Origin of the sequence: Chryseobacterium vrystaatense, from assembly GCF_000737765.1 — a bacterium.
Taxonomy (GTDB): Bacteria; Bacteroidota; Bacteroidia; order Flavobacteriales; family Weeksellaceae; genus Chryseobacterium; species Chryseobacterium vrystaatense.
In genome coordinates this window covers 173,015-230,685 of sequence record NZ_JPRI01000006.1, presented here as the reverse complement: position 1 = coordinate 230,685, position 57,671 = coordinate 173,015, and the positions used below count along the sequence as shown (strand labels likewise).

Sequence of the window (57,671 nt, the reverse complement as noted above, 5' to 3'; positions counted from 1 at the left end):
TTAAAGGTGAGAGCGGTGCTGCTCCGATTACTCTTTTTGATGCCAAAAACTTTAAAACTAAGTTCGCTTGCGAAGTAAAAGGCTTCGATCCATTGCAACATTTCGATAAGAAAGAGGCAAAGAAAATGGACCGAAATACTCAACTTGGGCTTGTAGCCGCAAGAGAAGCGGTAGCACACTCCAGAATTATGGAAGACAATGTAGATAAAAACAGAGTCGGCGTAATTTGGGGTTCAGGAATCGGAGGTTTAGAAACTTTCGAAACTGAAGTTTTAGGATGGGCGAATACGGAAATTCCAAGATTCAACCCTTTCTTTATTCCTAAAATGATTGCGGATATTACTCCTGGACATATTTCAATTGAGTATGGCTTTCACGGGCCGAATTATACTACGGTATCAGCCTGTGCATCTTCAGCCAATGCTTTAATTGATTCCATGATGATTATCCAGCTTGGAAAAGCTGATGTGATTGTATGCGGAGGCTCTGAGGCCGCCGTTACAGCAAGTGGTGTCGGTGGATTTAATGCGATGATGGCACTTTCTACAAGAAATGATGATCCTACTACAGCTTCAAGACCTTTTGACAAAGACAGAGATGGTTTTGTACTGGGCGAAGGTGCAGGTTCTATTATCCTTGAAGAATATGAGCACGCGGTAAAACGTGGTGCTACCATTTATGCAGAATTACTGGGAGGCGGTATGAGTGCAGATGCACATCATATGACGGCCCCTCATCCTGAAGGCTTAGGAGCTTATCTGGTAATGAAAAATTGTTTGGAAGACGCAGGCTTAACTGCTGATGAAGTAGACCATATCAACATGCATGGTACCTCTACTCCATTAGGAGACATTGCAGAATCCAACGCAATTTCGAGATTATTTGGCGAGCACGCTTTTGATATTCAGATTAATTCTACAAAATCAATGACAGGCCACCTTTTGGGTGCTGCTGGAGTTATTGAAGCTATCGCTGCATTAGGAACAATTATTCATGGTATCGTTCCGCCTACCATCAACCATTTTACTGATGATGAAAATATTGACAGAAGATTGAATTTCACATTCAAAGACGCTGTTAAGAAAGATGTAAAAGTAGCCATGAGCAATACTTTTGGATTTGGCGGGCATAACGCTTGCGTTCTATTTAAGAAAATCTAAATTCAATGAATGGAGTTACAGAAATACTTTTCTAAATTCCTTCTCAGACAAAGAAAAAGAAAATTAACGGAAAGAGACTACTTTCTCAGTACCGAGCTGAAAAAAATGCTGGGTGCAGAGGTTCAGAATGTTGCTCTTTACCGCGAAGCTTTTTCTTTAAAAAGTTCTTCTAAAAATCAAGACAGCAATTACGAACGACTTGAATTTTTGGGGGATTCTGTTTTGGGTACAATTATTTCCTGTCATCTGTTCCAGACCTATCCTCAGGCTAATGAGGGTTATCTGACTCAGATGAAATCTAAAATTGTTAATAGGAAGAATCTTAATAAATTAGGTGAAGACCTAAAGCTCATCGATCTTTTGCAGAAGCAGGGATCTGCAGCATTGGGCGAGAATATTTCCGGAAATTTATTTGAAGCACTCATCGGTGCCGTCTATCTCGACTTCCATTATGACGCCTGCAAAAGGATCATTCTGGAAAGATTGCTGACGCCCACTGAAATTAATAAGCTTGAAAATAAAATTGTAAGTTATAAAGGTCTTCTGCTCGAATGGAGTCAGAAGAAAAAAGTAAATATAAAATACGAAACCTGCGAAGAGGTCCAGGCCAATAAAGCGGTTGTATTCAGATGCCACGTCTGGTTGGGAGATGAAAAAATCGCCAACGCAACGGAAACTTCCAAGAAGAAAGCAGAAGAAAAAGCAGCGCAGAGAGCATTTTATATTTTAAACAAAAAAGAAAACATACTTGGAAATCCAAAAACTTTATGATCTGGATGATACAGAATTTGAAGATATTGCCATAGGATTGGTAAGATTAGCAAAAGATGTACCTGCTCATGAGTTTTTCTACAAAACAAATCAACTTAACGGCCTTACCTTTTCCAGAAAGAAAGATGTGATTATTCACGGGGCTTATTACGACTATCATTTTCCGAGATTTGAAGCTTATCATAAGTTTACAAAGACATGTTTTACATTCATATCAAACCGGTCTTCGGAAAGTAAGCAAAAAAAACTGCAGACTGAGCTCTTCACAGAAGAAGAAAATATTAAATTTTTATTAAATAATCAGGTAGATGTAGAATATATTCTGCATACTTCGGAACAAATTCCTGATTTTTCCGTAATTTTGCTCCCGGAAAATCTTGTGTTTCCGATACAAGATTATACACTGAGTTCTGAAGAGGAACTTTATCAAATTATCCAGTATTATGAATAAGTATTTAAAGAAGACAAAAATTATTGCAACACTAGGACCTGCTTCGTCATCGAAGGAGGTAATGTTAGGACTGATGAAAGCGGGTGTTGATATTTTCAGAATAAATTTTTCACATGCAGACTATGACTTAGTTCGAAATAATATTGAAATTATCAGAGAGCTTAATAAGGAATATGGCTACTCTATAGGAATCTTAGGAGACCTTCAGGGGCCAAAACTGAGAGTAGGCGTTGTTAAAGAAGGTTCATACCTTAACCCTGGAGACATCCTTACATTTACCAATGAGAAAATAGAAGGTGATTCCACTAAGGTTTACATGACTTACCAGCAGTTTCCTCAGGACGTAAAAGTTGGGGAGAAAATCCTTATTGATGACGGAAAGCTAATGTTGGAGGTTATTGAAACTAACCAAATAGATACCGTAAAAGCAAAGACCATTCAGGGAGGGCCTCTTAGTTCTAAAAAAGGAGTTAATCTGCCTAACACGAATGTTTCACTTCCTGCTTTAACGGAAAAGGATATTCAGGATGCTAATTTCATGCTTGACATGGAGGTTGACTGGATCGCTCTTTCTTTCGTTCGTCACGCTCAGGATATCATTGACCTGAAAAAACTGATCGAGAGCCATCCCAACGGAAAGTTCAAAACTCCGATCATTGCTAAGATTGAAAAGCCGGAAGGCGTTAAAAATATTGACGAAATTCTATTGGAATGTGACGGACTGATGGTTGCCCGTGGTGACCTTGGTGTGGAAGTTCCTATGGAAGAAGTTCCTGCTATCCAGAAAAACCTGGTAGAAAAAGCAAGATTCTATTCAAAGCCGGTTATTATCGCTACGCAGATGATGGAAACAATGATCAACAGCCTTACGCCTACAAGAGCGGAAGTAAATGACGTTGCCAACTCTGTATTGGACGGTGCGGATGCAGTGATGCTTTCAGGAGAAACTTCTGTAGGTAGATATCCGATTCAGGTTGTTGAAAACATGACCAAAATTGTAAAGAATATTGAGACGACTCATTTTTACCAACATAAAAATGAACCTATCGAAAAAGATTACAACTGCATCGATGAGAGATTTATCACCAACAGAGTTTGTCTTGCAGCCGTAAGAATTGCTAAAACAACCAATGTTTCTGCAATTGTAACCCTTACCCACTCAGGATATACAGCATTCCAGCTTGCCGCTCACAGACCAAATTCTCAGATCATCGTTTACAGTGGAAACCGAAGAGTGATCACCATGCTGAACCTTCTTTGGGGAGTTCATGCTTACTATTACGACATGAAAAAGTCTACTGATGAGACCATCATTCAGGTAAATATGCTTACGCATAACCATGGTTATATAGAAAGCGGAGATTTTGTCATCAACATCAATGCTACTCCATCTTACGAAGGTGGAAAAACGAATACCCTGAGACTGACAACAGTATAAGCAATAAGCAATAAGCAATAAGCAATAAGCAAAATTACTTTTTGACAAGCATACAAAAATCCCGGAAATAGATATTTCCGGGATTTTTTATATTGAATGACTGTAAATGTTACATTAATGCATTAATACTTTTTACATTGTACTTTTTACATTGTACTTCTTACAACTAGTTGCCTACGATCGTTCTTGCTGTTACAAACTCCTTTAAAGCCAATAACGACAGCTCTGTTCCATATCCTGAACCCTTGCTTCCACCGAATGGAAAACGGGGATCAGAACTCGTCATTCTGTTGATATTAACCGTTCCTGATTCCAGGTTTTCGATAAAAAATAACTGACGGTCTGCTTTTTTCGTCCAAACGGAATTGGAAAGTCCAAAAGGAATATCATTAGCCATTTGTAAAGCTTCTTCATCACTTTTAGCAATCATCACCATTCCCAGTGGTCCAAAAAGCTCTTCTTTTAAAATAGGATTTCCTTCCTGAACGCGGATTAAACCAGGTTTAAATTCATTTTCAGAAATTCTTTCCAAAGGAATAATAATTTCAGCACCATTTTCCAATGCCCGATTGAATTGAGCTTCCAGCTCATCAGCCAGATCCGGTCTTGCCATTCCCGCTAACTTAGTTTCCTTATTTAAAGGATCTCCAACTTCATAGGTTTTATATTCTTCAATGAATTTCGGTAAAAATTCATCTTCAATTTTTTCATCAATAATAAATCTTTTAGCAGCAGTACATGTTTGTCCGCAATTTTGCAGTCTCGATTTCGCTCCTGCTTTTGCTGCTTCATCCAAATCTGCATCATCGAAAATAATGAAAGCATCACTTCCACCCAATTCCAATAAAGATTTTTTGATATTTAAACCAGCAATTGAAGCTACTTCTCCACCTGCTTTTCCGCTACCTGTAAGGCTCACTCCTTTTACAGCATCGTGCTCAAGAATCTCTTTTACCGCTTGATGTCCTACTTCCAGATTCTGGAAAACACCTTCCGGAAATCCTGCCTCGATGAAGATTTCTTCAATAGCATTTCCGCTTCCGAAACAGATCGAAGCATGTTTTAGAACTACAGTATTACCGGATAAAATAGCGGGTGTCGCAAACCTCAGCACCTGCCAAAAAGGAAAATTCCATGGCATTACGCCTAATATTACCCCTTTCGGAACATAATGAACTTCAGAATAAGTAAATTCAGATTCAACTTTCTCAGGTTTTAAAATATTTTCAGCATCTGCATAATAATTCATCATTAATGCACATTTTTCGACCTCAGCAATCGACTCTGAAATAGGTTTATTCATTTCTGTCGTGATGATCCTGCCGAATTTTTCCGAATTATTTTTTAAAATTTCTGCCGCTTTTGCAATCAGCTTTTGCTTTTCTTCAAACGGTACTTTTCTCCATTCTGAAAATGTCTTATCTGCTTTAATAAGCTTATTTTCAATTAACTGTTCCATAATCTAATTTCTGTTTTAAATTCAAAAATGAATTTATTAATGCCTTTATTATAAAAGCATCGTGAAAGTAACAAATTTTGTTCCTTAAAGGGTAAATAAAGGAATGATTTTCTCTATCGAAATAATATAATTTTATCCTAGATCATAAACCATTCATTCACAAGACACGCAGCCAATCTTGCGGTTCTGTCTTCAATATCAAGCGAAGGATTAACTTCAGCTGCATCCAGCGCTATCAGTTTTTTACTTTTTAAAATATGCCTGTAAAAGTGCATAAAAGGTGTATCTGCAAAGATACCATTATATGCGGAAGCTGAAACTCCGGGAGCAATTGATGCGTTGAACACATCCATACAGATGGTAAGATAGATAAAATCCACACTTTCTGTAAGTTCATCAATACGCTGATAAATAGAAGGAAGGTTTTCAAAAAAGAGTTCGTCTGCAAGGATGTACTTCATTCCGTACTGATGGGCTGTATCAAACAGTTTCAATGTATTTGAATTTCTCTGTATTCCGATGTGCAGTGAATTGATCTGCCCTTCCTGTGCAATCTGCCAGAATCCTGTACCTGAACTTGCCCCCACTCCCTCTTCCGGCTGTCTGTTGTCAAAATGAGCGTCAATATTGATAATTCCGATTTTTTGTTCCGGAAACGCTGTTTTCACTCCTAAATAATGAGCGTAAGTTACTTCATGACCTCCACCAAAAACAAGTGACTTTCCTCCCTTCAGCAATACTTTGGATACGTTTTTCGCAAGTGTGTTTTGGGTGCTTTCCAGATCACCGTCTTCACAGGTTACATTTCCAAAATCTAAAAGGGAAAAATCAGGACGTATTACGGGAAAATTAGACATATTTTTACGGATCACATCAGGAGCATCTTTTGCTCCCTGACGGCCCTTATTTCTTCTTACTCCTTCATCTACGGCAAAACCATGCAGAACGAAATCATCCGCTGCGATATTGTCATAATTACGTTCTTCTCTGACTCTCTGAAATATTCTGTGGAAAAGAAGTTCTTCTCCATCCAATCTGCCTTGCCAAGTATCCTGAAACATAGATTTTAAGTTAAATTTTATTACAGCATTTTATATGGTAAATCTAAATAATATTGTTTAGATATTAAAACGCTCGTATGTACAATTTCAAAAACGTTCTATGACATGCGTCATTCATGTCATATACTGCCTTTAAATCATTCTTTTTTCTGATTGGCATTACTGCTGATAAACATTTCATTGCGCTCTTCTGACACAATTTCCAGGAATCGCTCATAATGCTTGAGCACGTCTGAAATCAGTTCATTCTTTGTAAAGTACTGCACATCGTACCCTTCCCTTCCATCTCCAAAATAAGATCGTGGATAATGGGTTTTCTTGTCATCCAAATCCGGAAGATTTTCTTCATTGATCATGTATTCAGAAACAGTTTTTATTTTATTTTCAACTCCATAAATAAAATTATTGACCACTCCCTGATGAATCTCTATTTCTGTTCTGACAGGATTTTCATAATGATTTATTTTTGCTTCAATCCCATTGGACGCAAACTCCTGCTGCAAATCGGTAAAGGCTTCTTTTGTTTTTATCTGAATAAAATGATCTACTGAAGAATTATCTTTAAAGGAGACAATATTTTTTAAACGTTCTTTCCAAAATTCTCCGGACCATGGAACGGTTGAAGCAGAAAAGTTAGTGTCGTAATATTTTTGATCGATCATAAGTCCCTTCATCAGGCTGACTATAAATAAAAGTACAATGATTGAAAAGGGTAATGCCGTAATTAAAGTCATGCTTTGAAGCGCCTTTAATCCTCCAGCGTTTAATAGTAAAAGAGAAAGTACAGCGAGCAAAATCCCCCAGAACACAATCTGCCATTTGGGAGATTTACTGGAATTTTTAGTTGCGATACTATTCATCACAAATATTCCCGAATCGGCTGACGTGACAAAGAAAATAATAATGATGGCGATAACAAAAAAGCCGGTCAGGGTTGACAAAGGCATATATTCTAAAAACCGGAACATCAATGCATCGGGATCAGAGGCCATCTGACTTAATTTTCCATTGGCCACATTGAGATCGAACCATATGGCACTGTTCCCGAATACCGACATCCAGATAAAATTGAATAATGTAGGAAGTACCAAAACTGCAAGAATAAATTCCCTGATCGTGCGTCCTTTGGAAATTCTTGCGATAAATAATCCTACATAAGGCGACCATGAAATCCACCAGGCCCAGTATAAAATAGTCCAGTCATAAAACCATGGTAATGCATTTTTTTCGTAAACATGGGTATTGAAAGTAAGATTGAAAAAATTATTGATATAGTTTCCCAATCCATCCGTAAAGCTTCCTATCAAATAGACCGTCGGGCCTAATATCAGTACAAAAAGTAAGAGTACGATAACACTCATTACATTGATATTGCTTAAAATCTTTACCCCTTTATCCACTCCGCTGATCGCAGAAAAAACGGAAAGCGAGATAAGACTGATAACAATAATCACCTGGTTGGTAAAACTGTTTTCCGCGGTGATGTGAAGAATATTTAATCCTGAACTGATCTGTACCACTCCAAATCCTAAAGTAGTGGTAAGCCCGAAGAAAGTACAGCATAACGCAAATACATCAATTGCATTTCCCCATTTGCCGTTAATCTTATCTTTCAGCAATGGATAAAAGCAGCTTCTTAATGAAAGCGGAAGTCTGTATCGGTACGCAAAGTAAGAAAGGGAAAGCCCTACCACTCCATAAATAGCCCAGGCATGAATTCCCCAGTGAAAAAAGGTATATAACTGGGCCTGCTTTGCTCTGCTCACGTAATGATTATCTGCAAAAACTTCGGAAGAATAATGCTGCATAGGTTCTGCCACACTGAAATAAATCAGGCCGATTCCCATTCCTGCTGCAAACAGCATTGAAATCCAGGAAAAAAAAGAGTATTCGGGTTTGCTGTCGTTAGCACCCAGCTTTATGTTCGCATATTTACTGAACAACAGGTACACTAAAAAGATCACAAATAAAGTGACCGCCCAGACATACACCCAATTCAGATTAATAAATATAAACTGTTTAATCTCATTTAAAATATTTTCTGTAGGCTTGGGATACAGAGCAGACAGAAAACATGTTCCGATAATAAAAATGAGACTTGGGACAGTAACACCTTTATTGAAAGTAGACTTTAGATTTTTAAATTTCATCACCTTTATTTTTTCGTATTTTAATATTGACAGACACCTGGCATAGCCCTGGCAGAAGTACTCAAAGAATAATATGACTGTTTTATTTTCCTTATCAAGGAGTGTACTTAAGAACTATAGAAAGTTACTGTTTTCTTCAAAGATTCAACAGTAACGGGGGCACAATATAAGGAAACTTATATAAAAAAATAAAAATCAGGGTTGTTTTACCGTCTCATTCGTCTTCCCTGACTTACTAAAAATCTGCTTTAATTTACGTTATAGTGTTCAAAACTTTGCCAGTATTTGTCTTTATAAATTTCCAGTGAAATTTTATATTGAGGGTTGTCTTTGATGATCTGATCAAAAACTTTTGAGGGCTGTCTGAAATCTTTGCTGGCAAAATAAATACTTTTACAGCTGTCTGCCGTTTCTCTCCCTATATACAGATGACCATTTTCAGGAGTCAGAATTTCTGCTGCATAATCTTCAATAATGTTCATGGTATTGTAATCCTTTTCTTCCGGAAAACCATTATTATTGCTTCCGTCATAGGATATTTTAAGGACTGAGATCCATGGATATGACGCTTTTGCATCGTACTTTAACAAAGAAGCATTCACTGTCGCCATGAGGGGCATTCCATTTTCTAAAGTTGCCTCAAGAAGAGAAAACTGATCTTCATTTTCCAAAGTCTGCAGGTCTTTATACTTTTCGGTAAATTCTCTTTCTCTCCAAAGAAGAAATTCCTTTAACTTTTCTATAGGAACCAGTTCTTTCTCCGCTTCATTTTTACCGATAATGCTAAAGGTATCGATTTGGGTGGCAAAATTCAACTCACCTAAGAAATTATCCAGAAAAATACAAATTCCGGTTGTAGCTGAACCTTTGTTTTCTTCGGTTAAATTTTCATATACAAAAGCCAGATCAATCTCATCGGGATAGCCTTCTATTTCATTGGAATAGAAGTAAATATTGTCTTTTGTAAACTCGCATTCATTCATCCGAATGCCTACATTTTCAATATTTGTTTCGGGCTTCAGGGCGGTAAACTTCCAGTTTTCGATCTCTGGAGCTGCCGCAACAAGTTCCTCAGCAAAAATCATTTTTTTGACATCGCCTTCTACGGTAATGATAAGCTCTGCGGTATTTTCATTACACATTCCTGCCAGAAAATAATAACCGTCATTGATCTTAGAAAGTTCAGGAGCCATGATATCAAAAAACTGCTCTTCAATATGTTCTCTGTTTTTAACAACTTCAAAAAAAGTTTTTTCTTTTGTCAAAAACCAATCCCAGAACTCTTTATAAGTTCCTATCTGCTTTTCCGGATTCTTTTTACCCAGAATCTTATCAAAAATCCCCATACTTACTCTGCTTTATTTCCATCAATGTAAACACGGTCTGCTTTCAGGCTCCCCTGGTTGTAAAGGACATTCTGAAAATTATCGGTTTTAAAAGTCACAAAATCTGCTTTCTTACCATTTTCAAGTTTTCCTATGTCTTCAAGACCCAGTGCATAAGCTGCACGGAATGTCATTCCTGCCAATACCTCAGCGGTAGTTAATTTTTCAAACGTTGCTAAAATTGAAGCCTGAGTAATTAAATTGCCCATGGGCGCAGAACCAGGATTCCAATCGCTGGCAATAGCCACGATCGCCCCTGCATCCAGTAATTTTCTGGCAGGTGTAAACTTCTCACCCAATCCTAAACTGGCCCCCGGCAATGCTGTAGCGACTGTATCTGACTGTGCTAAAAACTCAATATCCTCATCAATCGTAGCCTCCAGATGGTCCGCTGATCTGGCTCCCACTTCGACTGCAATTCTTGAACTTCCCGGTGTAAACTGGTCTGCATGAACTGTAATATCAAAACCTAAGTCTTTAGTTTTAAGAAGAAAATCTTTACTTTCTTCCGGCTGAAACGCTGATTTTTCAATAAATATATCTACTCGGGCAGCAAGCTCTTCTTCTTTTACTTTAGGTAAGATTTCGGTAAGGATATAGTTTAGATATTCTACGTTACTTCCGTCAAAATCTCTTGGTTTCAGGTGTGCAGAAAGACAGGTAGGAACCAGCTTGGCTTTTGTCTGTCCCTGTGCTTTTTTTATTATTCTGAGCATTTTCAACTCATTTTCCACATCTAATCCATAACCACTTTTTATTTCAATGGTCGTGATTCCTAATGAGATCAGAAACTTTATTCTTTCCAGTAGCGTTCTCAATAATTCTTCTTCTGAAGCATTTCTTGTATGCTGTACAGAGCTCCAGATTCCTCCCCCACTTTCAGCAATTTCCAGATAGGTCTTCCCTGCGTTTCGCATTGCAAAATCATTAGCCCGGTTTCCTCCGAAACAGATATGGGTATGAGAATCTACCAATCCCGGAAGAACAATCTGCTCTCCATCAATGGTTTCAACCTCTATATTCTGATGGTCAGATTTCAATACCTCGAAGTTTCCGATTTTCTGAATTTTACCGTCATTTACTACAATTCCTCCGTCCGTAATAACTTGTAATTGTTCATCAGATAATTTTCCTCTCAGTGGAAGGTCTGCTAACGTTACTATCTGTTTAAAGGGTCCTATTAACTTCATTGATCTAAGATTAAGCTACCGCTTGTTTATAATTAATTTACTCTCAAAAATACTTAAAATAAATTAATCCTCTAAATCCAAGTTAGCCTTTACCTTCACCTCAGCCTCTATCTCAGGCTTTTTTCAATCCCTGAATTTTCTCAGTCTAAACCTTAACCTTAGTCTAAATTTGTTATCTTTGAGGTAAATGAAATGAATTAATGCCAGATTTTTTACATCCAGACAGGGAAAACTACTCACAGGAAGAGCTAATGCAGGAAGAGCAGATCCGTCCCCAGAGTTTTAAGGACTTTGCGGGGCAGAGAAAGACTTTGGAAAACCTTGAAGTTTTTGTAAGTGCTGCCAAAAAAAGGGGTGGAGCTCTTGATCATGTTCTTTTGCATGGTCCTCCAGGTCTGGGTAAGACAACTTTAGCCAATATCATTGCCAATGAGCTTGGTGTAGGCTGTAAAATTACCTCCGGTCCGGTTTTGGACAAACCGGGAAGTTTAGCAGGTTTACTTACCAATCTGGAGGAGAATGATGTTCTTTTTATTGATGAGATTCACCGTTTATCTCCTATTGTGGAGGAATACCTGTATTCCGCTATGGAGGATTATAAAATTGACATTATGCTGGAAACCGGCCCTAATGCAAGAAGTGTTCAAATCGGGCTGAATCCTTTTACGCTGGTAGGAGCCACAACAAGAAGTGGTATGCTGACGAAGCCCATGCTGGCAAGATTTGGGATTCAAAGCAGGCTTGAATACTACTCTGTAGAGCTTTTATCGATGATCATTCAGAGAAGTTCGCGGGTTTTAGGAATTAAGATTTATGAAGATGCAGCGATAGAAATCGCCAGAAGAAGCCGGGGAACACCCAGGATTGCGAATGCTTTGCTAAGAAGGGTACGTGATTTTGCTGAGATCAAAGGAAACGGAGAAATTGAGATCAATATTACAAAATATGCATTGAACTCTCTTAATGTGGATGAGTTTGGCCTGGATGAAATGGATAATAAAATCATGCGTGTGATGATTGAAAATTTTAAAGGAAAGCCTGTAGGAATTTCAGCGCTGGCTACCTCAATTGCTGAAAACCCTGAAACTCTGGAAGAGGTTTACGAACCTTTTTTGATCCAGGAAGGATTTATTATCAGAACACCAAGAGGAAGAGAAGTAACCGATAAAGCTTACCAGCATTTAAACATATCCAGACCGAAAAGTCCTGGAGAATTATTTTAATATTGTATGTTTATTCCAAAACTATACAGAAGCGAAGATTTTGACCTGATGAAAGAAATTATCAGAGAAAATGCTTTTGCCTTACTTATTTCTTCTGCTGAAAAAATAAGGGCAACTCATTCGATGATGATTCTTAATGAAGATGATCCTGAAAATATGTATGTGGAAACTCACATATCAAGAGCCAATCCTCAGGCCAAAACATTAAAGGACGGGGATGAAGTTCTCTGTGATTTTCTGGGGGCTCATGCCTATATTTCGAGCAGTTGGTATGATCACATGAATGTTTCGACATGGAATTATGAAGCCGTACAGATTCATGGAACAGTACAGCTCATGAATCCTGGAGAACTTTATCAGCATCTGGATAAGCTAACGTCCAAATATGAAAATTTCCAGAAATGTCCGGTGATGGTAAAAGATATGGGAAAGGAATTTGTGGAAAAAGAAATGAAAGGTGCTTTCGGGCTGAAAATAATTCCGACAGAAATATTCATCAAACAGAAACTCTCTCAGAACAGAAAGGAGCATGATTTTCAAAATATCATTTCAGAGCTTGAGAATTCGGATGAGAACGGCAGAAAGATTGCCGAAAAGATGAAATTAATAAGAAAATAATAATCAAAATATATATGAAGCTATATCCAATACAATGTGGAAAATTTAAACTGGATGGCGGTGCCATGTTTGGAGTCGTCCCAAAGAGTTTGTGGGAAAAAACCAATCCTGCAGACGAAAAAAACCTAATTGAACTGGGAACAAGATCCCTACTTATAGAAGACGGCAAAAAACTGATCCTTGTAGATTGCGGTCTTGGCAATAAACAGGACGACAAATTTTTCGGGCATTATTCGCTTTGGGGAGATGACAGTCTTGATAAAAACCTTAAAAAGTTTGGCTTTGTAAAAGAAGACATCACTGATGTTTTTTTTACTCACCTGCACTTTGATCATTGCGGTGGCGCCATTGAATGGAATGATGAAAGAACAGGATACAGACCTGCTTTTAAAAATGCTCATTTCTGGACCAATGAAAACCATTGGCAATGGGCTACAGAACCCAATCCCAGAGAAAAAGCAAGTTTCCTGAAGGAAAATATCCTGCCTATACAGGAAAGCGGGCAGCTAAACTTTCTACCCCTTCCGACTACCGGAAACTATGGTTTTGCTCCGGATCTAAAAATGGATGTGATCTTCGTAGACGGACATACGGAAAAGCAAATGCTTCCTGTCATCCAATACCAGGAAAAAACTATCGTTTTCGCTGCAGACCTTATTCCTACTGCAAGACATATCAACCAGGTCTATGTAATGGGATACGATACAAGACCGCTTCTTACCATGGAAGAAAAAGGAAAATTCCTGAAGCAGTGTGTAGACAATGAATATCTACTGTTCTTTGAACACGATGCCCACAACGAACTGGCAAGTCTTAAAATGACTGAGAAAGGGGTAAGACTGGATCAGATTCACAGTTTTAATGATGTATTTGGATATTAATTTTTGATTATGGAAGAATTACATTCAGAAACACAGAAAGCAGAACCGGAACCATCACCCAAGATCATCGGGCTTACCGGTGGTATAGGTTCAGGAAAGACTACCGTAGCCCACTTTATAGAAGAGTTCGGGTTTCCTGTCTATTACTCCGACGACAGGGCTAAAGCCATTGTCAATGAGAGTGAAGACCTCAAGATCAAGATCAAAGAATTACTGGGCGAAGGAGCTTATGATGCGAATGGCCTTTATGACAGAAAGTATGTAGCAGAAAAAGTTTTTACTGATAAAGACCTGCTGCATGAATTAAATGAAATCATTCATCCAGCTGTAAAGATTGATTTTGAAAATTGGCTGATGAAACAGACTAAATATTTAGTCTTCAAAGAAACTGCATTATTATTTGAATTAAAACTCAACAAGCAGTGCTACAAATCTCTTTTGGTGACCGCAGAGGATAACATCAGAACCAAAAGGGTAATGGACAGAGACGGAAAAACTTATCGCGAAGTAGAATCCATTATGGAAAAGCAGATGCCTGAAAAAGATAAGATCAAACTCGCAGACTGTCTTATTTACAATAACACCAATCTGGAGGATCTCAAGGAACAGACCGAGCGGGTCATCTTCAGTATCGAATAAAAAAAACCTCGTTAGATTTTTCTAATGAGGTTTTTTTATAGTCATTCCTCTCCGTTAATGAAACTTATGAGATCCTTACAGCTCCTCACCTTTTTGTGTCAGGCACTTAATATTTCCGAAGGAACACTTTCAGCTCATTTATCTAATATTTATAAAAAATTAGGGATCAAGAATAAAAAAGGAATCAAAGAAATGAGTAAATCCTACAGAGATGCTCTGGATGTTTAAATATTTTTCATTTACTAATCACAATCCAACTCCATCTAAAAAATATCAATAAAAAAATATTAAAAATTATTGTTATGGTTTTATTTGTAATCGTATCAATAGGTATCATCACCCAGAGATTATATCCTTTTTTGAGTGCTACACAAAATCAATTGCTTATTACATCTGTTATATGTTTATCTATGTTGCTCATCATGTTACTCATAGATGGTAAAAATACACAGTAAAAATAGATTTGACTGCCAGCATTCTGCATGACTATTCACTATACAAAACACCTATTATCAGGAATTTACCTCCATTACTTCGTAGCTTTGACAATTTAAAGGTAAAAGCTTTTGAATTTTTTCTTTGACAGTCTATTTTTGTTTCAGGTAAAAAAACACATTTTTATTTTTTGTATGTGCACGCTACAAAAAATAAATATCCATCATCAGCTAAAGCCCTAAAGATTTTTTTCATTAATTCTTTTTATTAGTTCTTTTTTACTTTTAACATCAACTTTCTTATATATATTGGATAAATGAGTTGATACAGTTTTCTCTGAAATGTTAAGTTTAATACTTATCTCTGCATATTTAATTTTTTTATCATTTATAATCAAATTCAAAATTTCTGATTCCCTATCAGTAAGATCATATGAATAAACTTGTTGTATAGAATTTTTGTATAAAAAATATTCTATACAGATAAAAAAATACCCCAAAGTAAATAGAGTTTGTTCAACTGTCTGATCATCTCCTAATAACAGCATAGTAATAGGCACTGAAGCAACACTAATAATACCGGCTAACCCAGCTAAAGAATGGAACTCCTCATACTTATTTTTAAATCCAAAATAGGAACTAAATTGACTTTTGTAGATAATGTATAATAGCAAAAAGATCAATAAAACTGGGAATACTAGAAATATTCTACGTGAAATCTGTAGGTTATCAGTAATAGTATATGGAATTATAAAACCTACTACTAGATTTACTGATAGAAAAATAATTATATAATTAAACTTTAAATAACTCCTGAATGTCAAATTATAATATAAGGAAAGATAATAGGCATAATACGCAATTGTAACTAAACCAATCGTATACGCGATAATATTTTGGGAAAGAATATTTATTTTCAGGTTTTTATCTGGAAATAATCCAGAACTAATATTATTCAATAAAACAGACAATGTTAAAAGGAAAAACTTATAATTAAAATTTTTATTGCCTTTAGTCTTTAAAATCCCTACGAATACAATCACCAAAATAAATAGCAACGTACATATATATATAAATGTGACAAATTTTATCTCTGAGCCAAACATCTTATTTCAAATATTTTATTAAAAAATAGAAGTCAAACCCAAAATCTTCAACATGATAAATCTCAAAGCCTAGTTTCTCATAAAAAGGGATATTAATTAATGTAGAAGTTTCTAAACAAATAGCATCTGTCTTATCTATATAATAACTTATTATTTGTTTTAAAAAATCACTTCCAAATCCCTGCCCTTGCACTGTAGATTCAACTCCTATAAACCAAAGATGTACAAAATCTATATTCTTGGGAAGATACTTATTTGTTAGATTCTCTTTTTTAAATACTTTGCCAACATTGTTTACACCAACAACAGTAAAAACTAATTTGATATCTAAACATATAGAGTGGAGAGTCATTTTCTTTGTTTTTAAAGGATCTAAAATGATACAACACGCATTATTTTGATCATTTACCCAGACCCATCCATATCTTTTAGCCTTATTGATAGAATAATCCATAAGTCGTAATATTAATGACATGTCATGCTTCCTCTTAAGAATATAATTAACAGATTTATTATTGATAAAAGCCCTCGCTAAAATTGATTTTAGGTGAAACCTCTCTGTCTCATTTAAATTTTTCATATCCTAGTGATTTACAAAGTAAAAAATTACATATTTAGTATCTTTCAAAGAAAAAAAATAAAAATACAAAACACTGATTAACAACATTTTATATCTTACTATTTAAAGTTCTAAATTACATATATATTCTAATAATCTAAAAGAAAATCTAATCTTTTTTTCTCACTCTTGAACATTATCAGAATTTAAGAATGATTACTAAAATCTAATAAATTACTGATTATCAAACGTTAAAAAAGCCTGAGATAAACCCTGAGATAATCTAAGTACTTTTTAAGTGCTTTTTTTTCCAAAAAACTTGATTCAACCTCTTATGTTTGCTTCAGGTAAAAACACAAATGTTTATTTTTTGTATGTGCACAATACAAAGTATAAATAACGCTGATCAGCAAAAAACCCATGCCAGGGATTGTATGGCAAATGATTATTTACTAACTTATAAATTCAAAAAGATGAAAACATTAAATGTTTCGCAAATGGAAGTTTTAAAGGGAGCAAATCCCGGAACAGCTTTTAGCTGTGGTGTAGGTGTTGGAATTGCAATCGGAGGATTTGCAGCAACCGGAGGGCTGTCATTATTAGCCTTGGCTTTATGTATTAACGGAGATTCTTAAAAAATGAATATTATGAAAACATTAGATTTAGAAATATTAGAAAAAATAGAAGGAGGCAAAGGTGACTGGGATGCCTTTCTTGATGGAGTAGCCTGTGGATATGGGCTTGCTACTTCTATAACTTTTTTTGGGGCTCTTCTAGCTTATCACAGTTGTGGCTTTTAATTAATGATGGTGCTGTCAAGATTTTAGACAGCACCAATTTTTTACTATTTAATTTTTAGAAAATTATGAGAAAGAATATTCATATCCTATACCTTGCATTTTGTTCAATTATGATCATTTATTTATTATTTATGAGGAAACCTATTGAAACAGATAGGATTATAAGTTATACTCTTTTTTTGCTTTTAGGGATATTAGGGTATAACAAAATAACTGAAAAATAAGTTTTATTCCGAAAATTCATTTTTAATATATCATTTTTAAACATTTTTGCCTGCTCATTTAACAGTTTGAAAAACTTTATCCTGCATAACGAATGTATACTTTATTTACAAAATACCTGTAATCAATGATTTAAAAACCCTTATCTCCTAACCTTAGTAATTTAAGGATCAATTTAAGGGTAAAAACTTTTGAAATTTTTATCCTTCAGCATAAGTCTGCTTCAGGTAAAAACACAAATGTTTATTTTTTGTATGTGTACAGTACAAAGTATAAATACCGCTGATCAGCAAAAGCCCATGCCAGGGATTATATGGCAAAAAATTTTTTAATAATTCAAAAAATTCAAAACATGAAAAAGTTAAATGTTTCGCAAATGGAAAATTTGCAAGGTGGAAGACCAAAATGTACATGGGGATATGCAGGTACTTTAGCTGCAATGGCAGCTTTAGCTGGTGAGGCTGGTATTTTTGTATTTGGAATAGGAATGTTATACTGTGACTAATTCTAAATAATCAGCAACAATGTTTATTTTTATAAAGATTGTTGTTTAATTTCAAAAAATCATTTAAGATGAACTACATAGAGCTTTATACAAAGAAAAAGAAAATAAGAAAAATATTTGGAAGATATTTTTTACCGTTCTCTGTGAATGAGTATTTTTTACTGTTTAATTTTTTATTGCTGCTTATTTTTCCTGCCATTTCAATTATAAAACAAGACTTTGGCTTTAGCACTCTATTATGTTTGCTTCCCTTCGGTTATCTTATCCTGATTATCTATCATAGATTCTTTACAACAGTAACCACCCACTTAGGGTTTGAAGAAAACGATTTTGTGGTTAAAGAGATTGCTTCTAAGCAAAAAAATATTTACCAATCTAGCAGTATTGCAGGGATATATATCTTTGAGATTTCTGTAAAAAAAGATCAGGAATATATAGTCATTATCTGTGAAAAAGATAGGATCTTAATCAACAGTTTTTACGAAAGAAGATTATTTAATGTTTTTAATAAAAGTCTCAAATCATTAAAAATATTGATTCTTTCTAAAGCCAGTAATTTTTCCAAAAAAAGAATTAATGATCACTCTTAAATTGGAGGTCTGCTAAAGATAAGATCTGTCCTTAAATACCTAGGATTTTTTCCGGTAACTCAAAGACTTCTTGGTATAAGCAAAGAAGTTCGCCTTTAATTATTATTAATTATAATCGATTTAATAAAGATGAAAAACATTCTCCTTTTCATAGGTATCGTCTTGTGCTATTTTTTGCTCACCTATCTGGATAAAACCTATATCACCACCAGTTCCAAAATATTTGATTTTCTTGCCAAAGATTATCCTAATGATATTGTACAAAACTATATGGACAGTCAGAAAAAATGGTGGTGGATAAGCTATGCTGCAACACCATTACTTATTGCAATAAAAGTTCTACTCGTTGCTTTCTGTCTCAATTTTATTAAACTCCTGGACTTACCGGGGTTAGAAAACATAACCTTTTCTGATTTTATAAGTCTTGTTTTAATTGCTGAATCTGTATTTATCATCGCGGGATTCTATAAGTTTGTCAATTTTTATTGGATCGATACAGACTATACCATTGAGAACCTTCAGACTTATTATCCCATCTCTTTATTAAACATTAAAGAATATCTGTCTACGGAAAAGTGGCTTGCCTATCCTTTACAGTTGGTCAATTTGTTTGAGCTGTTTTATTGGGGGATTCTTGCCTGGGGAATCTGGGAGCTTTCGGAACAAAAAGTCAGTTTCCAAAAATCTTTGATTTTAACAACAATAACGTATGGTGTTGGTCTTCTATTCTGGGTAGGGATCGTATCATTCTTTATTTTAAATGCACAATATTAAAGAGGATGAAAAATAAAAAAACTCTAAAAATACTGGCGGCTGTTATTCCCCTTTGTCTCATCGGATTACTCGTGTATCTATTTTATAATTTTCAGAAAAAGAAGGAAAAAACAGATGCCCTTAAAAATGCTCCTGCATTTCATCTTACAACTATCGACGGAGGCACTTTTACACAAGAGAATTTAGCAGAAGATCAGATTAAAATCATTCTGTATTTCAGCCCTGACTGTCATTTTTGTCAGTCAGAAGCAAAGGAACTTTCTACAGTTTATGATCATTATCAAAACATCCAGTGGATATGGGTAGCCAGTGAACCATTAAATGAAATAAAGGAATTTGCCCGGAAATACCATTTGAATACACAAAGTAATATGTATTGGTGCCATGATGAAATGGCCACTTTCTATCGGAAACTGGGAATGAAAACTGTTCCTTATATCCTGGTTTACGATAAAAATAATCATCTTCTCAAAAGAAATGCCGGAGCTATAAAAATAGAAAAACTTTTAACCAGCTTTGATGAAAAAAAATAAACACATAGAGAAAACATTCTCTCTCCAAAAAGATTTAACCGATTGTGGTGTCGGATGTCTGCAATCGCTCGTTCAATATTACGGAGGCAGCATTTCACTGGAAACTTTACGTGAAAAAAGTGGAACATCCAAAACAGGAACCACACTTCTCGGACTGCATCAATGTGCCAATTCTATAGGTTTTGATGCAGAAGGATGCGAGGCGGATACTGAAGCTCTTATGCAACACGGAACCCCCGTTATCTTACATGTTATTATTGATCAAAAATTTGAACATTATGTTATTTGTTATAGTTACCATCCTTTTAAAAATAATCAATTTCTTATCGGAGATCCTGCAAAAGGTTTAGAATACTGGACCAGAGAATATCTGGAAGAAGTCTGGCGATCTAAAACCTGCCTTACCTTAATCCCCAATACTACGTTTCAAAAAAAGGAACAAACAGCTGCAGAGAAAAAAAGATGGCTTAAAAACCTCATCAAAGATGATCAGGAGGTTATTTGTACTATCGTTTTTCTGGGACTTGTTTTTACATTACTGGGAATGTCGATGTCTATTTTTTCACAGAAGCTGATCGATGATATCTTACCGAAGAAAAAAACATCGGTGTTACTGCTAAGTATATCATTTCTTGGATTCCTGCTCTTTGCAAAAGTGATTATTCAGGCCTTGAGGGAACTCTATATCATCAGGCAAAGTCGATCATTTAATGAGAGGATTAACAAAAATTTCTACACTTCCCTCCTCCACCTTCCAAAAATATTTTTCGACACCAGAAAAGTGGGAGATTTTGTAGCACGGCTTAATGATACGCAAAGAATTCAAACGGTCATAAAACAGCTTATTACCAACACAGTCGTTGATGCTCTAGGTGTTTGTATGGCAACAGGGTTCCTTTTCTTTTACTCCTGGAAACTTGCCTTAGTCTGTATTATCATCTCCCCTGTCATTTTTTATATCATCTTTAGTTTCAATAAGAAAATTATTGAATCCCAAAGAAACGTCATGCAATCTTACAGTACCAATGAGGCCAATTATATCGATAGCATCAGAGGAATTGAAGTGATCAAGGGGTTTTCTAAGCAGCAGTTATTTATACAAAGAAATGAGACGATATTCGGATTTTTCCAGACAAAGATTTTTGAACTGGGAAAACTTAACCTCACCATATCTCTATATTCGGGAGTCATTTTGGTTATTTTTCTTCTGCTTATTCTTAGTTTCTCTTCTTACAGTGTCTTAAATGGTGAAATAAAACTTGGAGAATTGATGGCAATCATAGGGATTTCCGGTTCATTACTTTCCTCAACTACCAATCTGGCTTTGGTAACCATACCGATACAGGAAGCTAAAGTAGCGTTCGACAGGATGTTTGAGTATTCTTCATTAGAAAAAGAAAAAACGGAAGGTCTCGAAATCTTGGAACTTCAAACCATTGACATAGAAAATATTGATTTTAGATTCAATGGAAGAAGCAGGCTGCTCAATCACATCTCTTTTTCACTCCAGAAAGGAAATATAACGTGTCTTCTGGGAGAAAGCGGAAGTGGGAAAACCACACTGACAGAAATATTACAAAAAAATTATCTTCCGGAAAATGGAGAAATTATAATTAATAAAAACATTTTGTTAAAAGATATTTCCATAATTAACTGGCGGAGTTTAACCGGTATCGTTCCTCAAAACATACAATTGTTCAATGGAAATATTCTGGAAAACATTATTCTTGATGAACAGGTAGACCAACAAAAATTGCAGGAATTAACAGCATTGGGTTTTGATCAGTTTATAAATTCTTTGCCTCACGGTTTTTTCACCTTGGTAGGGGAAGAAGGAATTAATTTATCAGGGGGCCAGAAACAATTACTTGGATGGATGCGCGCACTGTATCATGATCCACAGTTATTAATTCTGGATGAACCCACCTCATCTTTAGATAAGGAAAACAGAAAGTTTATTTATGATGTAATACAGCAACTTAAATCTGAAAAAATCATTTTGATAATCAGTCATCACATGGAAGATCTGAAAGAAATTTCTGATGAGATTTTAATATTAAAAAATACAGAAATCAAGGCTTCAGCTGTTGCTAAACTCTAAACATCCAAATAAAACTTCAGCAAATATTGCATAAAAAAAGCCCTCATTTCTGAGGGCTTTGTAGATTTGAAATTAAATTATTATTCTTTAATAAATTTCTTCTGTACGGATTTACCGTTGTCTTCGATATCTAAAACATAAACACCGTTGATCAGTTTGCTCACATTGATCTGGTTGTTTAATAAAATACCCTGAGCGATAATCTGTGCTGCTGCATTGTAGATTTTATATTTTGCTTTTTTGCTGATATTCTTCACATACAATACTGAGCTTACCGGGTTAGGGTAAATCATAATATCCGTCTGATTCACTGAATTAGCAACTGCTGGTTTGGAGATTCTCACAGAGTAATCCTCTACCTCACCATTAGCAAATCTTGTACAGTTCACAGGAACTCCGTCTCTCATCAATGCAATTCTCATGACTACATATTTATAGCTTGTCATACTTACAAATGCATCATTAGGTACATTGAATGTTCCTGTCACCGGAGTTGTGGTATTTGGCGGTGATGAAAATACCATTTCATCAAGATCAAAATATCCGTTTCTGTTGAAATCAATCCATACTGCAATTCCTTCATCATGATTGGTTCCGTTCCATTTTTTCTCAATCGTGATCTGATTTCCTGTAGATCCCTGAACCATTTCTATGAATGTACCAGGTACACCTGTATAATCGGTATAGTTTGACGGTCCGGAAGCATTTTCCATTTTAGGTCTTCCATTTGGTGTCACGGTAATTTTGGAAATATGTTCATTTGATGAGTTACCGGAAGCCATCTGACAATACACTACTGTAGGTGTTGTGAAATAGTACGGAGGTGTATAAGTTCCCGATGTACCATTACAGATGTTCACTACCTGCATTTCATATTTAGTATCCTCTAATAATCCTGTTATGGTATGGGTATTTACCGTCAATGGAATGTTGGTCCAGCTCGGAATCCCTACTTTTCTGTATCTCAGAATATAAGTTGCTCCGGGGAATCCTTCCCATACTACTTCAGCCGATGTAGGCGTAAGCTGATTTATCGTTAATCCCGGAGGGGGAAGTTGACAGGTTCTGAGCGTAGTAAATACAACAGGGTTTGAATATGGATTAGGTGTTGCTTCTCCCGTACACTGATTGGCCACCTGCACTTCATATTTTGTATATGGATCTAAATTAGTTAATGAATAGGTATTTGCAGGTGGAGCCGGCAGGTTAACAATGTTCCAGGTAGCTGCTCCTACTTTTCTCCATCTCATCAAGTAGGTAGAGCCTGCTACCAGTGGTGTCCAGGTAACCAAAGCTGAATTGGTCGTAATACTTGTGACTGAAACTCCCGGAGGTGTAGGGTCACATTTTGTTGTAAATACCTTAATGGATGTAAATGTACCTGTTGACATTCCGCAATTGGCAGCAATCTGTACTTCATAAGTAGTAAAAGGAATCAGGTTGTTTAAGGTGTGCGGAACTGAAGTAACATATACTGAAGTCCATGCAGCCGTTCCCTGTACCCTGTATTGCAGTAGGTATGTAAGATTATTGGCTGCTGCTGTCCAGTTAATAACAGCTGAATTATGAGTTATTCCTGTAACGGTCGGATTAGTCGGCATAGCCGTGCTGCATGGTTTTAATTTTACCACATAGTCTTCAACTTCTCCGTTCACTGCATTCTGACACATCACAGGAGCACCTGAACGTCTCAGTACGACTCTCATGGTGGTGTTCAGCGGTCCATTATAAGCCGTGGCAGGAACAGCGAAATTAGCAGTAACCGGGGTGGTTGTATTTGATGGTGCAGTAAGAATCTGTTCTGAAGTTTCAAACTGTCCGTTTCTGTTAAAATCTATCCATGCCGTAACCGCATCACTGCTGGTTGTACCCGTCCATCCTTTAGCGACAGAAATTTTATTCCCTACCGAACCTATTTCGAGTGTAATAAGTGTAGCAGGTGTACTATAGCTCGTGTAGTTGTTCTGTGCTGATGAATTGTCCATTACCGGAAGAGCCGGATTTACAGAAGTAACGGTTACATTTGAAATGTGATCATTCGTTCCGGTACCTGTCATCGGACAGTAAGTCAATGGGGGCGTTGTAAATTGTATAGAAGGAGAGAATGTACTTTGGCTGCCGTTACATTTCGTTGCTACCTGTACTTCATATTGCGTCTGCTCTGTTAAGCCGGGAATAGTATATGTATTTCCGGGAGCGGGTACGGGATCCACTGTAGTCCAGACTGTCGTTCCTGTTTTTCTGTATCTCAGTACATAAGTTGCATTACTTGCAGCGATCCATGAAACATTTGCAGTGGCAGGTGTAAGGTTCGTTACAGTAATATTGGCCGGCGGAGTATTTGTACAAACTGCCTGGTCTATTAGCTTCACCGCATAATCCTCTACTTCTCCGTTGGTAAAGTTACCGCATGCAGCTGGATTGGTGATATCTCTCATTACAACACGCATACGGGTTGTAAGCGGTCCGGAATAAGCCGTAGCAGGTACAGGAAATGTTCCAGTTACCGGAGTGGTTGTATTATTAGCTCCATTAAAAATTCTTTCAGTCGTCTCAAAGGTTCCGTTTTTGTTAAAATCTATCCAGACAGCTACTGCTTTATTTGAGGTAGCGGCTGGCCAGGATTTAGAAATTGAAATGCTGTTATTTACAGATCCACGAACCAGTGTTATCAATTTTGTAACATCAGCTGAATAGTCTGTATAGTTGGCAGCGGCTGATGTATTACTCATCGTATATGAGTTGGTTGCTCCTACCGTTACATTGGAGATATATCCATTATCCGTATTCGTAGAAGCTGCGGCACAATATAGGGTTACGAAAGTCGAAACCGGTGAAAAGGCTCCGGCTGTTCCTGAACATACGTTAGCAATTTGAAATTCATAATGTGTACCTGCTGTAAGAGTATTAAGGGTAACTGTATTCATTGTGGGTGCCGGAGTCACCGTAGTCCACGCTGTAGTTCCAGCAACACGGTATTGAAAAATATAGGTTGCATTGAATGAAGCATTCCATGTAACGGTTGCCTGCGTCTGTGTAATGGCTGAAACTACGATCCCTCCAGGTGCAGTGGTCGTACAGATAGGAAGTGTAGCTATTGCTGCAGTACCAATCGCATAAAATACATTATTGATTGCACTCACTCTGATTTTTGCGGTACCTCCAACCGTCAAAGGAAAAGCAGTGAAGTCCACGGCTTGATTTCCGTCATTTGGGGTTGATGCGGCAACAACATTCCACGTGGCTCCGTTATCTGTTGTAAAATCTATTTTTACATTAGCTGCATTATAGGGTGCTGCATTTGTATTGACTACATTCCAGGTGACATTGGTAGGTCCGTTGTTATATATTGTGGTTGGATTTACTACAAAAGGACCGTTGTTTCCTACGATAATGGTCTGCGTGGCTGATTGGGTCTGCTGCTGATTGGCAATTGGATGGTTATCCCTTACCGTCACCGTAAATTTAGTTGTTCTTGCCACAGTGGATACAGCTTCCCAGAGGCTGTTCGCATTATTCAAAACACCTGCAAGAACAGATGACAGTCTGGGAAAATAACGTGCCGGCACTGCAGATGGCGCCACAGATCTGAAAGAAGGGCCTGTGGCTGTATTCCCAAGATTCGCATTATTGATCACCTCATTCGCAATATCTACTTCTTCCCAGTTATAGGTTAAAGGATCATTTTCTGCATCTGTCGCAGATGCTGTCAAGACAAAAGCGGTTCCCTTGGGAATGTTATAGGTAGTAAGTGGGGTTATTACCGGAGGTGTATTGATAATCGGTGTTTCAACATCACATGTTTTACTGATCAGATTCGCCTGAATAGCAGTAATATTAGTAACATTAAAATAAGGATCTGAATGTGGCTGAACATCAGTAGTGGGTCCGGTAATCCCGGCATAGCCCATAATACTCGAACCTGAACCGGGTTCAACACTGGTAGCAGAACCTAATTGAGGAGGATCATAAGAAAAGCTGTGAACTCCTCCCAACTGATGTCCCATTTCATGGGCGACATAGTCTATATCAAAGTTATCTCCGACAGGGGGATTTCCGCCCGGAGATGTCCATCCGGAACCTTTATCATTGGATGTTGGCAAGAGATTATCCCGGCAGATACAGCCGACACAACCAGCATTTCCTCCAGCTCCCGGAGGAGAAAATAAGTGTCCTATATCATAATTTGCGTTACCGACACCTGCGGTAATGACAGACTGTACCTGAGCATTCCAGCCCACAATACCATTAGCAGTTCCACCCTGAGTTGCAGAGTAAGGGTCTGTAGCAGCATCAGTATAAATTAAGCCTGGATAATTCTGTAAATTAAGGTGCAGGGCAAAATCTTTTTCGTAGACTCCGTTGATTCTCGTAAGGGTGGCATTCATCGCAGCAAGTGCTCCGGCTACAGTACCTCCATGATATTGCGTATATTCTCCACATACCGAAAGAGCAAGTCTTAAAGTCCTGTACTTTTTATCTGAGTTTTTTGCAAAGTCTGCAGGCTGATTAAAGAAAGCTTTTCCTTTGTGATAAAGCTCATCTATATCATGTCTTGCACTTTCACTTTCCTCAGTGGAACATACGAATCCTTTTTTATTTTTTCCTGTTTTCGGATGAATTCTATAAACAGTCTTGGATGAATCAGCAGGGTCAATAAATTGATAATTTCCATCCTGAATGATCATTGACTGAAAATCATTAGGGGCCAAACTGAATCTTAAATATTTGGAAGGATCATCGATCCCTACCCCTACATAAGAACCCAATTGATACTGAGTTTCCAGTTCTTTCACAACAACCGGAAAACTGTAAACAGCAAATTTTTCAATTTTCCCATCCATGGTCGGAAGAGAAATAATAACAGGCTTTGCATTTTTACCTGTTTCCTGTGCTTGGGACAGCGCTGATTTTAGCTGTGAAATATCCAAAGAATAAAATTGGCTAGATTTTGAATCTTCGTCAACTTCTTTTCCATGATACGATGTGGGTGTCCACTGGGCGTGCATCATAGCAAATAAGCAAAGGAAAAAGAAAGAAATAGATTTTTTTTTCATAACTTTTTCTATATTTTGTAATAATCCCACAAATCTAACCTATTTCATGTTAAAAAAAAAACACATTTGATTAAATTAATGAAAAATAAACAACAAAACATTAGATAAATTAAAAAATCACTCAATAAACACAATTACAAATAAAAATTTCAACATTTATTGAATTATCAGTTAAAAACATTCTACAATAAACCAAAGTCACTTGATATCATAAAAAAAGCCCTCATTTCTGAGGGCTTCATTTATTGGAAATTGAAGTTATTCTTTAATAAACTTCTTCTGAACTGTCTTACCGTCATCTTCAATATCTATAACATAGACACCGTTGATCAGTTTACTTACATTAATCTGATTGTTCAGTAGGATACCGTCACCGATCACCTGTCCTGCTGCATTGTAAATTTTATATTTCGCTCTTTTGCTGATATTCTTCACATACAATACTGAGCTTACCGGGTTAGGGTAAATCAGGATATCCGTTTGGTTAACAGAATTAGGTACTCCAGGTTTAGAAATTCTTACTGAGTAATCTTCTACTTCACCATTGGCAAAGTTAGTACAGTTTACTGGAATTCCATCTCTCATCAAAGCAACTCTCATCACGACGTACTTATAGTTTGTCATGCTCACAAAAGCATCTACCGGTACGTTGAATGTTCCTGTAACGGGACTCGTTGTATTCGGTGGTGAAGAGAATACCATTTCATCTATATCAAACGATCCGTTTCTGTTGAAATCAATCCATACGGCAACGCCTTCGTCATGATTCGTTCCATTCCACTTTTTCTCAATCGTGATTTGGTTTCCTGTAGATCCCTGAACCATTTCAATAAATGTTGCAGGTACTCCAGTATAGTTTGTATAGCTAGATGGTCCGGAAGCATTCTCCATTTTAGGTCTTCCGTTTGGTACTACCGTAACTTTAGAGATATGCTCGTTCACAGAATTTAGAGAACCCATCTGACAATAAACCACTGTAGGTGTAGTGAAATAATATGGAGGTGTGTATGTACCCGGCGTACCGTTACAAACGTTCACAACCTGCATTTCATATTTCGTTTCTTCCAATAATCCTGTTATGGTGTGGGTATTCGTGGTCAAAGGAACATTAGTCCAGCTCGGAATTCCAACTTTTCTGTATCTCAGGATATAAGTCGCACCCGGGAAGCCTTCCCATGTAACTTCAGCCCATGTAGGGAAAAGTTGAAGGATCGTAAATCCTGGAGGTGGAAGGTCACATATTCTTTCCGTAGTAAATACTTTCGGATTTGAGTACGGGTTAAGTGTATTTTCTCCAACGCACTTATTGGCCACTCTTACTTCATACTTTGTATATGGATCAAGACCGCCCAACAGGTAAGTATTGGTAGGAAGAGCAATATTGTTGATTTGAGTCCATGTAGTAGTTCCTACTTTTCTCCATTCTACTGTATAAGTAGAACTGGCTGAAAGCGGTGCCCATGTAATCAATGCAGAGTTTGTCGTAATATTACTTATGGTAACATTCGGAGGTGTAGGATCACATCTTGTTACGAATGTTTTAATAGGTGTAAATGCACCGATAACATCTCCACAAACTGTAGCCACCTGAACTTCATAAGTGGTAGCCGGAATTAAACCGTTAATTACCAGAGGAATGTTACCTAACAATGTAGAAGCATACACATCTATCCATGCTCCCGGAGGAGTTGCCACTGCTCTGTATCTTACCAGATAGCTTACGTTGGTTGCACTTCCTGATAAAGCAATAGACACAGAATTATGAGTCGGCGTAAATACCGGTGCGTTTGGCAGGGCATTACTACATGGTCTTATTCTTACAGCGTAATCTTCAACTTCACCATTAACAGGGTTACTACACATTACCGGAGCACTTGTACGTCTAAGTACAACTCTCATGGTAGTCGTAAGCGGTCCTGTATAAGCACCTGCCGGAACAGAGAAGCTATTATTGAAAACAGGAGTTGTAGTACTTGATGGAGAAGTAAGAATTTGCTCAGAAGCTTCAAACACTCCGTTTCTGTTAAAGTCAATCCATGCGGTAACCGCATCACTGTTTGTTGAGGTCAACCATCCTTTAGCCACTGAAATCTTGTTGTTAATTGAGTTAGCATCAAGAGTAATAAGTGTTGCAGGTGTATTATAACTGATATAATTGGTCTGTACAGAAGTATTGTTCATTACAGGTACACCAGGGTTGGAAGAAGTAACCGTTACATTAGCAATGTGGTCGTTAGTTCCCGTTCCTGTCATTTGGCAATATGATATTGGTGGTGTAGTAAATGGTACTAACGTTGAATATCCACCCAAAGTACCACTACATCTGGTTGCCACCTGAACTTCATACTGAGTCTGTTCTGTTAATCCTGGAGTAGCAGGAGTTGTATATACATTTCCAGGAGCTGGTACCGGATCTACAGTAACCCATCCGGCTGTTCCTGAACCCACTTTTCTGTATCTCAATGAATAAGTAGCTCCCGTAGCAGCAACCCAAGAGAATGTAGCTGTTGTAGCTGTAAGGTTTGAAACCGTAAGACCAGTTGGAGCAGCAGTTGAACATACCGGCTGATCAATAAATCGTACCGCATAATCTTCTACTTCACCTTCACTAAAGGTTCCACAAGCCTGAGGTACATCAAAGTATCTCATAATGACACGCATACGGGTTGTAAGTGTACCATTATAAACATTTGGTAATGCCGGTACTGTGAAATTATTATTGGTTACCGGAGTAGTTGTATTATAAGTGGTATCCAATATTTTTTCACCAACTTCAAAGATCCCGTTTCTGTTATAATCAATCCATGCAACTACAGCATATGAACTTGAAGTAGCAGGATAATATTTAGTAACACTGATTTTGTTATTGCTGGAATTTCTTACCAATGTAACAACTCTGGTAGGATCCGTAAAATAATCTTTATAACCATCATACGCAGAAGCACTTACCATAAGAGGTGCATTCGTAGGAGTAACAGTTACGTTACTGATGTAACCTGATGGGGTTGTTGTACCCGTAGGATTAGCAGTACAATACGTAAGAGCAGGAGTCGTAAAGTTGACACTGGACGAGAATGCTCCCGTCGTACCACCACATACCGTAGCGATCTGAACTTCATATTGTGTTGACTCTGTAAGGTTCAGCAAAGTAGTCGTACTTGTAAGCGCTGTATTGATATTCACAGTAGTCCATGCTCCACCTGTTATAGGTCTGTATCGTACGACGTAGGTTCCTCCTATTGTTGGAATCCATGAAACAAGAGCAGTACTTGGAGTTACATTGGTAACTGTAATATTCGTAGGTGGCACTGCTGCATTACAAGGCTGTAAACTAATTACAGACAATGTAAAGTCTACGTAGTTCCCCCATGGAGCAGGTCCACAAGGAGTAAGAGTCCCTGAGTCTGTCGTCGCAGTTCTTACTCTGTAATTTCCAGCAGGCTGCCCAGCCGGAATTGCGATTGTTCCTGTTGCTGATGCAGTCCAGGCCGTAGTGGCCAGGATCGTTTCCCCCGGGTCATTAAAATTCATATTATTATTCCAGTCTACCCAGATATAATGATGATATGTACTGGTTCCGCTGGTTGTTAAATTCACAGCCACAGAACCTGTAGGTATTGCTAAAACAGTTGAGGCAGAATTGTCAACATATCCTGTAAAGGAGTTAGCTGTATAATTTAAATTCGAAATCCCACCTGTTGTAGTAATATTATTCAGGTAATAGGTCTGTGAGCTGGTACCTGCTGATGGAGTACAATATCCTGTAAGTACAGTTACCGGACCCATCCATGTACTCTGGTCTGTCGCGCTACATCTTGATCTTACCCATACGTAGTATGTGGTATTTGGAATTAACGGAGAAAGCGTCGTACTGGTTCCTGTAGTTATCGTTTGTGATGGTGGTGTTGCAGTCGTTGGGGCTGTAGGAGATGTAGTGTAATATACATCATATCCTCCTGCCGGAACAGAAGAAGGAGCAGTCCAGCTGATGAATGCGCTTGTTGTCGTTACCGTTCCTAAAGTTACTCCCGATGGTGGTATACATGTAGGAGCAGGACCAAAAGTTAACTGAACATTAGGTCTGCTTCCAGAAGTTGTCCCGGTCCCTGTAGGTGCCGTAGTATCCTGCTGGATATACATATGTCTTGAAGTAGCAGTAGTATAGGTGATTGCACCCCCTGCAGATGTTCCTCCACCGGAACCTCCAAAATTGGTTTCAACTAAAACGACAAGGTTATCTGTACCGTTGTAATAATGCGAATTTTGCAGTGTAACAGTGTTCCATCCTGTAGGCAAACTGGCTATGTTACCAGTATACACTAAAGTGGCTCCAGTAGTTGATGTAGCCCAATCTTGTGACGTAAGGGTAGTGGTTGCGCTTGGAACAGATTTTATATAAATCTTTACCGGAAGGTTAACGCTCGTTGCAGCAGTAGAATTCCATGCTACAGACAGAACACTTCCTCCGGCAGGAACACCTATTTCTGCTGCAGTATAAAGTGAAGCAGATCTTTCAAATCCAAAGAAAGAACCCAAAGGATATCTTTGAGTAGCCGTTCCGGCACCAATTGTAACCGTTTGTGCCTGTGTAAACAGCCCGAAGACCATACACAGCAATGTTATGAGCACCCTGAAGGGCCTGCTCGTTTTACAGAGTAAAAATACACTCATATTTTTTCAAATTTAAAATGATAATAATAGTAAGTAAGTATAGTGTTTCCTTTTTTTTGGTGTTCCAATATACTTTTGGAACATCCTTTTACAGATAATCTGTACTGAAAAAAAATAGTTTTTAGGTCATACGCTAATATTTTAATAATTACACAAATCTACTAATTTTTCCATTATTAATACATTTATTCAAATATTTTTTTGTTAAAATTCCATGATAATAGCATATTTTATACATTAAAATATAAAATCCCCAGAAGCTCCTGAGGATTTTATATTTTCAATTACGGCTACTTTTTGATAAACTTAGCCTTGAACTGATCTCTTCCTTTTTCATCAATGGTAATGACATATCCACCTTTCACCAGAGAAGAAACATCAATCTTTCCATTATTTACATTTCCTGTTTCTACCAGTTGACCCGCTATACTGTATATTTTATAAGAAGCGTTATCTGAAACTTTAGTAATGTTTAGAATATCGCTTACAGGATTTGGATATATCTGTATCTCGTCCTTAATAATTTTAGTTTCACTTACTCCTAAAACCTCATTCACTATTACATTATAATCTTCCACTTCACCATATCCATAAGATGTGCAAGCTGTAGGTAATGTATTATAGCGTAATGCAACCCTCATCCTAAGAGGCTTATTCAAAACAGAAGTCAGTGGAACTGTAAAAGAAGCAGAAACTGTTGGCACCTTGTTTGGTGCAGATTCCAGAACCATTTCATTTGAATCAAATACTCCGTTCCTATTAAAATCTATCCACACTCGTACTCCTTCATTATATAAACTTCCAGACCAGGCTTTTGTAACTGATATTGTATTTATTGTCCCTTTTACAAGGTTTACCAGCTTAGCAGGATCTGTTGTGTAATTGGTGTAGCCACTTGCTCCGGAAGTATTATCAAGATTCGCTAAAGTTACATTGGAAATATACTCATCAACCGAACTTGATGCTGCTAAAGAACAATAAGACAACCCCAGTGTTGTGAAGTTTAAAGAAGTCGAATAAGTCCCCTGAGTTCCTGAGCAAACCGTTGCTACCTGAACTTCATAAGCGGTTGTATCATCAAGCCCCGACAACGTTATAAAAGGACTTGTGGATGCAGCCTGCAACCAAGCCATATCAGACAATTTTTTATAACGAATAATATAAGCAGCGCCTGATATTGGTATCCAGCTTATATTTACAGTATTTATTGTCGCATTACTGGCAGACACTCCTGTAGGTGCTGAACCATCACATGTAGCCAGGGTAATAATATTAATAGGCTTCACGGCATAAAATACATTTCCTATAGAAGAAATTCTCAGTTTAATGGTCTGACCATCCAATGCCGCAGGAAAAATAAGATTTTCTGTCCCGTCATTTGCTGTTGAAGCCGAGATCACTGACCATGTCGCTCCATTGTCTGTTGTGTAATCAATTTTCACATAAGTTACGTTATATGGTGCTGTTCCGGTATTCACAACATCCCATTCAATTGCAGAAGGTACCGAATGTCCTGCATATTGTGTATTAATTTTAAAAGGTCCGTCATTTCCTACAACAATAGTCTGCTCCGCAAACTGCGTCTGCTGCTGACTAATAATAGGGTTATTATCTCTCACCGTTACCGCAAACTTTGTAGTTCTTGGTACCATAGAAACAGATTCCCAGCCATTATTCGAATTATCTAAAACTCCTGATAATACAGAAGATAATTTAGGAAAATATCTGGTCGGATCTGAAGTGGGACTTAATGATCTGAATGAAGCTCCACTTGTTGTTTTTCCTAAATTATTTTTATTTATAGTAATGCTTGCATTACTCACTTCCTCCCAGGTATAAGTTAAAGGATCATTTTCAGGATCCGTAGCAGAAGCCGTTAATAAAAATGCGGTTCCTTTAGGAATGGTATATGTTGACAATGGTCCAATTACAGGAGGATTGTTTACAATTGCTGTTTCTACATCACAAGTTGTCAATATTAAATTATCTTGGACCTGCTTTATACTTGCCATATGAAAATAGATATCAGAATGAGCCTGTACATCTGTATTCGGCCCTGTAATTCCAGCATATCCCATAATCGTTGATCCTGAACCCGGCTCCATATTTACGCCAGTCCCTTCAAGGCCGTGGGAAAACGTATGATTTGCTCCCAACTGATGCCCCATCTCATGGGCGACAAAATCAATATCAAAATTGTCTCCCTCCGGTGTTACAGCCTGTGTAAAACCAGAACCTTTTCCTTCCGGCTCCATTGTACTTGGATCAGTACACACACAGCCTATACAGCCTGCATTACCATTATTTCCTGCAGCATTAAATAAATGGCCAATATCATAGTTCTCATTCCCTACATTACTCGTAAGGGTTTCTTGAAGCTCTAAATTAAGATTACCTGTATACGGATCTGAAGCTGCATCGGTATAAATGATTCCCGGAAAGTTCTGAACATTCAAATGCAATGAAAAATCTTTTTCAAAGACACCATTTACTCTGGTCATTGTAGCATTAATAGCTTCTAATGCTCCATTTACAGTGCCTCCAAAAAACTGGGTATACTCACCCGTTACAGATATTGCCAATCTCAGCGTTCTGTACTTTTTGTCCGAATTTTTCGCAAAATTTGTTGGTTGATTTGTAAATGATTTCCCATTCTCATAAAGCTTCTCAATTTCAGCTTTAGACAAGGGTTTTTCGTTCGTGGAGCATAAGAAGCCTTCTTTACTTTTATCCGTTTTCGGATGTACTGCGTAAACCTCTTTTGTATGATCAACAGGTTCAATAAATTCATACTTCCCCTCTTTGATAATCATTGACTGAAAATCATTTGGTGATACTGAGAATCTCACGTATTTCAATGGATCATCAATTCCAACCCCGACATAGGATCCCAGTTTATACTGCTCTGCCAATTCTTTAACCATTACAGGAAAACTATACACAGAGAACCGCTCCGTTTTTCCATCTAATGTCGGTAATGAAATTTCAACAGGTCTTGCACTCGATCCTGTTTCCTGAGCATTTTTAAGCTGATTTCTAATTTTATTAATATCCAGTTTATAATAAGAACGTACGTCAAAGGATTTTGATCCCCCATCTGGTGCAGCTGGCGTCCATTGTGCAGAAACAACAGTACCAATAGCACTACATAATAAAGTAAAAATAATTTTTCTCATAGAATAATGCATTTTCATATTGATAAAAATAAAAACATAAAAACACAAATACAACAACCTAAATACAACAGCATAATAAAATCAACAACAAACACAATAAAGGTTAATAAATTATATATCTCTAAATAATTAAAAATTCACTACAATAGGAATAATCATGAAAATATTCCTTTTCAATATGATATTTCAGACAAAAACAAAACTTCCTAGATCTATTTTTAATAAAAAAAACTCCTTAAAATAAGGAGTTCTATATTGAAAAATTTAACTAAATAAGGTTAAAACTTATAGGCAATATTCCATGCAAAGCCCATATTGAATTTGGCTGAACTTCTGCCAAACCCAGGTACAATCATTGGTGTAATATCATCCTGTTTGGAAGTATATACCAGATATTTCGGCTGAAGATTGATATCAATATAAAAATTGGATTCAAAAAGCTGTACTCTTCCTCCGATAGTTCCCTCTAACCAGGCAGAAGTCTGCGAAGACGAAGGAAACGTGACAGAAGAGGAACTGCCTCCAAAACCACGTACCGGAATTGCCATATACTCCTGATTGTAGAATGCACCTCCAAGCTTACCTCCGGCATAGAAACCATTAAATTCATTTTCTGGATCTTTTGCCAGCATATAAAATGCACCCAATTTCACAAAAGGACCACTGGCTTTCGCATCATAGCCGTTCTTCTGATATACATTTTTCTCAAAACCTGCTTCCACAATAGCATGTACATTCCCTCTCACCTTGGATGAAATAAAACCCTGGTAAAGCATTCTGTCTGAAAAAAAGGAAACCCCCGTATTAAGAACATCAAGACCCACCATAAAATTCGGTTTGTACTTCTCCTGAACTTTTTTGGTTTCTTTGGTTTCTTCTTTTTTCTGGGCCAACCCCATTATTCCTATGATACTAAAAAAGAAGGAAAAGATTAGTCTTGTCTTCATTCTCTATTTGATTTTGTCCTGTTTCTACTTTCAGAAAAGGATTTGATTGTATTAATTCTGGACTTAAATTCTCGTAAAACTTTTTGATCCCGCATCCCGGAGAAACGTATTGAGTTTTTGTTGTATAGCTGACGCGTACGTGAGATTCTACACCTTTTTCCTCAATCCTGAAATAAAGATCTGTATAAGGTGAATCATCTACCCTAAGCGGAATAAGTACAGAGGCTATTTTTTCAAATTTCCCAAGCTCCACCTTTCCGGAACCATAATCTACCGCTACATATAATAACGGCACAGTTGTTTCTTTACCGTTGGCCAAATCTTTAAATGCCACTTTCATTCTTGGCGTTCCTTCACCGCTCTCACAGATATCGTCGTCTCCGCCACAGGAAAAAAGCATTCCTATAAAGCAGATCATGACGAGAAATTTAAAGTATTTCATATTAATATTTGAAATTCAAATTTAAATAAAATTATTTTTTAATAAGCAGTGCTATATTTTCAACGTGATGGGTTTGCGGGAACATATCTACCGGAAGTATTTTTACCAAGGTATAATGATCCTTCATTAAAGCAAGATCTCTAGCCTGTGTCGCTGAATTACAGCTTACATAAACTACTTTTTCCGGAGCAAGCTTTAATATCTGCTCCACCACTTTCTGGTGCATTCCATCTCTTGGCGGATCGGTAATCAAAACGTCTGCTTTTGGATGATTTTCCAAGAATTCATCGTTAAAGACATTTTTCATATCTCCACAATAGAATGTTGTATTGGTAAGACCATTTAATTCAGCATGTTCAATAGCTGCGTCAATGGCTTCCTGAACAGATTCTATACCGATAACGTGTTTCGCATTTCTGGCAACATACTGTGCAATTGTTCCTGTTCCTGTATATAAATCATAAACAACTTCATCACCTTTCAAGTCAGCAAATTCCAAAGTCTTTCTATAAAGTTCCAATGCCTGTTTGTAATTGGTTTGGAAGAATGATTTTGGACCAATTTTAAACTTCAGGCCATCCATTTCTTCCATTAAGAATCCATCTCCGAAATAAATATTAACATTCAGGTCGTAGATAGAGTCGTTTTGTTTTGGATTAATAGCATATACCAATGTTTTGATCTGCGGAAATTTCTCTAATAGATATTGGAAAAGATTTTCTCTGTTAGTCTTCTCTTCTCTATAAAGCTGGAATAAAACCATCCATTCCCCTTTAGAGTTCTGCCTCATCATTAAGGTTCTCAAAAAGCCTTCCTGCTTTTTTACATCAAAAAAATCTAAGCCATTGTCTACGCTAAACTTTTTCACAGCCAAACGTATTGCATTAGATGGGTCTTCCTGAAGGAAACACTCTTTAAGATCCAGAATTTTACTCCACATTCCCGGAATATGGAACCCTAAAGCATCTTTGCTGCCAAAATTTTCTTCAGAGCTTATTTCATACTGAGTAAGCCATCTCGCATTTGAGAAAGAAAACTCCATTTTGTTTCTGTAAAAATACTGTTCTTCAGCCCCTAAAATCGGAACGGTTTCAAAATCATCAATTCCGCCGATTCTTTTGATGTTATTGTATACTTCTTCCTGTTTGAAATATAGCTGTTTTTCGTAGCTCATATTCTGCCACTTGCAACCGCCACACGTTCCAAAATGAATACATTTGGCATCTACTCTGAATGGTGAAGGCTCAACAACCGCTACAGTTTCTGCTTCGTAGTATTTGGATTTCGATTTTTTAACTCTGGCATTCACTACGTCTCCCGGAACTGCTCCGGAAATAAGAACTGTTTTTCCTTCTTCCGTTTTTCCTATGGCAACGCCTTTTGCTCCCGCTCCAAACAACTTAATATTTTCAAGAATTATATCTTTCTTCTTTCTCATCCGTAAACTCAATTTCTTTTAATGGTCGGATAAAACCCTCCGGTTTCAATCCTGGATCTCTATTTCTATTTTTCTAATTCAACCGAAAAACTCCCGGTTTAATTCCGCAAAAATACAATAAAAAAAAACCTTATCCGAAGATAAGGTTTCCATCTATGTTAAAGTTTATTATTTTGTAGGAGCAGGCTGAGGATTTGCAGGCTGTCCTGAAGGATCCACCATTCCCGGCTGCATTTGAACATTTGGCTGTACTCTAGGTGCAGAAAGACCTGTAAGTTTATCCAGGATCGTTACTACCTCCTGCTCACCTAAGTTTACAAAAGATCTGCTGGCGATCTTACCGTCTTTATCTACTATCACAAAGCAAGGTAATTTAAATCCATATACACCATATTTTTTAGCGGCATCTGATTCCAATCCTTTTTCTCCATATACATTGGTTCCCTGAATTCCTTTTAACAATGCACTGCTTGTTTTTACAAACTGATCTTTTGAATCATCAACGTTTACAAAAACAAAGTTCATTTTAGATTTATAGAAATTCACAACCTCTTTTAATACAGGAACTGTTGCCTCACTGATATAAGGATTCCAAGATGCATAGAAAAACAGCATGTAAGGCTTACCTTTATTTTCAGAAAGCTTGTAAGATTTACCGTCTGCTTTTACCAATGATACTTCAGGAGCGGCATCTCCAATTTTAATTCCATTAATTGCTACCTGCATCTTAACAAGATCTGCTTTGATAGAGGCATCTGTAATATCAGTATCAATTATTTTTTTCACTTTATCAGTATTCTTAGCCGGAGCTCCAGGATGAATATCCTGAGCAACTACAAATGCTAAAAGATAATCTTTAGCAGTCTGAGAAAGTTCTTTTCTGTCTTTAAGGAATTGTGCAAAAACTTCAGAAGTTGTCACATCAGTTTTCCCTTTGGTTTTAGCCTCAGCAAATTTTTGGAAATCAGGGCTAAGTTTTACAAGAAGGTACTGTCTGTATAATGGAATAGTTTTCACCATCACATCTTTATTCTCTTCCAGTTTCTTTTCATAATCCTGAAAAGCTTTGGAAACCTTAAATGAAGGATTTCCTGACATCTGGCGTTTTGACATCTCATAATTCGCAAGAAGATTAAGGATCGTCACTTTTACGTCATTCTTTTTCCATTCCAACATTCCTTTACCCGGATTGTTCTTTTGGGCAAGATCATCTACATTTTTATTGATATCAGCTTCAATCTTCTGCGCTCCTTTAAGGAATGTTTTTTCATCCCCACCCATTAACTGCTGAACATTGATCTTACTTCCGTACTCGCCTAAGAACTTTTGGCTGGCCTGAAGGAAATCATTATTTTTCTTAGCATCACCTGTTACAACAAATTCATTTGGAAAGGTCATCGCGTTTCCAGAAATATTAAGCTTCTGTCCGCCTTCAAGATAAATCAGATTTTGTCTTCCTGCATAGTTGATCACATACATTCCGTCTTTAGGAGCGTCGAAGCCTCCTGCAAAGTTTCCATTTTTATCTAAACCAATATTAATAAGTGGAAGGGTCGCTACTCCAGAAGCCTCAACAAATTCAATTCTCTCGAGTGGTGAACTTCCAGCAATTTTTCCTTTTACTTCAACTTTTTTTGAACAAGACATCACAAATATCGTGATGATAAACAATAAAAGATATTTTTTCATTTCAATTTTAATATTACACAAAAATACCGTTTTTTACGGTTTGTTGATTAAGACTATTTATTTTTTTTGAAAATTTTATGAAAACCTATTAAAAGGGATGTTAAGACCTTTTTTCAGTATAGATTTTAATCGATAAAAAAGCATTCACTTCCTCATCTTTCCATAAAAAGTGTTCACCAAATATAGACTTATTAAATAAGGAATATCCTATCTATGCAACAACTTAACAAATTTTAACAGCCCGATATAAGACATAAAAAAAATCGTCTTCATAATGAAGACGATTTTTTATGTATTTGAATAGGATTTATCCGTTATCTACCATAGCAGCCATATATTCTCTGTTCATTCTGGCGATATTTTCAAGAGAAATACCTTTAGGGCATTCAATTTCACAAGCTCCGGTATTTGAACAGTTTCCGAATCCTTCTTCGTCCATCGCTTTCACCATGTTCAGAACTCTTCTTTTTGCTTCTACTCTACCTTGAGGAAGTAATGCAAACTGAGAAACTTTAGCTCCCACGAATAGCATAGCAGATCCGTTTTTACACGTAGCTACACAAGCACCACATCCGATACATGCCGCAGCATCCATCGCTTTGTCTGCATCTTCTTTAGGAACCGGAATTGCATTGGCATCCAAAGTATTACCAGAAGTGTTCACCGAAATAAAACCACCAGCAGCCATTACTCTGTCGAATGCGCTTCTGTCTACCATTAAATCTTTAATAACCGGGAAGGCAGCACTTCTCCAAGGCTCAATAACGATGGTTTCACCGTCTTTGAACATTCTCATGTGAAGCTGACAAGTCGTGATACCGGTATCAGGACCATGAGCTCTACCATTGATGTAAAGAGAACACATCCCACAAATTCCTTCACGACAATCGTGGTCGAAAGCGATAGGTTCTTTTCCCTCGTTAATAATATTTTCGTTCAAAATATCTAACATTTCCAGGAAAGAAGAATCTGTAGAAACATCCGATATTTTGTAGGTCTCAAACTGACCTTTAGTTTTGCTATTTTTTTGTCTCCAAATTTTTAGGGTAAGATGAAGGCCTTTTTTTGCACTCATAATTATTTATTTATAGGTTGGAGATTATTTGTAACTTCTTGCTTTAACTTCAATATTTTCGTAGATCAAATCTTCTTTGTGCAGAACTTCAGTGGTAATATCATCTGTTTGATATTCCCAAGCACCTACATATTTGAAGTTAACGTCATCTCTTTCAGCCTCACCTTCCGGAGTAGCATGATCTTCTCTGAAATGCCCGCCACAAGATTCGTTTCTATGCAGAGCATCGATAGCCATCAGTTGTCCTAATTCGATAAAGTCTGCAACTCTGAAAGCTTTTTCAAGTTCAGTATTCATTCCATCTGCATCACCAGGAACTTTCACATCGCTCCAAAACTCTTTTTTCACCTGTGCGATTTCAGCGATAGCTTCTCTTAATCCTTCAGGAGTTCTTCCCATTCCTACCTTATTCCACATGATGTGTCCTAATTTTTTGTGGAAATGATCTACTGAATGAGTTCCTTTGTTATTTAAGAAGAAATCTATTTTATCTTTAATTCCTTTTTCAGCTTCAACAAAATCAGCAGAATCTGTAGGAATAGTTCCCGTTCTGATATCTGCAGAAAGATAATCTGCAATGGTGTAAGGAAGTACGAAATATCCGTCTGCAAGACCCTGCATCAATGCAGAAGCCCCAAGTCTGTTTGCTCCGTGATCTGAGAAGTTAGCTTCACCAATGACGAAACATCCAGGGATTGTAGACTGAAGGTTATAGTCAACCCAAACACCACCCATTGTGTAGTGAACTGCAGGATAAATTTTCATTGGAGTTTTGTAAGGATCATCAGCAGTAATCTTCTCGTACATGACAAATAGGTTACCGTATTTTTCTTCAATCCAAGCTTTTCCAAGGTCGTAAATTTGCTGATCACTAGGATTATGAATATGCTTTTCAATAGCAGCTTCTTTACCTTTTTTGATAATTTCTGTAGAGAAATCTAAATAAACACCTTCTTTTGTATCATTATTTTCGATTCCGAAACCAGCATCACATCTTTCTTTACCCGCTCTTGACGCAACGTCTCTAGGTACTAAGTTACCAAATGCAGGGTATCTTCTTTCTAAGTAATAATCTCTATCTTCTTCTTTAATATTTTCAGGTCTTAATTTACCTTCTCTGATCGCTACAGAATCTTCAATTTTCTTAGGAACCCAGATTCTTCCTGAGTTTCTAAGAGATTCAGACATCAAAGTCAGTTTAGACTGCTGAGTTCCGTGAACAGGAATACAAGTCGGGTGAATCTGCACATAACAAGGGTTTGCAAAATATGCTCCTTTCTTGTGAATCTTCCATGCTGCAGAAACGTTTGAACCCATTGCATTGGTAGAAAGGAAATATACGTTTCCGTAACCACCGGAAGCAATAACCACTGCGTGGGCAGAATGTCTTTCAACTTCACCTGTTACAAGGTTTCTTGCAATAATTCCTCTTGCTTTTCCGTCTACAATTACTAAATCCAGCATTTCGTGACGGTTATACATTTTCACTCTCCCCTTACCGATTTGACGGCTTAAAGAAGAATAAGCACCCAACAGTAACTGCTGGCCTGTCTGTCCTTTTGCGTAGAAAGTTCTTTTAACCTGAACCCCACCAAATGAACGGTTATCTAATTGTCCGCCGTAATCTCTTCCAAAAGGTACACCTTGTGAAACACATTGGTCAATAATGTTAGCTGAAACTTCAGCCAATCTGTATACGTTTGCTTCTCTTGCTCTATAGTCACCACCTTTGATGGTGTCATAGAATAATCTGTAGGTAGAGTCACCATCACCCTGATAATTTTTAGCGGCATTGATTCCTCCCTGTGCAGCAATCGAGTGTGCTCTTCTTGGAGAATCCTGGTAACAGAATGCTTTTACGTTATATCCCTGCTCAGCTAATGTCGCTGCAGCAGAACCTCCTGCCAAACCTGTACCTACAACAATAATATCAATCTTATCTCTGTTGTTGGGTGCAACAAGGTTCATATGGTCTTTATGATGCTTCCATTTATCCTTTAAAGGACCAGCCGGAATTCTTGAATCTAATTTACTCATATTGGTATATTGATATTATTGAGTTACAAAGTGAAAAATTGCAATAAAAATAAAACCTGCAGGAATAAGGATTGAATACCATTTTCCAAAAGCTTTAATTACCGGAGTATATTTCGGATGTCTTGCACCAATAGATTGGAACGAAGACTGGAAACCGTGAGCCAAATGCAATCCCAGCAAAACAAAAGAGATCACATATAAAGCTACTCTCCAAAGGTCTGCAAACTTCTCATGCAACTCCGGCCAGAAACGTTCCGCATCAGGAGCAAGTCCTTCCACATACTTGTAATTGATTTCATGCAGCCAGAAATCATATAAGTGCAACGCCAGAAAAGCCAAAACAACAGCTCCCGAAATAATCATATTTCTGGACATCCATGAAGAGTTCACAGAAGGATTGTTTGAAGCGTACTTTATCGGACGCGCTTTATTGTTCTTAATTTCCAGTACAAACCCCATAATAAAATGGAAAAGAACTGCAAAACCAAGAACAGGCTGCATTAAGAACTGCACAAAAGGATTATAGCCCATAAAATCTGATGCTGTATTGAATGCATCACGATTTAGGACTGATAACAAATTGGTCGTCAAATGCAGTATAAGAAAGATCAGCAAAAAAATTGCTGATAATGCCATCGCATATTTTCTACCTATCGTAGAACTCGTTAAACCTGCCATATAAGTTTAAATTTGAATTTCCCACAAAATTAAGAAATGTTAACAATATCGCGAAGTGAGAAATCTCACAATTAGCCAGTTTGTAATCTTTCTAAATAAGAATCTATCCCTTTACTTAAGGAAAAAAATGAAAAATACCGTTTATTATTTTAAATCATAAATTTGACCGTTACAAACTACCTTTTCTACCTTCCGGGGGAAAGTCTTTATTTCCATAGTCTGAATTCGTCTTGAAGAACAGTAAGGGCTGACCATAAATGTAATCAATTTTTCTTTATCCACATCTTCCCGAATCCAGAAACAGGCTCTGCTACCATGCTTTACAGACAGCACTTTGGTTTTATTAAAATTATGAACCAGGACCTCATCTTTTTGATTTTCAAGAAAAGAAAATCCTGTTCTCACCATAAAAAAAATCAAGATAACAGTCATCAGCCCCGTTGAGTTTTTCATATTCATTTTTAAAAGAAATGGTCTCAACCTATAAACCACAACAAACAATAATAAAACCTCAGCTAAATTCATTGGTATTTCCGAAAAAAATAACAGGTCAGCATCCGCAAACCAATGAATGAGTTTCAGTAAAATTTGGATTGATGTATCATAGATCACATTGATTAACATAAAATCCAACTGTAATGCAACGAGAATTGTCATCAAAAATGAAAACACAATAATCAGCTCTGAAAACGGAACGATAATCATATTTGCAGGGATTAACACCAGTGAAAACTGATGAAAATAATACAGAACAACGGGCAGCGTTGCCAGTTGCGCAGAGATTGAAATCGTAACCGTATTAAAAAACAGCTTTTTAAAATAATTATCCTGTCTGGGGAAGTAATTCAACAGAGGCTGATTCAGTAAAAAAATACCCAAAACAGCAAGAAAACTCAGCTGAAAACCAACATCAAAAATCTGGTGTGTATCTCCTGTTAAAATAATCATCGCTGACAGTGAAAGGGAATGAAGAAGGTCCGGCTTTCTCTGAAGCAGTACATACACAAAATACACAGTAAGCATAATGCAGGAGCGCAATACAGAGTTTCCAAAACCAATAAATCCTGCAAACATCCAAATCAGTGTAACACTTGTAACAATGGCATATTTCCTAAAACGAAGCGGACTGAATCTGGTTAATAAAAAGTAAAATATCCCAAATATAACCACAATATGAGTCCCTGAAATGGCCAGCAGATGAACCATTCCTGATTTGTTAAAATCCTGCACAGTTTCAGAATCCATCTCCGTTCTGTCCGCGAGGATAATTCCCTTAAGGAACTCACGGGATTTTGAAGACATTCTGACTTTGTCTATTTTCTGTAATATGTCAAATCTGCGCTGTTGAATTCTTTCATTTATACTCAAATTATTTCTTTCAGCAAAAGAAACTCCTTTAGAAACATAGCACTGATATTCAATATCCTTCCTTTTTAAATACTGTACATAATCAAACTGAAAATCATACTTCGGCGGTTTAGGTTTTGACAGGTAGGCATCTGCTTTATAATAATGATTGAAATCCAGTTCTTTATCACCTTTCGGAATGTATAAAACAACATTAAAATTATTTTTATCTGTATGAACAATCGCTTCATATTTTTTATTCTTCTCCGTAGAATTTAATTTTTTTGAAATCTTGAAAACTACGGTCTCATTTTGATCAACAGCCTGATTACTGATAAAAAAAGTGTTGAAAAAGTGAAGAATTATACCTGCACCAAAAAAAAACAGTCCCAACAATACAGCTTTTACCTTATGTAAAAAGTAAGAATGAAAAAAAAACAAAAGAATAATAATGAGACCCGCAGCAGATACAATATAAATTTCTTTTTTTTCCATCGGAAATTTATCCTGAGAGAAAATTCCAAGGATAAAACAGATAACTAAAATAAGAAGAGGCTGTTTATTCAACTGATACGATTATTGACAATCAAAAAATATTAATTTATTTGATTGTCAGATAACACAGTTTTTGCAGCATTTCCAACTTATATTCATCTTAACAGTCAATTGAGCACCTGATTATTTACTATAAATAAACACTTATACGAAAAATAAAAAACTGCCAAAAATTGACAGTTTTTATATTCTAAAATCATCTTCAATGGAAAATATATTTTTAATTGAAAATTTTCATAAAAGACATTATCTGAAGAAATATCATTCGCTTACACCCCCTTTATCTTATTGACCTTTTAAAAATTGATCTGTAAGTCTTTTGGTTTCCTTTATATACATCCATGAGTCTTTTCCGTAGTCCTCATATTTAAAGCTTCCCGTCTTTTTAGGAACAGCAGGTTCTATTTGTGTGCCTTCATGCCACTCATTGAATGAGGTAATTCCGATAAAATCAGGATGAATTTTTGCAGCGGCATTGAACATTTTTTCGTAGTATATTCCGTTTTCCCTGCTTTTGAAATTGGATTCATTCCACGGTCTTATTCTGGTATCAGAATACCCCGGACCTACGCATGGTATAAACATCAGATGATGGTCTTTTGCATATTGAGAAAGATAAGTCCAATTGGAAACTGTACTGCCGAATACAAATCCTTCGCTGGCAAAGTACGTATAAAAACCGTCAAAGTTTGATTTTTCAAAAAAAGAACCATGTTCTTTTTCAACCCACAACCCGATATAAAGTCCATCCAATTCTGTATTCCGGACGGTCTTCTCTCCATGTACAGAAAGTAATTTTGACCATTCTTCAGGAGATATTTTATAGCTGTCGTAAATGTAATATAATGGTTTTCCATCTTTTCTGTAAAAAGCATGATGGTGAGAATAGGTTTTAACAAGGTAGGAAAGCTGATCTCTGAGTTCGGTAATGTTTTTATAAAAAGGTTCTATATGAAAAGCTATTTTAAGCCCAAACTGATCGGCTATATCAAGATACGCGGTAATACTCTTATCCACAAAAGGATCTTTACCCAGCCAGCTTAAAACAACGACTCCAACACCGGATTCTTTGATCATTTTCATATGCTGTCTAATAATACCGGGATCATTGGAACTGTAATTTCCTAATTCCGGATAAAAATTGGCACCGATATCATCTGCTCCTTTGTAATTTCCCAAGTTATTCCATTTCGGATTGTTCCAATGGGGCAGTATATCATGATTCCAATGATAATATTTCCCGTCAACTGCAGGATTTCCATACCAGCCATAATAAAAAATCTGGACCTGATCCCTGGATTTCTTAGCCTGAGCAATACTTTTCGGCGAAAAACAAATCAATAGAATGAGTACAAGAAAGCTTTTAAAATTCATTATCCTAAAAATTTAAACCTACGAAACCGTGCAAGACCGATTAAATTCTTTTAAAATATAATGCTAAACACTTAAAATCACCTCAGCCGCTTTTTCACTGGCACCTTTCCCGCCAAGCTTTTCTCTTAAAAGGCTGTAATCTGCAAGAACCCGATTTCTTTGCTCCCCTTCTATCATTTTTGTAAGTTCCCCAATCAGATTTTTTGTATTAAGCTCCGTCTGGATAAGCTCTTTTACCACTTCCCGATCCATAATCAGATTGACCAGAGAAATATATTTGATATTTTTCACCAATCTCTTCGCGATGGCGTAAGAAATTTTGCTCCCTCGGTAGCATACCACCTCCGGAACGTCAAGCAAAGCTGTTTCTAAAGTTGCAGTTCCCGAAGTAACAAGAGCTGCCTTAGAACACCTCAACAGGTCATAGGTTCTGTTCGAAACAAAGTGCACGTTATCATCTACATATTTTTGATAAAATTCTTTCGGAAGGCTTGGTGCACCGGCAATGACAAACTGGTAATCTTTGAAGTGAGGTCTTACAGAAAGCATTATTTCAAGCATTTTTTCCACCTCCTGTTTTCTGGAACCGGGAAGAAGTGCTATAATCTCCTTTTCATTCAGTGTGTTTTCTTTTTTGAAATCTTCTATATTGATGTTCTGCAGACTTGAAATAGCATCCAGCAACGGATGTCCCACAAAATGAGAATGCACCCCATGTTTTTTATAAAAGTCCTCTTCAAAAGGAAGGATCACCATCATTTCATCTACATACTTCTTAATGATCTCTACTCTTCCTTCTTTCCAGGCCCATAGCTGCGGAGAAATATAGTAAACTACTTTGATCCCCATCTCTTTGGCAAACCTTGCAATTCTTAAATTAAATCCAGGATAATCGATGAGGATCAAAACATCGGGTTTATTATTTTTGATGTCTTCTTTACAAAACTTGATATTGTTGAGAATTGTCCTCAAATTCATAGCGACTTCAAGAAATCCCATAAAAGCGAGATCCCGATAATGTTTTACCAGTGTTCCACCCTGCGCTTTCATAAGATCACCTCCCCAGAATCTGATATTCGCCTGCGGATCTTTCTGTAAAAGGGCTTTCATTAAATTGCTCCCATGCAAATCGCCAGAAGCTTCTCCTGCAATAATATAATATTTCATTTCTTCCGAAACCTTTATTTGTTTGTAATGACCATCAGCCACCTACCTTGATTTATAAGATGATTTTGAATCATGGGAGATTTCTATGGTAAGGATAGAGAACAAATTAAGATTTACATGATCTTAATTTGTAAATTTGTCCAAAGATAATGATAAAAAATGTCAGAAGAATTTGAAATCCGAAATAAAGTTGCTGAAAGCGGTCTGGTGAATTTCGACCTATCCACTCTGATTCCCAAAGGGATAAGAAAGGGTATTGACCTTAAGGATTTTCTTTTCCAGGAAATGATCCTTAAAGAAAAAGATTTCAGAGAAAAAGTGGATGCCATCAACACAGTAGAATACCAAGATGCTTACATTTATATTTACAATTCTGTGGATACTATTGTTCCGTTATGGGCTTATTTTGTATTGACAGCCAAGCTTACTGATGTTGCTAAAAAGATCGTGTTCGGAAACCGGGAAGATCTTGAAGTGATCATCATGCACAATGCCATTCAGACTTATGATTTTGAAGATATGAGAGGCAAAAGAGTTTTGGTAAAAGGCTGCACGGATAAGGAAATCCCCGAGAACGCCTACATAGAACTTGTTGAACAACTGAAGCCTATGGTAAAATCCCTGATGTTTGGTGAGGCCTGTTCTAATGTTCCTATTGTAAAAAACTAACCGGAAAAATATCAATTTTTCAGCCAAAAAACTTTAACAATATTTGTGAGGTTAAAAGATTTTGTGAATCACATTTTTTGATAACTTTGATTTACTTAATACTTTAAAATAAACACAAACTATGAGTTTAATCGACCTACTTACAGGTAATACCAGCAATCAGGTTGCTGAGCAGGCAGAAAACAAATTTGGAATCAGCAGAAACCAAATCATTGCTTTATTGGCAGTAGCCGCTCCATTGGTTATTTCTTATCTTAGAAACAAATCTCAGGACGCTAAAGAAGCAGAAGCATTAAACAGTGCTCTGGATAAAGACCACGACGGAAGCATTCTTGATGACGCGTCACAAGCCGAAGCAAGACAGGCAGAAGGAGGATCGATTCTTGACCATGTTTTTGGCGGACAGAAAAGTACTGTTGAAAACCAGCTGTCTCAAAATACAGGAATTTCAATTGATAAAATCGGACCTATTCTGGCAATGCTGGCTCCGGTAATAATGGGATACATCGGTAAAGAGAAGCAGCAGAACAATGTAGGAGCAGGAGGTCTGGGAGATCTTTTAGGAGGAATTCTTGGAAATGCATCCAGTCAGGCACAGACTCAGCAGTCTAATCCTCTGAATGACATTTTAGGAAGTGTTTTGGGTAACGGTCAGGCACAGTCAGGAGGAAATCCACTGAATGATATCTTGGGAAGTGTACTTGGCGGAAATGGAGGGCAGCAACAGCAGAGTGGCGGCTTAGGAAGTATCCTTGGAAACATTTTAGGAGGTAAATAATTTAATTTTGTATATAAAAAAAGGCTGAAGATCAATCTTCAGCCTTTTTTATGTTTAGCTCTTCGCTTTAGTTTCAGCAGGAGCACCTGATTTAGAAATACGTCTCGGTCTTCTTTTACCATAGCTTCCTGAATTGATTTTACCTCTTCTTGATTTTCTGTCTCCTTTTCCCATAATGATAAATGTTTTATTGATTTAACACTAAATTATGCAATCTGGTTTAAAACGAAAAATTAAACCTGTTAAAATTTTTATAAAATCTGATCATGAAGGTCGGTACAAAGAACTAAAACACAGCTTTAAACTATTCTTAAGAAAGTCCACTGCCTATTACACTTTCACTGTTTTCCACTTTCCTTTTTTAAACAGAATAAAAGCGAAAATCGTAATTAAAGTTTCTGCTGCAGGAATCGATATAAATACGCCTTTTGGCCCCATTTCAAGATGTTTTGAAAGAAAATAAGCCAATGGAATCTGAAAGATCCAGAACCCGAAAAAATTCACCCAAGTCGGAGTCCATGTATCACCAGCCCCATTAAAAGCGTTAATCATGACCATTCCAATTCCATAGAAGATAAATCCTACGCTCATAATATGTAATGCATTTTTAGCAAAGTCTTTAATTTCCGCTTCCTGCGTAAAAAAGCCTACCAGATAATCTCCGAATAAAAAAAATATCAAACTTACAGCCAGCATGAAGATCACATTATATTTTACAGTTTTCATGACCGCCTGTTCTGCTCTCATCATTTCATTGGCTCCCATATTTTGTCCGACCAGCGTAGAAGCGGCATTACTCAATCCCCAAGCCGGAAGTATAAAAAACATCATCAGCCTCAAAGCCGTCTGATATCCGGCTGAAGCATTCTCTCCTCCGGTAGTTGCAACCAGCTGAGCAAGAAAGATCCAACTGCACGAAGCAATCACAAACTGGAAAATTCCGGGAGTTGCAATTTTTACAATAGACTTTATCTGTTTAAAATCAGGAATGAAATGTGAAAGAGCTATACGGATCTGGGTATCTGCAACCAAAAGATGGTACAGCTGGTAAACAACCCCGATACTCCTTCCTATTGTAGTAGCTAAAGCAGCTCCGGTAAGACCCATGGCAGGAACAGGTCCAAAACCTTTGATCAGAACAGGACAGAGAATAATATTGACAATATTGGCAATCCACAGGGACTTCATGGCAATGGCAGCATTTCCTGCACCTCTGAAGATTCCATTGATCAAAAACAGAAGCATAATAATGACGCTGCTTCCCATCATGATTCTGGTAAAATCTTTTCCGTAAGCTGCGGCCTCTGGCTTTGACCCCATCAGTATCAAAATTTCTTCCGCATAAATCACACCGAACAAACTCAGAATAAAAGTGATGATAAATGACACCAGTATAACCTGTGCTGCACTTCTGGAAGCCTGTTCAGGATTTTTTTCACCAATTCTCCTCGCTACCAATGCAGTTGCGGCCATACTCATCCCAATAGCAATGGAATACATTACCGAAAGTACGGATTCGGTTAAACCAACAGTTTGAATCGCATACCCGCTTTCTTTCAAATGCCCCACAAAATACAGATCGACCAATGCAAAAACAGATTCCATAGCCATTTCAAGCATCATGGGAATAGCTAAAAGAAGAACCGCACTTCTGATCGTTATTTTCGTGTAATCTACATCATCACCACTGAATGCCCTTTTAAAGAACTCTATATATTTTGTCATTTTCTAATCAATAATTATCTGATTTTCAAAAATACAAATTCAATTCTTATAAAAAATTAGTTACTCATATCAAAAAAATAATTTAGATTTGTATATTGTTAAAATGAATCTTATGAAAAAAATAATCTCTACTGCCTTTCTACTTGTAATCTCAGTATCTGCTAATATGCTTTCTGCTCAGATGCTTAGCAAAGCTCAGATGCAAGCTATTCAGTCTGACAATGTTGCTTCATTTAAAAAGAACTTTCAGAAAGCAGATTACGAAAAATGTCTTCCACTTAAGGACGAAACCTTCAGTGCGTTAGGCTTCAGTTCACTTTATGGCAGAAATAACATTGTAAAATTTCTTCTTGAAAACAAAGTGGATGTTAATAAGGAATGTAACGGTAAATCTCCGCTTGCATTAGCAAAATTAGGAAAGAAAGAGGAAACTGTACAGCTATTGATACAAAAAGGCGCTGCTAATAATTAAAAAGCCCTCAAATAATATACAAGACTTCCGAAAGGAAGTTTTTTTTGTTTATAAAAGCTGCAAAAATCTTATCTTTGCACCCGGAATTTATGGTTGAAAAACGAATGCTTAACAAGCTCAACCCTAAATCTTAAACATTGAACCTTAAACAAATAATTATGTTTCGATCACACACGAACGGAGAATTATCTCTGAAAAATCTTAATGAAGAAGTTACACTTTCCGGATGGGTACAGACTATCCGTGATAAAGGATTTATGATTTGGATAGATCTTCGAGATCGTTACGGAATTACTCAATTGGTTTTTGATCAGGACCGTTCTTCTGCCCAACTGATGGAAGAAGCTAAAAAACTGGGACGTGAATTCGTGATTCAGGTAACGGGAAAAGTAATTGAAAGAGTAAGCAAAAATCCTAATATTCCAACCGGAGAAATCGAAATTTTAGTTGAAAAACTATCAGTTCTTAATGAATCCCAGCTTCCACCTTTTACGATTGAAGACGAGACGGATGGTGGTGAAGAATTAAGAATGAAATACCGTTATCTGGATATCAGAAGAGCTCCTGTAAGAGACAAATTGATCTTCCGTCATAAAATGGCGCAAAAGGTAAGAAATTATCTTTCAGACGAAGGATTTATCGAAGTGGAAACTCCGGTTTTAATTAAATCTACTCCGGAAGGAGCGAGAGACTTTGTAGTTCCAAGCAGAATGAATCCGGGACAGTTTTATGCACTTCCACAGTCGCCACAGACTTTCAAACAACTTCTGATGGTAGGAGGCATGGATAAATATTTCCAGATCGTAAAGTGTTTCCGTGATGAAGACTTGAGAGCCGACAGACAGCCGGAATTTACACAAATCGACTGTGAGATGGCCTTCGTAGAACAGGAAGACATTATGAATGTGTTTGAAGGCATGACGAAAACATTGATTAAAGATATTACCGGACAGGAATTTGGAGATTTCCCGAGAATGACTTTCGCTGATGCGATGAGAAAATACGGAAATGACAAGCCTGACATCCGTTTCGGAATGGAGTTCGTGGAACTTAACGAGCTTGTCAAAGGAAAAGACTTTAAAATATTCGATGATGCTGAACTGGTTGTCGGAATCAACGTAAAAGGATGTGCTGAGTATACCAGAAAACAGATCGACGAACTTGTTGACTGGGTAAAACGTCCGCAGATCGGAGCGTCAGGAATGGTATGGGCTAAATTCCAGAATGACGGTGTGAAAACATCTTCTGTGAACAAATTCTACAATGAGGAAGACCTAACGAAGATCATCGAAAAATTCGGAGCGAAAGAAGGCGATTTAATGCTGATTCTATCCGGAGACGAAAATAAGGTAAGGGCTCAGCTTTCAGCTCTTAGAATGGAACTTGGAAATCGTTTGGGACTGAGAAAAGGAGATGTATTTGCTCCTCTTTGGGTTGTAGACTTCCCATTATTGGAATTCGACGAAGAAAGTGGACGTTACCACGCTATGCACCACCCTTTCACTTCTCCTAAACCGGAAGATATCCATTTACTGGAAACAGATCCGGGTAAAGCAAGAGCCAATGCATATGATATGGTTCTTAACGGAAATGAAATCGGCGGTGGTTCTATCAGAATCTTCGACAAAGATCTTCAGTCGAAAATGTTTGATCTTTTAGGATTTACAAAAGAGGAAGCAGAAGCGCAGTTTGGATTCCTGATGAACGCGTTTAAATACGGAGCACCTCCTCACGGTGGTTTAGCTTTCGGATTTGACCGTTTGGTGGCTATTCTTGACGGAAACGAAGTGATCAGAGATTATATCGCATTCCCTAAGAATAACTCAGGACGGGATGTAATGATCGATGCTCCCGCATCTATCGCTGATGCCCAGCTGGACGAATTGGAAATACAATTGAATTTAAAAGCATAGATTGAAAGCGGAGATTTTTCTCCGCTTTTTTATTACAAACATGAAGAAAACTCATTGATTTACTTTGTATTAGTTTTTAATACATGTATTTACGCTCAGGATTATCTTGATAAGACCCCGGCCCGCTATTTTACTAATTTAGTCCAGAACAGACATGAAGACGAGAATTTAACGTCTAAAAATAAAATTAAAAAATTGTATCTTATTGATGAGATTAAAAAAGATACCTCATCTGTAAAAGTATTCAATAATAAAGGTCAACTAAGTGAAGGAATTGAATACAGCAATGGTCAGAGAACGAAAAAATGGACTTACACCTACCCGGAAAATGCCAAGGTCTTCTCAATCTACGAATATAAGAATGGTATTCCCGATAAAGTTCCCAATGAAGTGTGGACTTGGGAGTATGATAAAAACAAAAATTTAGTTTCACAAAAAACGGTATATAAACGCGGTACTGAACTGGTCAATCAATATAACTATGATCAGAATCACAATATGACATCAAAATTATACTATGCCAGTAAAAAACTGATCAATTCTACGCTTTACAAATACAATAACAACAACCTTTTAACAGAACTTATCAAAAGAAATCATTCCAATGTGAATGCAAACGAGACCATTGTATCAACAGATACAGCAACTTATTTTTATAATGATAAAAAAGAATGTTATGAAATTATTTACAGTAATGGTAATACAAAAAACATTTATAACTTCACCTATTCAGATGGAAAATTAACGGGTGAAGACCGTACTTCTTTTGATAATTCTAATGGAAATATAAGATACATGTATAAAGGAAATCTTCTGACCAACATTATAGAAAGTGTTGACGGAAAAGGAACAGCCGATACAAAAATAGATTATGATACCAAAGGGCGAATATCCAAAACTGAAACTTATAATGACGGAGGTCTGGTATTCAGATACTCATTTACAAGAAATGATCAAACCCGATTAGTTCAGGAGTATACTTACGATGCCTATAATTTCCGTAAAACCATCATTAGAAAAGAAAATGGTATCCTTATCTCAAATTATAAATATTCATTTGAATACTATTAAATACTCATATAAGTTTTACTAATACTTTCATCCCTTCTATATATATATTATGTACCCGTATTTTATATTTTCATTAGACAGATCACGAATCTAAAAAACATAAAAACACAATGGATTTCAACAAATTAACTCCAGAATTACAGGTCAGCAACATCAATCAATCGAAACTTTTTTATGTAAAACAACTTGGATTTATTATAGAATTTGAAAGAGAAGAGGATCGGTTCGTACTGATTTCTTATGAAGGTTCCCAATTTATGCTCGAAGAAGATCATCCGGAAGCATGGATTACAGAGCCACCTGTTTATCCAAGAGGAAGAGGAATTAATTTCCAAATCGAAGTCAGCAGTTTAAGCATGATCACAGCAAAAATTAAAGAATACAATCTTACTTGTTTCAGAGAACCTAAAGAACAATGGTACAGAATAAATAATCAGGAAGAAGGGGTTAAAGAGTTACTCATTCAGGACCCTGACGGATATCTTTTAAGATTTCAGGAATATCTTGGTCAAAGAGATTACAAGGGATAAATTCCGAGAAATAATAAAGCAGAATTAATTTAGATTAATGAAAGAAAAACAAAAGCCTAAAATTTGGGAAATCCTAATTGGCTTCATAGGCTTAATAGGGCTATTCATGTTATTTCATGGAATGGGAGGAAAAATAAAAGGAACGAAAAGAATAAGCCCATTTAACGCCGACTACTTTGTCGGAGGTCTCTGCATATTAATTCCCATATACTTTTACATTTTTTCCAAATTTAAAAACGAAGAAGGTTTTTCTCTAAAGAACTTCAACAGAAAACTTGTTATTACAGATATAAAAAAATACAGAATTTCCGGAGAAATAGATTTGAGTAAGGCAGTAATAGAAAGTTTTGTTTTTGGGATAGGAAAGACACAGAATGACTATGTTAACATTTTCTACAATAAAGTTGATATTGAATTTGTAAAAACCAAAATTACTGTAGAATATACTGGCGGAGTTGCTCCAGCAACTGTAACAGCATTTACAAATATTGATAAAATAACTTTAACAGAAATTTTTCAGAAGCAGCAATCTTCAGCAACAATTTACTTTGACAAATATATCCCAACCGATTATTATCTTGATTTGGAATTTTTAGAGGGTTGGGAAATACAAAATGAAAGCGGGAAGTAAATCCCGCTTTTTTTATTTATAGAAATTTAATTCATTTTTATGATTTGCTTCCGACCGGGTCCCGTAGAAAGATAAGTAATGGGGACACCCAGCTCATCATTCAGAAAAGAAAGAAAAGCTTTCAATTCTTCGGGTAGGTTCGCTGAATCTTGAATAGCAGTAATATCTCCTTCCCAGCCTTTCATCTGTTTTAAAACCGGATGGGCATTTTCAGGAAGTGTTCCTGAAGTTCGGGCAATATTCCCATCTTCAAGCTCATAATGGGTACAGACCTCCACTGATTTCATACCGCTTAAAACATCTGCTTTGGTCAGTATTACCTGAGTAACTCCTGTGATCATAATGGCATATCTTAAAGCGGGAAGATCCAGCCAGCCAATCCTTCTTGGCCTTCCGGTATTGGAACCGTATTCATTCCCTTTTATTCTGATCTCTTCTCCCAGTTCATTAAAAAGTTCTGTCGGAAACATCCCGTTCCCCACTCTGGTGCAATATGCCTTTGCAATTCCGAATATTTCACCTACTTTTTTAGGGGAAACACCCAATCCTGTACAGGCCCCGGCAGCTGTGGTCGACGAAGAAGTGACATACGGATAAGTTCCATGATCAATGTCAAGCATCGCAGCCTGAGATCCTTCTGCAAGGACTTTTTTACCATCGGATAAAACGGTATTCAGAAATAACTCAGTGTCTGTGCGGGCAAATTTTTTCAGAAAATCTATGGCTTCAAAAAATTCAAGGCTGATTTCATCTAAGGAAGGGAGCACTATATCGTTGCCTGCAAGCAATCTGTAATCCCTCTGTAAAATATGCTCTACTCTATCCTTAAAATCAGGAGAATCAATGTCTCCTACTCTTAAATTCTGTCTCAAAATCTTATTGGAATAAGCCTGGGCAATACCGTTTTTTGTGGTTCCGATTGTTGTATAGTCCGGATTTTCTTCCATAAAGATGTCCAGAAGTTTATGTGTTGGAAGAACCAAATGAGCTTTTTGGGAAATGATCAGATTTTTTTCAGGCTCAACAGTTCCGTCAAACTGTCTGAGGTTTAGAATTTCTTTTTTCAAGCTAACAGGATCAAGTACCGTTCCCGTACCGATTACATTCTGAACATCTTTCATAAAGATTCCTGATGGAAGAGATTTCAGGGTAATTCTTTTTCCGTTACGTTCTATGCTGTGTCCTGCATTTGCCCCACCATTAAATCGGGCTGTGATATCATAGTCCTCACTGATAAGATCAATAAATTTTCCTTTTCCTTCATCGCCCCACTGAAGTCCTAATACAATGTCCATATTCATACTTTACATTTTTTATAGTGCAAAGCTATAACAGACAGAACGCGAAGCCATTGTCATTTGACAAAAAAGGATTTACACTATATTTCTGCGGATCCGGCTAAGGGACGATGGGGTAATTCCCAGATAAGAGGCCAGCATCGACTGAGGTACGCGGTTGGCTAGTCCAGGATAATGATTTAAAAAATGAATATACCGTGCTTTAGCATCCAGGTTAAGCATCGTGTTTGCCACCTTAAGTTTGTTTTCTGCAACAAAGGCATGCAGCCGTGCGAATAATACAGGCCATATGGCAATTTCTTTTTCCAGTTTTTTGAAATGTTCAAGATCTATAGCCAGCAGTACACCGTCGGTGATTGCCTCAATATATTCAAGGGATGGCATCTGGTCTGCAAAACCGTGAAAATCTCCAATAAACCTTCCTTCATAAATAAAATAGCGTGTAAAATCATCTCCTTGCTTATTATAATAAAGAGACCTGAATACTCCTTCTTTTACAAAAGCTATCTTTCGGCTCACTTTTCCTGCTTCTATGAAAGCCTCCCCTTTTTGTACAGTGATTTCCTGAAGCCCGTCAGCGATCAGCAGCTTCTCTGTGTCGTTCAGTATTCCGAATTTTCTGATGTAATTAAAAAGCTCTTCCATAAGTATTCTATCCGTATTTTGGAAAAACATAAAGGTAAATAAACACGCTCTAAAACCCATTGTCATTTGACAACAAAGCATATAAAATATACCACATCATCTTCCATCGGCATGTTAATTGATTGATTTTTAAAAACGTAAGACAATGAAAGCAATCTGGAACGGCGCCATTGGCTTCGGTTTAGTCAATATTCCGGTCAAAATATACTCCGCCACCGAAACGACGAAACTGGATC

The 57,671-nt window shown here is 36.9% G+C and carries 48 protein-coding genes (2 of these 48 running past the window's edge); 24 read left to right on the top strand and 24 right to left on the bottom strand.

Annotated features, from left to right (window positions below):
- The 4 genes in view from fabF to pyk are tightly spaced (at most 9 nt apart) and all read left to right on the top strand, a layout consistent with a single transcriptional unit that may run on beyond the window.
- Positions 1-1,160 carry the 3' portion of a beta-ketoacyl-ACP synthase II gene (gene fabF / locus IW16_RS16775; RefSeq protein ID WP_034746857.1) on the top strand. Its footprint begins 85 nt before the window's first position, so only the last 1,160 of its 1,245 coding nucleotides appear in the window; its start codon lies off the left edge, out of view; the stop codon is at positions 1,158-1,160.
- Between the two features lie 9 nt (positions 1,161-1,169).
- Entirely contained in the window at positions 1,170-1,931 is a 762-nt protein-coding gene (rnc, locus tag IW16_RS16770) for a ribonuclease III (protein ID WP_034746853.1), read from the top strand.
- Positions 1,909-2,382, top strand: a complete 474-nt coding sequence (locus tag IW16_RS16765) for an IPExxxVDY family protein (RefSeq protein WP_034746850.1) — start codon at positions 1,909-1,911, stop codon at positions 2,380-2,382. The genes rnc and IW16_RS16765 overlap by 23 nt, the downstream gene beginning before the upstream one ends.
- Positions 2,375-3,820: a pyruvate kinase gene (gene pyk, locus IW16_RS16760; protein ID WP_034746847.1), complete on the top strand. Its 1,446-nt coding sequence runs from the start codon at positions 2,375-2,377 to the stop codon at positions 3,818-3,820. Before IW16_RS16765 ends, pyk begins: the two co-directional genes overlap by 8 nt.
- 166 nt (positions 3,821-3,986) lie before the next feature.
- On the opposite strand, the gene IW16_RS16755 is transcribed toward pyk, so the two are convergent.
- The 5 genes from IW16_RS16755 to hutI all read right to left on the bottom strand — a co-directional run bounded on the left by IW16_RS16755 (position 3,987) and on the right by hutI (position 11,065).
- Positions 3,987-5,279 (bottom strand): aldehyde dehydrogenase family protein, encoded by a 1,293-nt coding sequence (locus IW16_RS16755; protein WP_034746845.1) that lies wholly within the window; start codon positions 5,277-5,279, stop codon positions 3,987-3,989.
- Positions 5,280-5,416: 137 nt separating this feature from the next.
- Positions 5,417-6,340, bottom strand: a complete 924-nt coding sequence (gene hutG / locus IW16_RS16750; protein ID WP_034746842.1) for a formimidoylglutamase — start codon at positions 6,338-6,340, stop codon at positions 5,417-5,419.
- Positions 6,341-6,477: 137 nt separating this feature from the next.
- Positions 6,478-8,490 (bottom strand): BCCT family transporter, encoded by a 2,013-nt coding sequence (locus IW16_RS16745; RefSeq protein ID WP_034746840.1) that lies wholly within the window; start codon positions 8,488-8,490, stop codon positions 6,478-6,480.
- A gap of 248 nt (positions 8,491-8,738) precedes the next feature.
- Entirely contained in the window at positions 8,739-9,836 is a 1,098-nt protein-coding gene (locus IW16_RS16740) for a DUF695 domain-containing protein (RefSeq protein WP_034746837.1), read from the bottom strand.
- 2 nt (positions 9,837-9,838) lie between these two features.
- Entirely contained in the window at positions 9,839-11,065 is a 1,227-nt protein-coding gene (gene hutI / locus IW16_RS16735) for an imidazolonepropionase (protein ID WP_034746834.1), read from the bottom strand.
- A 200-nt stretch (positions 11,066-11,265) separates the two neighbouring features.
- Here hutI and ruvB point away from each other — a divergent pair, with 200 nt between their 5' ends.
- The 5 genes from ruvB (at position 11,266) to IW16_RS26175 (ending at position 14,654) form a co-directional block, all read left to right on the top strand.
- Positions 11,266-12,288: a Holliday junction branch migration DNA helicase RuvB gene (gene ruvB, locus IW16_RS16730; protein ID WP_034746830.1), complete on the top strand. Its 1,023-nt coding sequence runs from the start codon at positions 11,266-11,268 to the stop codon at positions 12,286-12,288.
- Between the two features lie 6 nt (positions 12,289-12,294).
- On the top strand, positions 12,295-12,906 hold the full coding sequence (locus IW16_RS16725) for an FMN-binding negative transcriptional regulator (protein WP_034746827.1): 612 nt from the start codon (positions 12,295-12,297) through the stop codon (positions 12,904-12,906).
- 14 nt (positions 12,907-12,920) lie between these two features.
- Positions 12,921-13,787 carry an MBL fold metallo-hydrolase gene (locus IW16_RS16720; protein ID WP_034746824.1) on the top strand — a complete coding sequence of 289 codons (867 nt, stop codon included), beginning with the start codon at positions 12,921-12,923 and terminating at the stop codon, positions 13,785-13,787.
- Positions 13,788-13,796: 9 nt separating this feature from the next.
- Positions 13,797-14,426 (top strand): dephospho-CoA kinase, encoded by a 630-nt coding sequence (coaE, locus tag IW16_RS16715; protein ID WP_034746822.1) that lies wholly within the window; start codon positions 13,797-13,799, stop codon positions 14,424-14,426.
- A 66-nt stretch (positions 14,427-14,492) separates the two neighbouring features.
- Positions 14,493-14,654, top strand: coding sequence for a LuxR C-terminal-related transcriptional regulator (locus IW16_RS26175; protein WP_117590660.1), 162 nt, complete (start codon positions 14,493-14,495; stop codon positions 14,652-14,654).
- 445 nt (positions 14,655-15,099) lie between these two features.
- On the opposite strand, the gene IW16_RS16710 is transcribed toward IW16_RS26175, so the two are convergent.
- Complete coding sequence (locus IW16_RS16710) at positions 15,100-15,966, bottom strand: response regulator transcription factor (RefSeq protein ID WP_034746819.1); 867 nt, start codon at positions 15,964-15,966, stop codon at positions 15,100-15,102.
- A 1-nt stretch (position 15,967) separates the two neighbouring features.
- A complete protein-coding gene (locus IW16_RS16705; RefSeq protein ID WP_034746816.1) occupies positions 15,968-16,546 on the bottom strand; it encodes a GNAT family N-acetyltransferase in 579 nt (192 codons plus the stop codon).
- Between the two features lie 452 nt (positions 16,547-16,998).
- Between IW16_RS16705 and IW16_RS26680 the strand changes: the two genes are divergently transcribed.
- From IW16_RS26680 to IW16_RS16680, 7 genes are all read left to right on the top strand, one after another.
- Positions 16,999-17,160: a hypothetical protein gene (locus tag IW16_RS26680; RefSeq protein WP_165571990.1), complete on the top strand. Its 162-nt coding sequence runs from the start codon at positions 16,999-17,001 to the stop codon at positions 17,158-17,160.
- A gap of 12 nt (positions 17,161-17,172) precedes the next feature.
- Entirely contained in the window at positions 17,173-17,325 is a 153-nt protein-coding gene (locus IW16_RS26675; protein ID WP_165571989.1) for a hypothetical protein, read from the top strand.
- 598 nt (positions 17,326-17,923) lie between these two features.
- Positions 17,924-18,052 carry a hypothetical protein gene (locus IW16_RS27100; protein WP_262485514.1) on the top strand — a complete coding sequence of 43 codons (129 nt, stop codon included), beginning with the start codon at positions 17,924-17,926 and terminating at the stop codon, positions 18,050-18,052.
- Positions 18,053-18,093: 41 nt separating this feature from the next.
- Positions 18,094-18,642 (top strand): hypothetical protein, encoded by a 549-nt coding sequence (locus tag IW16_RS16695; protein WP_131327923.1) that lies wholly within the window; start codon positions 18,094-18,096, stop codon positions 18,640-18,642.
- A gap of 129 nt (positions 18,643-18,771) precedes the next feature.
- A complete protein-coding gene (locus IW16_RS16690) occupies positions 18,772-19,416 on the top strand; it encodes a hypothetical protein (RefSeq protein ID WP_131327922.1) in 645 nt (214 codons plus the stop codon).
- A 5-nt stretch (positions 19,417-19,421) separates the two neighbouring features.
- Positions 19,422-19,949 carry a TlpA family protein disulfide reductase gene (locus tag IW16_RS16685; RefSeq protein ID WP_034746803.1) on the top strand — a complete coding sequence of 176 codons (528 nt, stop codon included), beginning with the start codon at positions 19,422-19,424 and terminating at the stop codon, positions 19,947-19,949.
- The gene (locus tag IW16_RS16680) at positions 19,936-22,050 is read left to right on the top strand and encodes a peptidase domain-containing ABC transporter (RefSeq protein ID WP_051890372.1); all 2,115 of its coding nucleotides are present in this window, start codon (positions 19,936-19,938) and stop codon (positions 22,048-22,050) included. The genes IW16_RS16685 and IW16_RS16680 overlap by 14 nt, the downstream gene beginning before the upstream one ends.
- 80 nt (positions 22,051-22,130) lie before the next feature.
- On the opposite strand, the gene IW16_RS25785 is transcribed toward IW16_RS16680, so the two are convergent.
- From IW16_RS25785 to lpxB, 13 genes are all read right to left on the bottom strand, one after another.
- Positions 22,131-27,107 (bottom strand): GEVED domain-containing protein, encoded by a 4,977-nt coding sequence (locus IW16_RS25785; protein ID WP_051890370.1) that lies wholly within the window; start codon positions 27,105-27,107, stop codon positions 22,131-22,133.
- 258 nt (positions 27,108-27,365) lie between these two features.
- Positions 27,366-31,778: a GEVED domain-containing protein gene (locus IW16_RS16665; RefSeq protein WP_084694571.1), complete on the bottom strand. Its 4,413-nt coding sequence runs from the start codon at positions 31,776-31,778 to the stop codon at positions 27,366-27,368.
- A 290-nt stretch (positions 31,779-32,068) separates the two neighbouring features.
- Entirely contained in the window at positions 32,069-34,954 is a 2,886-nt protein-coding gene (locus tag IW16_RS16660) for a reprolysin-like metallopeptidase (protein ID WP_034746939.1), read from the bottom strand.
- A 278-nt stretch (positions 34,955-35,232) separates the two neighbouring features.
- A complete protein-coding gene (locus IW16_RS16655) occupies positions 35,233-35,901 on the bottom strand; it encodes a DUF6048 family protein (protein WP_034746797.1) in 669 nt (222 codons plus the stop codon).
- Positions 35,867-36,343, bottom strand: a complete 477-nt coding sequence (locus tag IW16_RS16650; protein WP_034746796.1) for a DUF6452 family protein — start codon at positions 36,341-36,343, stop codon at positions 35,867-35,869. The genes IW16_RS16655 and IW16_RS16650 overlap by 35 nt, the downstream gene beginning before the upstream one ends.
- Positions 36,344-36,374: 31 nt before the next feature.
- Positions 36,375-37,781, bottom strand: a complete 1,407-nt coding sequence (gene rlmD / locus IW16_RS16645) for a 23S rRNA (uracil(1939)-C(5))-methyltransferase RlmD (RefSeq protein WP_034746795.1) — start codon at positions 37,779-37,781, stop codon at positions 36,375-36,377.
- A gap of 168 nt (positions 37,782-37,949) precedes the next feature.
- Positions 37,950-39,470 carry a TlpA family protein disulfide reductase gene (locus IW16_RS16640; protein WP_034746794.1) on the bottom strand — a complete coding sequence of 507 codons (1,521 nt, stop codon included), beginning with the start codon at positions 39,468-39,470 and terminating at the stop codon, positions 37,950-37,952.
- 307 nt (positions 39,471-39,777) lie between these two features.
- Positions 39,778-40,545, bottom strand: coding sequence for a succinate dehydrogenase/fumarate reductase iron-sulfur subunit (locus tag IW16_RS16635; RefSeq protein ID WP_034746785.1), 768 nt, complete (start codon positions 40,543-40,545; stop codon positions 39,778-39,780).
- Between the two features lie 24 nt (positions 40,546-40,569).
- Positions 40,570-42,582 carry a fumarate reductase/succinate dehydrogenase flavoprotein subunit gene (locus IW16_RS16630; RefSeq protein ID WP_034746782.1) on the bottom strand — a complete coding sequence of 671 codons (2,013 nt, stop codon included), beginning with the start codon at positions 42,580-42,582 and terminating at the stop codon, positions 40,570-40,572.
- Between the two features lie 15 nt (positions 42,583-42,597).
- Positions 42,598-43,260: a succinate dehydrogenase cytochrome b subunit gene (locus IW16_RS16625; RefSeq protein WP_034746780.1), complete on the bottom strand. Its 663-nt coding sequence runs from the start codon at positions 43,258-43,260 to the stop codon at positions 42,598-42,600.
- Between the two features lie 144 nt (positions 43,261-43,404).
- Positions 43,405-45,102, bottom strand: a complete 1,698-nt coding sequence (locus IW16_RS16620; protein ID WP_228376953.1) for a ComEC/Rec2 family competence protein — start codon at positions 45,100-45,102, stop codon at positions 43,405-43,407.
- Positions 45,103-45,447: 345 nt separating this feature from the next.
- On the bottom strand, positions 45,448-46,536 hold the full coding sequence (locus tag IW16_RS16615) for a glycoside hydrolase family 99 protein (RefSeq protein ID WP_034746776.1): 1,089 nt from the start codon (positions 46,534-46,536) through the stop codon (positions 45,448-45,450).
- 63 nt (positions 46,537-46,599) lie between these two features.
- Positions 46,600-47,703 carry a lipid-A-disaccharide synthase gene (lpxB, locus tag IW16_RS16610; protein WP_034746774.1) on the bottom strand — a complete coding sequence of 368 codons (1,104 nt, stop codon included), beginning with the start codon at positions 47,701-47,703 and terminating at the stop codon, positions 46,600-46,602.
- Between the two features lie 159 nt (positions 47,704-47,862).
- Between lpxB and IW16_RS16605 the strand changes: the two genes are divergently transcribed.
- Positions 47,863-48,372, top strand: a complete 510-nt coding sequence (locus IW16_RS16605; RefSeq protein WP_034746772.1) for a DUF2480 family protein — start codon at positions 47,863-47,865, stop codon at positions 48,370-48,372.
- Positions 48,373-48,493: 121 nt separating this feature from the next.
- Positions 48,494-49,150: a DUF937 domain-containing protein gene (locus tag IW16_RS16600; protein ID WP_034746770.1), complete on the top strand. Its 657-nt coding sequence runs from the start codon at positions 48,494-48,496 to the stop codon at positions 49,148-49,150.
- Positions 49,151-49,204: 54 nt separating this feature from the next.
- Here the strand turns inward: IW16_RS16600 and IW16_RS26170 are convergent, their stop codons facing one another.
- The gene (locus tag IW16_RS26170; RefSeq protein ID WP_073175515.1) at positions 49,205-49,324 is read right to left on the bottom strand and encodes a 30S ribosomal protein THX; all 120 of its coding nucleotides are present in this window, start codon (positions 49,322-49,324) and stop codon (positions 49,205-49,207) included.
- A 156-nt stretch (positions 49,325-49,480) separates the two neighbouring features.
- A complete protein-coding gene (locus IW16_RS16595; RefSeq protein WP_034746768.1) occupies positions 49,481-50,875 on the bottom strand; it encodes an MATE family efflux transporter in 1,395 nt (464 codons plus the stop codon).
- A gap of 112 nt (positions 50,876-50,987) precedes the next feature.
- On the opposite strand from IW16_RS16595, the gene IW16_RS16590 reads away from it, so the two are divergent.
- The 5 genes from IW16_RS16590 (at position 50,988) to IW16_RS16570 (ending at position 55,492) form a co-directional block, all read left to right on the top strand.
- A complete protein-coding gene (locus IW16_RS16590; RefSeq protein WP_165571988.1) occupies positions 50,988-51,347 on the top strand; it encodes an ankyrin repeat domain-containing protein in 360 nt (119 codons plus the stop codon).
- A gap of 158 nt (positions 51,348-51,505) precedes the next feature.
- Positions 51,506-53,260, top strand: a complete 1,755-nt coding sequence (aspS, locus tag IW16_RS16585; RefSeq protein WP_034746764.1) for an aspartate--tRNA ligase — start codon at positions 51,506-51,508, stop codon at positions 53,258-53,260.
- 54 nt (positions 53,261-53,314) lie between these two features.
- Positions 53,315-54,331 (top strand): hypothetical protein, encoded by a 1,017-nt coding sequence (locus IW16_RS16580; protein WP_034746760.1) that lies wholly within the window; start codon positions 53,315-53,317, stop codon positions 54,329-54,331.
- Between the two features lie 110 nt (positions 54,332-54,441).
- On the top strand, positions 54,442-54,861 hold the full coding sequence (locus tag IW16_RS16575) for a bleomycin resistance protein (protein WP_034746757.1): 420 nt from the start codon (positions 54,442-54,444) through the stop codon (positions 54,859-54,861).
- Positions 54,862-54,898: 37 nt separating this feature from the next.
- A complete protein-coding gene (locus IW16_RS16570; RefSeq protein WP_034746754.1) occupies positions 54,899-55,492 on the top strand; it encodes a hypothetical protein in 594 nt (197 codons plus the stop codon).
- Between the two features lie 26 nt (positions 55,493-55,518).
- Here IW16_RS16570 and IW16_RS16565 read toward each other — a convergent pair whose 3' ends face one another.
- Positions 55,519-56,793 (bottom strand): adenylosuccinate synthase, encoded by a 1,275-nt coding sequence (locus IW16_RS16565; protein WP_034746751.1) that lies wholly within the window; start codon positions 56,791-56,793, stop codon positions 55,519-55,521.
- A 72-nt stretch (positions 56,794-56,865) separates the two neighbouring features.
- On the bottom strand, positions 56,866-57,435 hold the full coding sequence (locus IW16_RS16560) for a Crp/Fnr family transcriptional regulator (RefSeq protein ID WP_034746747.1): 570 nt from the start codon (positions 57,433-57,435) through the stop codon (positions 56,866-56,868).
- A 145-nt stretch (positions 57,436-57,580) separates the two neighbouring features.
- Between IW16_RS16560 and ku the strand changes: the two genes are divergently transcribed.
- On the top strand, positions 57,581-57,671 hold the 5' end (the start) of the coding sequence (gene ku, locus IW16_RS16555) for a non-homologous end joining protein Ku (RefSeq protein WP_034746743.1). It continues 695 nt past the right edge of the window; only the first 91 of its 786 coding nucleotides appear in the window; it begins with the start codon at positions 57,581-57,583; its stop codon lies beyond the right edge, outside the window.

What these genes read in the sequence shown, in the direction of transcription:
- IW16_RS16655 (WP_034746797.1), bottom strand. Translation starts at nt 35,901, where the DNA reads ATGAAGACAAGACTAATCTTTTCCTTCTTTTTTAGTATCATAGGAATA.
- IW16_RS16600 (WP_034746770.1), top strand. Translation starts at nt 48,494, where the DNA reads ATGAGTTTAATCGACCTACTTACAGGTAATACCAGCAATCAGGTTGCT.
- IW16_RS26170 (WP_073175515.1), bottom strand. Translation starts at nt 49,324, where the DNA reads ATGGGAAAAGGAGACAGAAAATCAAGAAGAGGTAAAATCAATTCAGGA.
- IW16_RS16710 (WP_034746819.1), bottom strand. Translation starts at nt 15,966, where the DNA reads ATGTTTGGCTCAGAGATAAAATTTGTCACATTTATATATATATGTACG.
- IW16_RS16720 (WP_034746824.1), top strand. Translation starts at nt 12,921, where the DNA reads ATGAAGCTATATCCAATACAATGTGGAAAATTTAAACTGGATGGCGGT.
- IW16_RS26175 (WP_117590660.1), top strand. Translation starts at nt 14,493, where the DNA reads ATGAGATCCTTACAGCTCCTCACCTTTTTGTGTCAGGCACTTAATATT.
- IW16_RS16665 (WP_084694571.1), bottom strand. Translation starts at nt 31,778, where the DNA reads ATGAGTGTATTTTTACTCTGTAAAACGAGCAGGCCCTTCAGGGTGCTC.
- IW16_RS16595 (WP_034746768.1), bottom strand. Translation starts at nt 50,875, where the DNA reads ATGACAAAATATATAGAGTTCTTTAAAAGGGCATTCAGTGGTGATGAT.
- IW16_RS16740 (WP_034746837.1), bottom strand. Translation starts at nt 9,836, where the DNA reads ATGGGGATTTTTGATAAGATTCTGGGTAAAAAGAATCCGGAAAAGCAG.
- IW16_RS16640 (WP_034746794.1), bottom strand. Translation starts at nt 39,470, where the DNA reads ATGAAAAAATATCTTTTATTGTTTATCATCACGATATTTGTGATGTCT.
- IW16_RS25785 (WP_051890370.1), bottom strand. Translation starts at nt 27,107, where the DNA reads ATGAAAAAAAAATCTATTTCTTTCTTTTTCCTTTGCTTATTTGCTATG.
- IW16_RS16725 (WP_034746827.1), top strand. Translation starts at nt 12,295, where the DNA reads ATGTTTATTCCAAAACTATACAGAAGCGAAGATTTTGACCTGATGAAA.
- lpxB (WP_034746774.1), bottom strand. Translation starts at nt 47,703, where the DNA reads ATGAAATATTATATTATTGCAGGAGAAGCTTCTGGCGATTTGCATGGG.
- IW16_RS16625 (WP_034746780.1), bottom strand. Translation starts at nt 43,260, where the DNA reads ATGGCAGGTTTAACGAGTTCTACGATAGGTAGAAAATATGCGATGGCA.
- IW16_RS16620 (WP_228376953.1), bottom strand. Translation starts at nt 45,102, where the DNA reads ATGGAAAAAAAAGAAATTTATATTGTATCTGCTGCGGGTCTCATTATT.
- rlmD (WP_034746795.1), bottom strand. Translation starts at nt 37,781, where the DNA reads ATGAGAAAGAAGAAAGATATAATTCTTGAAAATATTAAGTTGTTTGGA.
- pyk (WP_034746847.1), top strand. Translation starts at nt 2,375, where the DNA reads ATGAATAAGTATTTAAAGAAGACAAAAATTATTGCAACACTAGGACCT.
- IW16_RS16680 (WP_051890372.1), top strand. Translation starts at nt 19,936, where the DNA reads ATGAAAAAAAATAAACACATAGAGAAAACATTCTCTCTCCAAAAAGAT.
- IW16_RS16590 (WP_165571988.1), top strand. Translation starts at nt 50,988, where the DNA reads ATGAAAAAAATAATCTCTACTGCCTTTCTACTTGTAATCTCAGTATCT.
- IW16_RS16690 (WP_131327922.1), top strand. Translation starts at nt 18,772, where the DNA reads ATGAAAAACATTCTCCTTTTCATAGGTATCGTCTTGTGCTATTTTTTG.
- IW16_RS27100 (WP_262485514.1), top strand. Translation starts at nt 17,924, where the DNA reads ATGGAAAATTTGCAAGGTGGAAGACCAAAATGTACATGGGGATATGCA.
- IW16_RS16605 (WP_034746772.1), top strand. Translation starts at nt 47,863, where the DNA reads ATGTCAGAAGAATTTGAAATCCGAAATAAAGTTGCTGAAAGCGGTCTG.
- IW16_RS26680 (WP_165571990.1), top strand. Translation starts at nt 16,999, where the DNA reads ATGAAAACATTAAATGTTTCGCAAATGGAAGTTTTAAAGGGAGCAAAT.
- IW16_RS16615 (WP_034746776.1), bottom strand. Translation starts at nt 46,536, where the DNA reads ATGAATTTTAAAAGCTTTCTTGTACTCATTCTATTGATTTGTTTTTCG.
- IW16_RS16660 (WP_034746939.1), bottom strand. Translation starts at nt 34,954, where the DNA reads ATGAGAAAAATTATTTTTACTTTATTATGTAGTGCTATTGGTACTGTT.
- hutG (WP_034746842.1), bottom strand. Translation starts at nt 6,340, where the DNA reads ATGTTTCAGGATACTTGGCAAGGCAGATTGGATGGAGAAGAACTTCTT.
- ruvB (WP_034746830.1), top strand. Translation starts at nt 11,266, where the DNA reads ATGCCAGATTTTTTACATCCAGACAGGGAAAACTACTCACAGGAAGAG.
- IW16_RS16635 (WP_034746785.1), bottom strand. Translation starts at nt 40,545, where the DNA reads ATGAGTGCAAAAAAAGGCCTTCATCTTACCCTAAAAATTTGGAGACAA.
- coaE (WP_034746822.1), top strand. Translation starts at nt 13,797, where the DNA reads ATGGAAGAATTACATTCAGAAACACAGAAAGCAGAACCGGAACCATCA.
- IW16_RS16705 (WP_034746816.1), bottom strand. Translation starts at nt 16,546, where the DNA reads ATGAAAAATTTAAATGAGACAGAGAGGTTTCACCTAAAATCAATTTTA.
- IW16_RS16755 (WP_034746845.1), bottom strand. Translation starts at nt 5,279, where the DNA reads ATGGAACAGTTAATTGAAAATAAGCTTATTAAAGCAGATAAGACATTT.
- IW16_RS16565 (WP_034746751.1), bottom strand. Translation starts at nt 56,793, where the DNA reads ATGAATATGGACATTGTATTAGGACTTCAGTGGGGCGATGAAGGAAAA.
- IW16_RS26675 (WP_165571989.1), top strand. Translation starts at nt 17,173, where the DNA reads ATGAAAACATTAGATTTAGAAATATTAGAAAAAATAGAAGGAGGCAAA.
- rnc (WP_034746853.1), top strand. Translation starts at nt 1,170, where the DNA reads ATGGAGTTACAGAAATACTTTTCTAAATTCCTTCTCAGACAAAGAAAA.
- hutI (WP_034746834.1), bottom strand. Translation starts at nt 11,065, where the DNA reads ATGAAGTTAATAGGACCCTTTAAACAGATAGTAACGTTAGCAGACCTT.
- IW16_RS16650 (WP_034746796.1), bottom strand. Translation starts at nt 36,343, where the DNA reads ATGAAATACTTTAAATTTCTCGTCATGATCTGCTTTATAGGAATGCTT.
- IW16_RS16570 (WP_034746754.1), top strand. Translation starts at nt 54,899, where the DNA reads ATGAAAGAAAAACAAAAGCCTAAAATTTGGGAAATCCTAATTGGCTTC.
- IW16_RS16745 (WP_034746840.1), bottom strand. Translation starts at nt 8,490, where the DNA reads ATGAAATTTAAAAATCTAAAGTCTACTTTCAATAAAGGTGTTACTGTC.
- aspS (WP_034746764.1), top strand. Translation starts at nt 51,506, where the DNA reads ATGTTTCGATCACACACGAACGGAGAATTATCTCTGAAAAATCTTAAT.
- IW16_RS16685 (WP_034746803.1), top strand. Translation starts at nt 19,422, where the DNA reads ATGAAAAATAAAAAAACTCTAAAAATACTGGCGGCTGTTATTCCCCTT.
- IW16_RS16560 (WP_034746747.1), bottom strand. Translation starts at nt 57,435, where the DNA reads ATGGAAGAGCTTTTTAATTACATCAGAAAATTCGGAATACTGAACGAC.
- IW16_RS16630 (WP_034746782.1), bottom strand. Translation starts at nt 42,582, where the DNA reads ATGAGTAAATTAGATTCAAGAATTCCGGCTGGTCCTTTAAAGGATAAA.
- IW16_RS16575 (WP_034746757.1), top strand. Translation starts at nt 54,442, where the DNA reads ATGGATTTCAACAAATTAACTCCAGAATTACAGGTCAGCAACATCAAT.